This window comes from Cellulosimicrobium cellulans, assembly GCF_006539945.1.
GTDB lineage: Bacteria > Actinomycetota > Actinomycetes > Actinomycetales > Cellulomonadaceae > Cellulosimicrobium > Cellulosimicrobium cellulans.
In genome coordinates this window covers 1-57,671 of the sequence record NZ_BJNZ01000016.1, presented here as the reverse complement: position 1 = coordinate 57,671, position 57,671 = coordinate 1, and the positions used below count along the sequence as shown (strand labels likewise).

The 57,671-nt window shown below is 74.4% G+C and carries 47 protein-coding genes and 1 tRNA gene (1 of these 48 running past the window's edge); 20 read left to right on the top strand and 28 right to left on the bottom strand.

The window, feature by feature from the left end; translation table 11 throughout:
- The 5 genes from CCE02nite_RS12810 to CCE02nite_RS12790 form a co-directional block, all read left to right on the top strand.
- Positions 1 to 1,814, top strand: the 3' portion of a protein-coding gene (locus CCE02nite_RS12810) for a helicase-associated domain-containing protein (RefSeq protein ID WP_141390013.1). Its footprint begins 703 nt before the window's first position; only the last 1,814 of its 2,517 coding nucleotides appear in the window; the start codon falls outside the window, past its left edge; its stop codon occupies positions 1,812 to 1,814.
- An 84-nt stretch (positions 1,815 to 1,898) separates the two neighbouring features.
- On the top strand, positions 1,899 to 3,578 hold the full coding sequence (locus CCE02nite_RS12805) for a DNA repair helicase XPB (protein WP_141390012.1): 1,680 nt from the start codon (positions 1,899 to 1,901) through the stop codon (positions 3,576 to 3,578).
- Between the two features lie 294 nt (positions 3,579 to 3,872).
- Positions 3,873 to 6,074, top strand: a complete 2,202-nt coding sequence (locus tag CCE02nite_RS12800) for a pectate lyase-like domain-containing protein (RefSeq protein ID WP_255318846.1) — start codon at positions 3,873 to 3,875, stop codon at positions 6,072 to 6,074.
- Between the two features lie 104 nt (positions 6,075 to 6,178).
- Positions 6,179 to 8,239, top strand: coding sequence for a TPM domain-containing protein (locus tag CCE02nite_RS21190; protein WP_304363333.1), 2,061 nt, complete (start codon positions 6,179 to 6,181; stop codon positions 8,237 to 8,239).
- Between the two features lie 69 nt (positions 8,240 to 8,308).
- A complete protein-coding gene (locus tag CCE02nite_RS12790) occupies positions 8,309 to 9,112 on the top strand; it encodes a PspA/IM30 family protein (protein WP_141390011.1) in 804 nt (267 codons plus the stop codon).
- A gap of 147 nt (positions 9,113 to 9,259) precedes the next feature.
- Here the strand turns inward: CCE02nite_RS12790 and CCE02nite_RS12785 are convergent, their stop codons facing one another.
- Complete coding sequence (locus CCE02nite_RS12785) at positions 9,260 to 10,012, bottom strand: type 1 glutamine amidotransferase (RefSeq protein WP_141390053.1); 753 nt, start codon at positions 10,010 to 10,012, stop codon at positions 9,260 to 9,262.
- Positions 10,013 to 10,110: 98 nt separating this feature from the next.
- Between CCE02nite_RS12785 and CCE02nite_RS12780 the strand changes: the two genes are divergently transcribed.
- Entirely contained in the window at positions 10,111 to 10,710 is a 600-nt protein-coding gene (locus CCE02nite_RS12780; protein WP_141390010.1) for an NYN domain-containing protein, read from the top strand.
- A gap of 79 nt (positions 10,711 to 10,789) precedes the next feature.
- Here CCE02nite_RS12780 and CCE02nite_RS12775 read toward each other — a convergent pair whose 3' ends face one another.
- Positions 10,790 to 12,019, bottom strand: coding sequence for a winged helix DNA-binding domain-containing protein (locus CCE02nite_RS12775; RefSeq protein ID WP_141390009.1), 1,230 nt, complete (start codon positions 12,017 to 12,019; stop codon positions 10,790 to 10,792).
- 117 nt (positions 12,020 to 12,136) lie between these two features.
- Here CCE02nite_RS12775 and CCE02nite_RS12770 point away from each other — a divergent pair, with 117 nt between their 5' ends.
- The 4 genes from CCE02nite_RS12770 to CCE02nite_RS12755 all read left to right on the top strand — a co-directional run bounded on the left by CCE02nite_RS12770 (position 12,137) and on the right by CCE02nite_RS12755 (position 15,957).
- Entirely contained in the window at positions 12,137 to 12,874 is a 738-nt protein-coding gene (locus tag CCE02nite_RS12770) for a response regulator transcription factor (protein WP_047232411.1), read from the top strand.
- On the top strand, positions 12,871 to 14,556 hold the full coding sequence (locus tag CCE02nite_RS12765) for a sensor histidine kinase (protein WP_218027107.1): 1,686 nt from the start codon (positions 12,871 to 12,873) through the stop codon (positions 14,554 to 14,556). The genes CCE02nite_RS12770 and CCE02nite_RS12765 overlap by 4 nt, the downstream gene beginning before the upstream one ends.
- 251 nt (positions 14,557 to 14,807) lie before the next feature.
- On the top strand, positions 14,808 to 15,539 hold the full coding sequence (locus CCE02nite_RS12760; protein ID WP_141390008.1) for an HD domain-containing protein: 732 nt from the start codon (positions 14,808 to 14,810) through the stop codon (positions 15,537 to 15,539).
- A 124-nt stretch (positions 15,540 to 15,663) separates the two neighbouring features.
- A complete protein-coding gene (locus CCE02nite_RS12755; RefSeq protein WP_141390007.1) occupies positions 15,664 to 15,957 on the top strand; it encodes a WXG100 family type VII secretion target in 294 nt (97 codons plus the stop codon).
- Positions 15,958 to 15,985: 28 nt separating this feature from the next.
- Here CCE02nite_RS12755 and uca read toward each other — a convergent pair whose 3' ends face one another.
- The 7 genes from uca to urtA all read right to left on the bottom strand — a co-directional run bounded on the left by uca (position 15,986) and on the right by urtA (position 25,983).
- Complete coding sequence (gene uca, locus CCE02nite_RS12750) at positions 15,986 to 19,693, bottom strand: urea carboxylase (RefSeq protein ID WP_141390006.1); 3,708 nt, start codon at positions 19,691 to 19,693, stop codon at positions 15,986 to 15,988.
- Positions 19,694 to 19,875: 182 nt separating this feature from the next.
- Positions 19,876 to 20,574 carry a GntR family transcriptional regulator gene (locus CCE02nite_RS12745; RefSeq protein ID WP_141390005.1) on the bottom strand — a complete coding sequence of 233 codons (699 nt, stop codon included), beginning with the start codon at positions 20,572 to 20,574 and terminating at the stop codon, positions 19,876 to 19,878.
- 162 nt (positions 20,575 to 20,736) lie between these two features.
- A complete protein-coding gene (gene urtE, locus CCE02nite_RS12740; RefSeq protein ID WP_141390004.1) occupies positions 20,737 to 21,429 on the bottom strand; it encodes an urea ABC transporter ATP-binding subunit UrtE in 693 nt (230 codons plus the stop codon).
- The gene (gene urtD / locus CCE02nite_RS12735) at positions 21,429 to 22,415 is read right to left on the bottom strand and encodes an urea ABC transporter ATP-binding protein UrtD (RefSeq protein ID WP_141390003.1); all 987 of its coding nucleotides are present in this window, start codon (positions 22,413 to 22,415) and stop codon (positions 21,429 to 21,431) included. The genes urtE and urtD overlap by 1 nt, the downstream gene beginning before the upstream one ends.
- Positions 22,412 to 23,635, bottom strand: coding sequence for an urea ABC transporter permease subunit UrtC (gene urtC, locus CCE02nite_RS12730; RefSeq protein ID WP_141390002.1), 1,224 nt, complete (start codon positions 23,633 to 23,635; stop codon positions 22,412 to 22,414). Before urtC ends, urtD begins: the two co-directional genes overlap by 4 nt.
- Positions 23,632 to 24,516 (bottom strand): urea ABC transporter permease subunit UrtB, encoded by an 885-nt coding sequence (urtB, locus tag CCE02nite_RS12725; RefSeq protein WP_141390001.1) that lies wholly within the window; start codon positions 24,514 to 24,516, stop codon positions 23,632 to 23,634. The genes urtC and urtB overlap by 4 nt, the downstream gene beginning before the upstream one ends.
- Positions 24,517 to 24,717: 201 nt before the next feature.
- A complete protein-coding gene (gene urtA, locus CCE02nite_RS12720) occupies positions 24,718 to 25,983 on the bottom strand; it encodes an urea ABC transporter substrate-binding protein (protein ID WP_053370221.1) in 1,266 nt (421 codons plus the stop codon).
- Positions 25,984 to 26,337: 354 nt separating this feature from the next.
- On the opposite strand from urtA, the gene CCE02nite_RS12715 reads away from it, so the two are divergent.
- Entirely contained in the window at positions 26,338 to 26,832 is a 495-nt protein-coding gene (locus tag CCE02nite_RS12715) for a GNAT family N-acetyltransferase (RefSeq protein WP_255318845.1), read from the top strand.
- Positions 26,833 to 26,980: 148 nt separating this feature from the next.
- Here CCE02nite_RS12715 and CCE02nite_RS12710 read toward each other — a convergent pair whose 3' ends face one another.
- The 8 genes from CCE02nite_RS12710 to groL all read right to left on the bottom strand — a co-directional run bounded on the left by CCE02nite_RS12710 (position 26,981) and on the right by groL (position 35,068).
- Positions 26,981 to 27,997 carry an energy-coupling factor ABC transporter permease gene (locus CCE02nite_RS12710; protein ID WP_141390000.1) on the bottom strand — a complete coding sequence of 339 codons (1,017 nt, stop codon included), beginning with the start codon at positions 27,995 to 27,997 and terminating at the stop codon, positions 26,981 to 26,983.
- A gap of 1 nt (position 27,998) precedes the next feature.
- Positions 27,999 to 28,991: an urease accessory protein UreD gene (locus tag CCE02nite_RS12705; protein WP_255318844.1), complete on the bottom strand. Its 993-nt coding sequence runs from the start codon at positions 28,989 to 28,991 to the stop codon at positions 27,999 to 28,001.
- 22 nt (positions 28,992 to 29,013) lie between these two features.
- Positions 29,014 to 29,832: an urease accessory protein UreG gene (gene ureG, locus CCE02nite_RS12700; RefSeq protein WP_141389999.1), complete on the bottom strand. Its 819-nt coding sequence runs from the start codon at positions 29,830 to 29,832 to the stop codon at positions 29,014 to 29,016.
- On the bottom strand, positions 29,825 to 30,658 hold the full coding sequence (locus tag CCE02nite_RS12695; protein ID WP_255318843.1) for an urease accessory UreF family protein: 834 nt from the start codon (positions 30,656 to 30,658) through the stop codon (positions 29,825 to 29,827). Before CCE02nite_RS12695 ends, ureG begins: the two co-directional genes overlap by 8 nt.
- 81 nt (positions 30,659 to 30,739) lie before the next feature.
- Positions 30,740 to 32,458, bottom strand: coding sequence for an urease subunit alpha (locus CCE02nite_RS12690; RefSeq protein ID WP_141389998.1), 1,719 nt, complete (start codon positions 32,456 to 32,458; stop codon positions 30,740 to 30,742).
- Positions 32,459 to 32,461: 3 nt separating this feature from the next.
- Positions 32,462 to 32,911, bottom strand: a complete 450-nt coding sequence (ureB, locus tag CCE02nite_RS12685) for an urease subunit beta (protein ID WP_141389997.1) — start codon at positions 32,909 to 32,911, stop codon at positions 32,462 to 32,464.
- A 50-nt stretch (positions 32,912 to 32,961) separates the two neighbouring features.
- Positions 32,962 to 33,264: an urease subunit gamma gene (locus CCE02nite_RS12680; RefSeq protein WP_141389996.1), complete on the bottom strand. Its 303-nt coding sequence runs from the start codon at positions 33,262 to 33,264 to the stop codon at positions 32,962 to 32,964.
- Between the two features lie 178 nt (positions 33,265 to 33,442).
- On the bottom strand, positions 33,443 to 35,068 hold the full coding sequence (gene groL, locus CCE02nite_RS12675) for a chaperonin GroEL (RefSeq protein WP_141389995.1): 1,626 nt from the start codon (positions 35,066 to 35,068) through the stop codon (positions 33,443 to 33,445).
- Between the two features lie 300 nt (positions 35,069 to 35,368).
- Between groL and CCE02nite_RS12670 the strand changes: the two genes are divergently transcribed.
- Positions 35,369 to 36,826, top strand: coding sequence for a glycoside hydrolase family 15 protein (locus CCE02nite_RS12670; RefSeq protein ID WP_141389994.1), 1,458 nt, complete (start codon positions 35,369 to 35,371; stop codon positions 36,824 to 36,826).
- A gap of 66 nt (positions 36,827 to 36,892) precedes the next feature.
- Here the strand turns inward: CCE02nite_RS12670 and CCE02nite_RS12665 are convergent, their stop codons facing one another.
- The 4 genes from CCE02nite_RS12665 to CCE02nite_RS12650 form a co-directional block, all read right to left on the bottom strand.
- The gene (locus CCE02nite_RS12665; RefSeq protein ID WP_141389993.1) at positions 36,893 to 38,392 is read right to left on the bottom strand and encodes a phytoene desaturase family protein; all 1,500 of its coding nucleotides are present in this window, start codon (positions 38,390 to 38,392) and stop codon (positions 36,893 to 36,895) included.
- Between the two features lie 19 nt (positions 38,393 to 38,411).
- A complete protein-coding gene (locus tag CCE02nite_RS12660) occupies positions 38,412 to 38,615 on the bottom strand; it encodes a cold-shock protein (RefSeq protein ID WP_047232397.1) in 204 nt (67 codons plus the stop codon).
- A 181-nt stretch (positions 38,616 to 38,796) separates the two neighbouring features.
- Positions 38,797 to 39,447: a LytR C-terminal domain-containing protein gene (locus CCE02nite_RS12655; RefSeq protein WP_141389992.1), complete on the bottom strand. Its 651-nt coding sequence runs from the start codon at positions 39,445 to 39,447 to the stop codon at positions 38,797 to 38,799.
- A gap of 79 nt (positions 39,448 to 39,526) precedes the next feature.
- Complete coding sequence (locus tag CCE02nite_RS12650) at positions 39,527 to 39,844, bottom strand: DUF3263 domain-containing protein (RefSeq protein WP_255318842.1); 318 nt, start codon at positions 39,842 to 39,844, stop codon at positions 39,527 to 39,529.
- A gap of 253 nt (positions 39,845 to 40,097) precedes the next feature.
- Between CCE02nite_RS12650 and CCE02nite_RS12645 the strand changes: the two genes are divergently transcribed.
- Both CCE02nite_RS12645 and CCE02nite_RS12640 read left to right on the top strand, forming a co-directional pair.
- Entirely contained in the window at positions 40,098 to 40,757 is a 660-nt protein-coding gene (locus tag CCE02nite_RS12645) for a uracil-DNA glycosylase (protein ID WP_255318853.1), read from the top strand.
- A gap of 347 nt (positions 40,758 to 41,104) precedes the next feature.
- Positions 41,105 to 41,959, top strand: coding sequence for an SGNH/GDSL hydrolase family protein (locus tag CCE02nite_RS12640; protein WP_255318852.1), 855 nt, complete (start codon positions 41,105 to 41,107; stop codon positions 41,957 to 41,959).
- Positions 41,960 to 42,089: 130 nt separating this feature from the next.
- Here CCE02nite_RS12640 and CCE02nite_RS12635 read toward each other — a convergent pair.
- The 4 genes from CCE02nite_RS12635 to CCE02nite_RS12620 all read right to left on the bottom strand — a co-directional run bounded on the left by CCE02nite_RS12635 (position 42,090) and on the right by CCE02nite_RS12620 (position 45,583).
- Positions 42,090 to 42,165 (bottom strand) — tRNA-Thr (locus tag CCE02nite_RS12635).
- 91 nt (positions 42,166 to 42,256) lie between these two features.
- The gene (locus tag CCE02nite_RS12630) at positions 42,257 to 43,111 is read right to left on the bottom strand and encodes a DsbA family protein (RefSeq protein WP_141389991.1); all 855 of its coding nucleotides are present in this window, start codon (positions 43,109 to 43,111) and stop codon (positions 42,257 to 42,259) included.
- Positions 43,112 to 43,199: 88 nt separating this feature from the next.
- Complete coding sequence (locus CCE02nite_RS12625) at positions 43,200 to 43,775, bottom strand: hypothetical protein (RefSeq protein WP_141389990.1); 576 nt, start codon at positions 43,773 to 43,775, stop codon at positions 43,200 to 43,202.
- 86 nt (positions 43,776 to 43,861) lie between these two features.
- Positions 43,862 to 45,583 carry a serine/threonine-protein kinase gene (locus CCE02nite_RS12620; RefSeq protein ID WP_141389989.1) on the bottom strand — a complete coding sequence of 574 codons (1,722 nt, stop codon included), beginning with the start codon at positions 45,581 to 45,583 and terminating at the stop codon, positions 43,862 to 43,864.
- A gap of 181 nt (positions 45,584 to 45,764) precedes the next feature.
- Here CCE02nite_RS12620 and CCE02nite_RS12615 point away from each other — a divergent pair, with 181 nt between their 5' ends.
- The 5 genes from CCE02nite_RS12615 (at position 45,765) to CCE02nite_RS12595 (ending at position 52,768) form a co-directional block, all read left to right on the top strand.
- The gene (locus CCE02nite_RS12615; RefSeq protein WP_371861926.1) at positions 45,765 to 47,228 is read left to right on the top strand and encodes an alpha,alpha-trehalose-phosphate synthase (UDP-forming); all 1,464 of its coding nucleotides are present in this window, start codon (positions 45,765 to 45,767) and stop codon (positions 47,226 to 47,228) included.
- Positions 47,225 to 48,091, top strand: coding sequence for a trehalose-phosphatase (gene otsB, locus CCE02nite_RS12610; RefSeq protein WP_170227307.1), 867 nt, complete (start codon positions 47,225 to 47,227; stop codon positions 48,089 to 48,091). Before CCE02nite_RS12615 ends, otsB begins: the two co-directional genes overlap by 4 nt.
- A 250-nt stretch (positions 48,092 to 48,341) precedes the next feature.
- Complete coding sequence (locus CCE02nite_RS12605; RefSeq protein WP_141389986.1) at positions 48,342 to 49,466, top strand: ABC transporter ATP-binding protein; 1,125 nt, start codon at positions 48,342 to 48,344, stop codon at positions 49,464 to 49,466.
- A 220-nt stretch (positions 49,467 to 49,686) separates the two neighbouring features.
- On the top strand, positions 49,687 to 51,357 hold the full coding sequence (locus CCE02nite_RS12600) for a discoidin domain-containing protein (protein ID WP_141389985.1): 1,671 nt from the start codon (positions 49,687 to 49,689) through the stop codon (positions 51,355 to 51,357).
- A 151-nt stretch (positions 51,358 to 51,508) separates the two neighbouring features.
- Positions 51,509 to 52,768 carry a DUF4032 domain-containing protein gene (locus CCE02nite_RS12595; RefSeq protein ID WP_141389984.1) on the top strand — a complete coding sequence of 420 codons (1,260 nt, stop codon included), beginning with the start codon at positions 51,509 to 51,511 and terminating at the stop codon, positions 52,766 to 52,768.
- A gap of 60 nt (positions 52,769 to 52,828) precedes the next feature.
- On the opposite strand, the gene rlmB is transcribed toward CCE02nite_RS12595, so the two are convergent.
- The 3 genes from rlmB to CCE02nite_RS12580 form a co-directional block, all read right to left on the bottom strand.
- On the bottom strand, positions 52,829 to 53,842 hold the full coding sequence (rlmB, locus tag CCE02nite_RS12590) for a 23S rRNA (guanosine(2251)-2'-O)-methyltransferase RlmB (protein ID WP_141389983.1): 1,014 nt from the start codon (positions 53,840 to 53,842) through the stop codon (positions 52,829 to 52,831).
- A gap of 231 nt (positions 53,843 to 54,073) precedes the next feature.
- Positions 54,074 to 55,504: a cysteine--tRNA ligase gene (gene cysS / locus CCE02nite_RS12585; protein WP_141389982.1), complete on the bottom strand. Its 1,431-nt coding sequence runs from the start codon at positions 55,502 to 55,504 to the stop codon at positions 54,074 to 54,076.
- 91 nt (positions 55,505 to 55,595) lie between these two features.
- On the bottom strand, positions 55,596 to 56,864 hold the full coding sequence (locus tag CCE02nite_RS12580; protein WP_141389981.1) for an alanine racemase: 1,269 nt from the start codon (positions 56,862 to 56,864) through the stop codon (positions 55,596 to 55,598).
- Positions 56,865 to 56,908: 44 nt separating this feature from the next.
- On the opposite strand from CCE02nite_RS12580, the gene CCE02nite_RS12575 reads away from it, so the two are divergent.
- Positions 56,909 to 57,671, top strand: a 763-nt coding sequence (locus CCE02nite_RS12575; RefSeq protein WP_141389980.1) for an FAD-binding protein, incomplete at its 3' end; no start/stop codon positions are given.

The following is a 57,671-nucleotide window of genomic DNA, read 5'->3' as shown; positions in this document are numbered from 1 at the left end:
CCGCGCCGCCCGTCCCGGAGGTCCGCGAGCTCCCGACGACGACGGTCGACGCGGAGTCCGCGAGCGCCGGGCTGGAGGCCGTGCGGCTCGTGGCTCGGCTCGTGACGCACTGGACCGAGCACCCGCCGGGCGTGCTGCGTGCCGGCGGGCTCGGGGTGCGCGACCTGCGGCGGGCCGCCCTCGCGCTCGAGGTGGACGACCCGACGGCCGCCGCCGTCGTCGAGCTGGCCGCGGCGGCCGGGCTCGTGGCCGACGACGGCGACGACCCGCCCACGTTCGCCCCGACCCTCGCCGCGGAGGACTGGCTCGACGACGACCTGGGCGATCGCTGGGCGACGCTCGCCCGGGGCTGGTGGCGCTCGCGCCGCACCCCCTGGCTCGTGGGCAGCCGCGACGAGAAGGGCGCCCTCCGTGCCGCGCTCGACCCGGAGCTGTGGCGCCCGTGGGTGCCCCGGCTGCGCCGCTCCGTCCTGGACGTCCTCGACCTCGCCCCCGGGCGCCCGCTCGCCGCGGCCGACGTCGTCGCGGTGCTCCGCTGGCGCACGCCCCGGGCGGTGCCGCCGGAGCAGGCCGTCGCGGGGCTGCTGCGCGAGGCCGCGCTGCTCGGGGCGACCGGCGCAGGTGCGCTCGCTCCCCCGGGCCGTGTCCTCCTCGGGTCCGACGACGCGGCGTCGTCGTCCGGGGCCGGCCCGGCCGACCTCGGCGCCGCCTTCGAGGCGGTGCTCCCGGCGGAGGTCGACGACCTGCTGCTCCAGGGCGATCTCACGGGCATCGTGCCGGGCCGACCGTCGCGCACGCTCGAGCGGCTCGTGGAGGTGGCGGCCGACGTCGAGTCCCGCGGCGCCGCGACGACGGTCCGGTTCACCCCGGACTCCGTCCTGCGCGCGCTCGACCGCGGCGCGACGGCCGACGAGCTCCTCGCCGAGCTCGCGGCGCACTCGCGCACGCCCGTGCCGCAGCCGCTCGAGTACCTGGTGCGGGACACGGCCCGCCGCCACGGCCGGGTCCGCGTAGGGACGGCGTCGTCGTACGTGCGTGCCGAGGACCCGGTCCTGCTCGCCGGGATCGCGGAGGACCCGGCCCTGCGCGGGCTGGGGCTGGTGCTCCTCGCGCCGACCGTGCTCGCGTCGGCCGCGCCCGCCGGGGAGCTCCAGGAGGCGTTGCGCGCCCGCGGCGTGCCGGCCGTCGTCGAGGGCCCGGACGGGCGTGTGCTCGTCGCGGACCGGGCCGGCCGGCGGGGCGCGCCCGACGGCGTCGCGCCGTCCCGACGCGGCCGGGCCGGGACCACGGGGCGGCGCGCGGGCGGGCGCGCGCGGACCGGCGTCGTCCTCGGTTCCGGGGCGCGCGTCGACGAGCCGGGCGGCGTCTCTGAACGCACCCAGCGGTTCGCGGACCTCGTCGCACGCCTGCGCGCGGCGGACGCCCGCTCGGCCGAGCGCGGGGGTGCCGGAGCGGGCGGGCGGACCGGACGGACGGCCCACGCGGAGGGCGACGGGACGCGCACGGGCGGGCGGACGCCGTCGGGCACGAACGGACGCCCCGACGGGTACGCCCCCGCGGAGGGAACATCCGACCCGGTGGCCGCGTTGGGTCTGCTGCGCGAGGCCATCGCGGACGGGGCGTCGGTCTGGCTCGAGGTGGTCGGGCCGACGGGCTCGCAGGACCGCCGCCGCGTGCGGCCCCTCACGCTCGATGCCGGACGGCTGCGCGCGCAGGACCCGGCGCGCGACGCGGAGCTCACGGTCGCGGTGCACCGCATCGCGTCCGTCGCCCCCGACACCCCGCCGACGGAGAACCCTGGTGGCGCGAGGTAGAACCGTGGTCACGACCACGCCTCGGCCTCGCGGCACCGCGGTTCTCCCTCGCGAGACCACGGTTCCACCTCGGCAAGGAGACACATGACCGACGGACCACTCATCGTCCAGAGCGACAAGTCGCTGCTGCTCGAGGTCGACCACCCGCGCGCCGACGACGCGCGCCGCGCGATCGCGCCGTTCGCCGAGCTCGAGCGCGCCCCCGAGCACGTCCACACCTACCGGCTCACGCCGCTCGGGCTGTGGAACGCGCGCGCGGCCGGCCACGACGCGGAGCAGGTCGTCAACACGCTCATCGAGTACTCCCGCTACCCGGTACCGCACGCGCTGCTCATCGACGTCGCGGAGACCATGTCGCGCTACGGGCGGCTCACGCTCGCGCAGCACCCGACGCACGGCCTCGTGCTCGAGGCGACGGACCGCGCCGTCCTCGCCGAGGTGCTCAAGTCCAAGCGCACCGCCGGGCTGGTGGGCGACCGGATCGACGACACGACCGTCGTCGTGCACCCGTCCGAGCGCGGCCACCTCAAGCAGGTGCTGGTGAAGCTCGGCTGGCCCGCCGAGGACCTCGCCGGGTACGTCGACGGCGAGAAGCACGCCATCGCGCTCAGCCCGACGACGCCGCCGCGCACCGAGGGCGAGGAGCCGAAGCCCTGGGAGATGCGCCCGTACCAGGCGCAGGCGGTGGACGGGTTCTGGCACGGCGGGAGCGGCGTCGTCGTGCTGCCGTGCGGCGCGGGCAAGACGATCGTCGGGGCGGGCGCCATGGCGAGGTCCGGGACGACGACGCTCATCCTCGTGACGAACACGGTCAGCGCGCGCCAGTGGCGCGACGAGCTCGTGCGGCGCACGACGCTCACCGAGGACGAGATCGGCGAGTACTCCGGCGCGCGCAAGGAGATCAAGCCCGTCACGATCGCGACCTACCAGGTGCTGACGACCAAGCGGAAGGGCGTGTACACGCACCTCGAGCTGCTCGACGCCCGTGACTGGGGGCTCGTCGTGTACGACGAGGTGCACCTGCTGCCCGCGCCGATCTTCCGCATGACGGCGGACCTGCAGGCGCGCCGCCGCCTCGGGCTCACCGCGACGCTCGTGCGCGAGGACGGCCGGGAGGACGAGGTGTTCTCGCTCATCGGGCCCAAGCGGTACGACGCCCCGTGGAAGGACATCGAGGCGCAGGGCTACATCGCGCCCGCGGACTGCGTCGAGGTGCGCCTCACGCTGCCCGAGTCCGACCGCATGACGTACGCCGTCGCCGAGCCCGAGGACAAGTACCGGCTCGCTGCGACCGCCACGGGCAAGAACCGGGTCGTGGAGCGGATCGTCGCGCAGCACCCGGACGACCAGGTGCTCGTGATCGGGCAGTACCTCGACCAGCTCGAAGAGCTGTCGCAGCACCTCGACGCGCCGCTCATCACGGGCGCGACGACGGTCCGCGAGCGGCAGCGCCTGTTCGACGCGTTCCGCACGGGCGAGATCTCGCGGCTCGTCGTGTCGAAGGTCGCGAACTTCTCCATCGACCTGCCCGAGGCGTCCGTCGCGATCCAGGTGTCGGGGTCCTTCGGGTCGCGCCAGGAGGAGGCCCAGCGCCTCGGCCGCGTCATGCGCCCGAAGTCCGACGGTCGCACCGCGCACTTCTACGCCGTCGTCGCGCGCGACACCGTCGACCAGGACTTCGCGGCCCACCGCCAGCGGTTCCTGGCGGAGCAGGGGTACGCCTACCGCATCGTCGACGCGGAGGACCTGGGCGTCGTGCAGTGACGGGTGGGGACCGTCCCCGGCTGTCACGGAACGACGTCCAGTCCGACCGAGAACACGAGGACCTGGGCGTCGTGCAGTGCCAGGCCGACCGTTGAGTCCATGAAAAATGTCGTCTCGAAGCGATTCGGGACGACATTTTTCATGCACTCACGGGGTTCGTCCCACGATGTGAGAGCGCTCCCAGCGAGTTACTGACAAGACAGTCAGTGGTGCCCTAGGCTCCCGGCATCAGCGCGACGACGCGCTGGCGTCGGCGCGCTGCGCCGGCTCCCCGTTCGAAGGAGAACACCCACCGTGACCCTCTCGACGACCATCTCCGGCCCGGGCGGGCCGGCCCGTCGTGCCCGTGCCGCCGGCGCGGGCGTGGCGGCGCTCGCCGTGGCCGCCACGGGCGTGGCCCTCGCCGCACCCGCGACGGCCGAGCCGGCCACCGACCCCGACCTCGGACCGAACGTCGTCTTCATCGACGACTCGTGGTCGGTGGACCGGATCAACACCTACCTCGCGTCGATCAACGACGAGGCGGAGTTCAGCCAGGACCGCCACGCCGTGTTCTTCGAGCCCGGCGTCTACGGGGACGCGTCCGGCCAGGACGACCCGGCGACGGCGACCGGCATCGTCAACGCGGAGGTCGGCTACTACACCGCGATCGCCGGCCTGGGCGCCCAGCCGGACGACGTGCTCATCAACGGCGCGCTGAGCGTGCAGCCGGTCGTGAGCTGCCCGAGCAACCCGTGGAGCTGCCAGGACCCGGGTTCGCTCACACGCTTCTGGCGCTCGCTGAGCAACGTGGCGATCAACCCCATCCAGCGCCCGGTCGACGAGGACGTGAACCGCCCGTTCCCGGCCGGGATCACGGACCCGCACCAGCTCCGGTTCGCGGTGTCGCAGGCCGCGCCGCTGCGCCGGGTCGACATCCAGGGCGACCTCACAGTGTTCGGCCGCTTCGGCGAGTACGCGAGCGGCGGCTACCTCGCCAACTCGCGCGTCTCCGGCCGCCTCGTGACCGGCTCGCAGCAGCAGTGGTACACGCGCAACTCCGAGGTCGGCACCTGGGACGGCGGCGTGTGGAACATGGTCTTCTCCGGCGTCGAGGGCGCCCCCGCCACGGACTTCGGGCCCCAGCCCGACGGCACCGCCGGCAACAAGACGACGCTCGACACGACCCCGCTGAGCCGGGAGGCGCCGTTCCTCTTCCGTGACGGCGAGGACCTCGCCGTGTTCGTGCCGGACGCGCGGACCGAGACGCGCGGCGTCGACTGGTCGACCGACCCGGACGCAGGTCAGAAGCTGTCTCTCGACGGCTTCTTCGTCGCCCAGGAGGGCGACTCTGCGGCGGAGATCAACGCGGCCCTGTCGACCGGCAAGAACCTCCTGCTCACCCCCGGCGTCTACCACCTCGACGAGGCGATCCAGGTCGAGAACCCCGGCACGGTCGTGCTGGGCCTCGGCTACGCGTCCCTCGCGCCGACGTCGGGCACCGCGGCGCTGGAGATCGGCGACGTCGCGGGCGTGAAGGTCGCCGGCATCACGGTCGACGCCGGACCGGTCGAGTCGGACGTCCTCGTGCGCGTCGGTCCGGCGGACGCGCACGTGGCGGACGCCGCCGACCCGACGACGCTGACCGACGTGTTCGTCCGCGTCGGCGGCCCGTGGGTCGGCAAGGCGACGACGAGCATCGAGGTCAACAGCGACCACGTGCTCATGGACCACGTCTGGGCCTGGCGCGGGGACCACGGCGCCGGCATCGGGTGGGGCCAGAACACGGGCGACCACGGCGTCGTCGTGAACGGCGACGACGTGACTGCCACGGGCCTCTTCGTCGAGCACTACCAGAAGAACCAGACGGTCTGGAACGGTGAGCGCGGCCGCACGGTCTTCTACCAGAGCGAGATCCCCTACGACGTGCCGAGCCAGGCCGCGTTCATGGACGGCGACCGCAAGGGGTTCGCGTCGTACCGGGTGGGCGACCACGTCCGGCGGCACGACGCCGTCGGGCTGGGCGTGTACTCGTTCTTCAACCAGGGCGTCGACGTGCGGGTCGCGAGCGGCATCCAGGCGCCGGTCCGCGCGGGCGTGACGTTCCGGTCGATGACGAGCGTCTTCCTCAACGGCTCGGGCGGCATCGACCACGTCGTCAACGACACGGGCGCGCCCGCCGTCGGCTCGTTCGCCTCCCCGCAGGTCGTCGCGTACCCGACCGACCTCCCCGCGGAGGCGGACGTCACGGTCGAGGCCACGACGCGCTGCCTCGCGGGCAAGGCGTACGTCGCGGTCCGGGCGACCAACGGCGGCGAGGTCCCGCTCGCGGTGACGCTCTCGACGCCGTTCGGGTCGCGCACCGTCGCGAGCGTCGCCCCGGGCGCGAACGCGTACCAGTCGTTCGCGACGCGCGCGTCGTCCGTCGCCGCGGGCGAGGCGACCGTGCACGTCACGGGCGGCGACCAGGGTCCGCACGACGTCACGGCGGCGTACGACGCCGTCGCGTGCGGCTGACGCGCCACCGCTGAGCGCCCGCGGCCCGTCTCCCCCGGGGAGGCGGGCCGCGGGCGCGTCCGGTACCGATTGCGGGACCCCGGCGGCTGGGAAAGGATCGGCGCGTGAGCACGGCCCACCGTCCCTCGCTCCCCCGCGCCGCCGCGGACCGTGGCGCCCGCGCGCTGCACGCCCTCGTCGCGACCCGCCTCGCCCTGACTGCCGTCGCGCTGCTGACCGGACTCGCGCTGCTCGTCCCCACCGGGACCGCGTCCGCCGTCCCCCCGGTGGACGTCGCGGGCGAGATCACCGACCCCGACGGTGTCCTCGGCAACCAGACCGACGAGGTCCAGGACGCGCTCGACCGCCTCGCGCAGGACACCGACCTCCAGCTCTTCGTCGTGTACGTGCCGGGCTTCGACGGCATGGACGGCGTCGACTGGGCGAACGCCACGGCCAACACGTCCGGGCTCGGGGTGGACGACCTGCTCCTCGCCGTCGCGACCGAGGACCGGCGGTACGGGTTCTCCTACGACAACAACGTGTCCCTCACCGACGCGGAGCTCGACCGGATCTCCGCGGCCGTGGAGGACGAGCTGCGGGACGACGACTGGGCCGGCGCCGCGATCGCCGCGGCCGAGGTCGCTCGGGGCGCGAGCCAGGGCTCCGGGGGCGTGTCCTGGTTCTGGGTGCTGCTCGGGCTCGGCGCGCTCGTCCTCGTGGTCGTGCTGGTCGTGCGCGCGGTCGCCCGACGCCGCCGCACCTCCCCGGGCGGGGGTCCTGCGGAGGGTGGCCTCGCGGCCCTGCCCACCGACGAGCTCGACCGGCGCGCGAGCGCAGCCCTCGTCGCGATCGACGACGCCGTGAAGACGTCGGAGCAGGAGCTCGGCTTCGCCCAGGCGCAGTTCGGTCTCGAGGCGACGCAGCAGTTCTCCGCGGCGATCGCCGAGGGCAAGCGGAAGGTCTCCGAGGCGTTCGCGCTCCGTCAGCAGCTCGACGACGACCGCCCCGAGACCGAGCCCCAGGCCCGGGACGCGATGGCCCGCATCGTCGCGCTGTGCGACGACGTCGCCGAGTCCCTCGACGCCCAGTCCCGCACCTTCGACGAGCTGCGCGACCTCCAGGCGCGCGCTCCTCAGGTGCTCGACGAGACGGACCAGCGCGCGAGCGAGGTCCTCGCCCGCGTCGAGCCCGCGCGCACGACCCTCGAGGGTCTCGCCCACACGTACCCGCCGACGTCGCTCGCGTCCGTCGCGCAGAACCCCGACCAGGCGCAGGCGCTCGTCGCCAACGCCCGGGAGTCCGTCGCCCGGGGCCGCGACGCGCTCGCCGGCAAGGACCGCGCGACGGCGGTCGCGCTCGCGCGAGCCGCGCAGAACGCCGTCGGGCAGGCGGTCACGCTGCTCGACGCCGTCGACCGGGCGGGCGCGGACCTCGCCGAGTCGGGCCCGCGCCTCGACAGGGGGCTGGCCTCCATCACCTCGGACATCGCCGACGCCGGCCGGCTCGCCCCCGCGGACCCCGCCGTCGCACCGGCCCTCGCGGAGGCGCAGGCGGCCGCGACGGCGGCGAGCGCCGCGCGCGACGGCGGTGACCCGCTCGCGGCGCTGCGCCGTCTCACCGCGGCCGAGGGCGCTCTCGACGCCGCGCTCGCCCCCTTCCGCGAGCGCGCCGAGCAGGCCGCGCGCGCCAACGCGCTCCTGCGCGACACGCTCGCGCGCGTCGACTCCCAGGTCCGCGCGACGAACGACTTCATCGAGACCCGGCGTGGCGCCGTCGGGCCCGAGGCACGCACCCGGCTCTCGGAGGCGATCCGTCTGCTCGGCGAGGCGCGCGCCCTCCAGCCGACCGACCCCGTCGCCGCGCTCGACCGCGCTCAGCAGGCCGACGCGCAAGCGCAGTCCGCCGCGCAGCGCGCCCAGCAGGACGCGTCGAGCTGGCAGTCGTCGCAGGGCGGCGGGATGTCCGGCGGGGGCGGCGGCAGCAACCTCGGGGGCATGGTGCTCGGCGGCATCCTGCTCGACTCGATCCTGCGGGGCGGCGGGGGCGGCGGCCGGTCCGGCGGGTTCGGCGGCGGGAGCTTCGGCGGCGGGTCCGGGGGCGGCGGCTTCGGGGGCGGCCGGTCGGGCGGTCGCCCTGGCGGCCGGTCGTCGGGCGGGCGCTCGGGCCGCGGCGGGCGCTTCTGAGGAGACGGACGAACGAGACCAGCACGCAGCACCGACCAGCACGAGACGGCTCACCAGAGAGGGACGACCATGGCGGAGAAGCAGAGCATCTTCGGACGGATCGCGCAGCTCGCCCGCGCGAACATCAACGCGCTCCTGGACAACGCGGAGGACCCGCAGAAGATGCTGGACCAGCTCGTGCGCGACTACACGAACAACATCGCCGACGCCGAGCAGGCCGTCGCGCAGACCATCGGCAACCTGCGCCTCGCGGAGCAGGACTACAACGAGGACGTCGCCGCCGTGCAGGAGTGGGGCCAGAAGGCTGTCGCCGCCTCCACGCAGGCCGACCGCTACCGGCAGCAGGGCGACACCGCCAACGCCGACAAGTTCGACAACCTCGCCAAGATCGCGCTCGGCAAGCAGATCTCCGCCGAGGGTGAGGTCCGCCAGGCCGAGCCGCTCATCGCGTCGCAGCGCGAGTCGGTCGAGAAGCTCAAGTCGGGCCTCGCGATGATGAAGGACAAGCTCGGCGAGCTGAGGTCCAAGCGCGACTCGCTCGTGGCCCGGCAGAAGAGCGCCCAGGCCCAGCAGACCGTCCAGGGCGCGATCAGCTCCATCAACGTGCTCGACCCGACGAGCGAGATCTCGCGCTACGAGGAGATCGTGCGGCGCGAGGAGGCACAGGCGATCGGCCAGGCCGAGGTCGCGGCGTCGAGCATCGACTCCCAGTTCGCCGAGCTCGAGTCGTCCGGCGAGGCCGTCGAGATCGAGGCGCGCCTCGCTGCCCTCAAGCAGGGCTCGTCCCCCGCTCCGCAGGTGTCGCCCACCCAGGTCACGCCCGCGATCGAGTCCGGCACCACGACCCAGGACGCCCCGACCTCCGACTGGTGACGCGACGCGCACGGGAATCGGGCACGAGACAGAACCCCGGCAAGACCGCGGTACCGCGAGGTAGAGCCGTGGTCGCGCGAGGTAGAGCCGTGGTCACCGTGCCCGACGGCGTGCGGCTGGGTGGGGTGGGCGGGCGGCGACGTCTGGTCAGGCCGGGACGTGCAGTCCGACGGTCGTGCGGACCTCGGCGACGAAGGCCTCGGCGAGGCGACGGCCGCCGTCGAGGATCTCCGGCGCGTGCTCGTCGAACCCGGCCAGGGCTGCCGCGGAGTCGACGTCGTGGAACGCGCCGCACCACGCCTCGAAGCCCGCGCGCGTCGCCTCGGGGTGGAACTGCACGCCGAGCGCCGAGCCGAGGCGGAACGCCTGGTAGGGGTACATGTTCGACGACCCGAGCCAGACGGCGCCCGCAGGCAGGTCGACGATCGCGTCGGCGTGCATGCTGGTCACGTGCCGCACGGGCTCGTCGCCCGCGGCGAGGGCCGACAGGACGGGGTCGGTCTCGGCGTCGGCACGCCAGAAGACGCGGGTCGCGCCGGCCTCGCGCCCGGGGGGCGCGGCCACCTGGACCTGGCCACCGCCGGCGACGGCGAGGAGCTGGGCCCCGAGGCAGATACCGAGCGTCGGGACGCCGGTCGTCGCGGCGGCGAGCAGGGTCTCGCGCAGCGCGGGCAGCCAGGGGGCGCGCTCGTCGTCGTGCGCGGACAGGTGCCCGCCGAGGACGACGAGGCCGTCCCCGACCTCGTCCGCCGGGGGGACCGCGTCGCCGTCGTACGGGCGCACGACCCGCAGGTCGGCGGCGAGCTGGTCGGCGTAGGCGTCGAGCGTGACGTCCGGGGAGTTCTGGACGACCGTGATCCGGACGGTTCCGGTTGCGGCCGTGGCGTCGGTGTCGTACATGGTCACGAGGTCCGACGGTACCCACTCCGGGGTACCCCGACGCAAACACCCACGTCGTGGACATGGCAGGCGACCGTCGCGCGGATAGGCTGACCAGCATGTCCGACCTCCAGACCTCCGACGGCCGAGCACCGACGACGCCGCGCCGCACCTACCTCGTCGTCGACGGCGAGAACATCGACGCGACGCTCGGCATGAACGTCCTCGGGCACCGTCCCGCGCCGGAGGAGCGGCCACGGTGGGACCGCATCGTGGAGTTCGCGCGCCAGGCGTGGGGCCAGGACGTCACGCCGCTGTTCTTCCTCAACGCGTCGTCGGGCCAGATGCCGATGTCGTTCGTGCAGGCGCTGCTCGCGATGGGCTACCGGCCCATCCCGCTCGCGGGCTCGAGCAGCGAGAAGGTCGTGGACATCGGTATCCAGCGCATGCTGGACGCGATCGTCGACCAGCCGGGCGACGTGCTGCTCGCGAGCCACGACGGCGACTTCCTGCCACAGGTCGAGACGCTGCTCGACGACCCCGACCGCCGCGTTGGCGTCCTCGCCTTCCGCGAGTTCGTGAACGTGCGGCTCACCGAGCTCACGGGGCGCGGGCTGCAGGTGTTCGACCTCGAGGACCACGCCGGCGCGTTCACGACCGTGCTGCCGCGCGTGCGCATCATCCCGCTCGACGAGTTCGACCCGCTGCGCTACCTCTGACCGACCCGCCGAGTGCGGGGTGCTCGTCGTCGCGGCTCCCCGCGGACGACACGTACCCCGCACTCGGCGGTGCCCCACGTCAGGCGTGGAGCTCGCGGTACAGCGGCGTGGGGAACGACGCCGTCACGCCGTCGCCGCCGAGGAGCGCCGCGATCCGATCGGCCTCCGCGGCGACGGCGCGCTCGGCGTCCGACCCCACGTCCTCGAGCAGGCGGAACGCCGGCTCGCCGCCCGGGCGCACGGCCCAGGCCCCGACGATCCGGCCCTCCCACCAGACGGTCGCGCCCGCGTTGCCGATCGTGTCGAAGATCGCGGCCTTGTGCGGGCCGAGGTACCAGTCGCGCGCGGCCCAGCCCATCGTCGTCGGGTCGAGCGACGGCAGGAGCGCGACGCTCCCCTCCATCAGGACGTCGTCGGGCGCGGGCAGGTCGGTCCCGCGCAGCATCACGCCGGCCTGCGGGGCCGGGTCCTCCGGCGTGCCGGTCTCGACCTCGACCTCGACGACGTCGAGCGGAGCGAGCGCGGCGCGCGTGTCCCGCTGGTTCCAGCCGGTCCACCACGTCAGGTCCTTGACCGTCGCCGGCCCGAACACCTCGAGCCAGGACCTGGCCAGCGTCGTTCGCGCGACCGCCTCGTCCATCACGGGGATGCCCCCGGGGAACCAGTCCTCGACGGGCGACCAGACGTGCCGGTTGGACGACCACGACCCGCGCGGCTCGCCGCGCACCACCGCGCCCTCCGCGGAGAGCAGCGACATGAGCTGGGACGTCATGGTGCGGCGCACGTCCCACGTCTTGGCGGTGGTGGGCAGGAACGCGGTGCGCAGGAGCGGCGCGGCCTTCGACAGGCTCGCGCCGTCCATCGGCCCGTGCTCCGCGAGCGCGCCGTGGACCTGGGCCTCGACGGCGGCGAGGAAGGTCGCCGCGTCGTCGACGGGCGGGTCCGTGGGCAGCGTCGCGAGCTCCTTGAGCAGGCGGGCGCGCAGCCGCCGGGCCACCGCGAGCGCCGCACCCGCGTGCACGGCGGGCACCGTCTCGCGCCGCACGACGAACATCGTGCGCCGCATGGCGAGCACCTTGACCAGGGTGCGACGCCGGAACACGGCGTCCCGGACGTCGTCGAGCACGAGGCCCGGGACCCGCGCGAGGACGGAGAGGTAGACGCTCGGGGCGTCGGTGGCGTGCAGGGCGAGCAGCCGGTCGACGACGTCCTCGGGGGTGCGGGCCGCCGGGCGTCCGGGCAGGTCCGTCGCGAGCGCGAGCTGTTGCGCGACGAGCCGCCGTCGCCTCTGGTCCACCGTGATCCGCACGCCCGCCATCCTGCCCGACGCCGCCCACGCGCACCGCGCGGGAGCCCCCTCACGAGCGGGCCGCGGGTGGAGCCCCTTCCCAGGCGACTCCCAGACCGCGGGAGGACACTGGAGGGCATGAGCACCACCCCTGAGGCACGCCTCGTCGTCGTCGACGACGAGCCGAACATCCGCGAGCTGCTGGCCACGTCCCTGCGCTTCGCCGGGTTCGAGGTCCACGCCGCCGCGGACGGGCAGAGCGCCCTGCGGCTCGTGCGCGACGTCGAGCCCGACCTCGTCGTGCTCGACGTCATGCTGCCGGACATGGACGGGTTCACCGTCACGCGCCGCCTGCGCGAGAAGGGGCAGCACACGCCCGTCGTCTTCCTCACCGCGAAGGACGACACGCGCGACAAGATCACCGGGCTCACCGTCGGCGGCGACGACTACGTGACGAAGCCGTTCAGCCTGGAGGAGGTCGTGGCGCGCATCCGCGCGGTGCTGCGCCGCACGCACGCCGAGCCCGTCGAGGACGCGGTGCTGCGGTTCGCCGACCTGGAGATGGACGAGGACTCGCACGAGGTCCGCCGCGCGGGCGTCGACGTCGACCTGTCCCCCACGGAGTTCAAGCTCCTGCGCTACCTCATGCTCAACGCGGGCCGCGTGCTGTCCAAGGCGCAGATCCTCGACCACGTGTGGCAGTACGACTGGGGCGGCGACGCGAACATCGTCGAGTCCTACATCTCCTACCTGCGCCGCAAGATCGACAACCTCACGGTCCCCGGTCCCGACGGCGAGCCCGTCGCCCTCCCGCCGCTCATCCACACCAAGCGGGGCGTGGGCTACCTGCTGCGCCAGCCGCCCACGACCTCATGACGTCCGGCCCCGACCGCACGACGACGGGGTCCCGACCGGTCCCACCGCCCCCTCCCCCGCCACCCGGGCCGGGCACGCCCCCCGCCGGCCCCGCGCCGTCGGGCACGGGCGACGCCCCCGGGGCGGGAGCCCCCGCCGCACCGGGCGACGGCGGCCCGACGGCGGAGCGCCCCTTCGGCCGTCCCGTCCCCACCGAGGGGTGGGGCTGGTTCGCACGCGTGCCGCTGCGCGCCCGGCTCGTCGCGATCACGGTGCTCCTGCTGGCAGCCGGCCTCGGGCTGGCGTCGGTGGTGACGACGACGGTCGTGTCGAGCTATCTCGTGCGGCAGGTCGACGTGCAGCTCGAGCGGTCCGCGGCGGCGGTCGCGAACATCACGCTGAACGACCGGGTGGGCAGCGGCTCGCAGCTGCCCAGCGACTACTACGTGCTCGTCCGGCCGAGGGGCGGTGACGAGATCCCCCTCCGGTGGCCGCAGACGGTGAACCTCTACGGTGTCCCGGACATCCCCGCGATGTCCGACCCCGAGGTCGAGGCGAGCCAGAACGAGCCGTTCACCGTGGACTCCGTGGGCGGGACCGATCCTGCCGAGTGGCGCGTCACGACGTTCTTCTTCTACGACAAGTTCAGCGGCGAGCTCGGCGGCACCGCGTTCGTCGCCCTCCCCCTCACCGGCATCCACGAGACCGTCAAGGTGCTGGGTCGCGCGCTCGCGCTCTCGGCGCTGGGGATCGCGCTCGTCGGCGGCGCGGTGGCCTACCTCGCCGTGCACCGCGCGCTGCGCCCGCTGCGCGAGATCGAGGAGACGGCGGCGGACATCGCGGCAGGCGACCTGTCGCGGCGCGTGCGCCCCGCACCGTCGACGACCGAGGTGGGTTCGCTGGCCGCGTCGCTCAACGCGATGCTCTCGCAGATCGAGGAGGCGTTCGCGGTCCAGGAGGCGTCGGAGGAGCGGATGCGACGGTTCGTGTCCGACGCGAGCCACGAGCTGCGCACCCCGCTCGCGACGATCCGCGGCTACGGCGAGCTGTACCGGATGGGGGCGCTCGACACGCCGGACAAGGTCGACGACACGATGGGGCGCATCGAGGACTCGGCGACCCGCATGGGGACGCTCGTCAACGACCTGCTCGCGCTCGCCCGCCTCGACGAGGGCCGGCCGCTGCGGCACGAGCCCGTGGACCTCGTCTCGCTCGCGCGCGACTCCGCGCAGGACCTGCACGCGCTGGACCCGACCCGGGACGTCCGGCTCGTGGGCCTGGGCGTCGGCGCCACGGCACCCGGGGAGCTGCGCGTCGTCGGTGACGAGGACAGGCTGCGGCAGGTGCTCGCGAACCTCGTCGGCAACGTCGCGCGCCACACGCCCGCCGGGACGCCGGTCGAGATCGCGCTGGGCGCCGTGCGTCCCGCCACGCCGCCCGACGACGGGCAGGGCGGCTCCTCCGGCACGGTAGCCGTGCTCGAGGTGCGCGACCACGGACCGGGCGTCCCCAGCGAGCAGCGCGGCCGGCTGTTCGAGCGGTTCTACCGCGCGGACTCCTCGCGCAACCGTGCGTCTGGCGGATCGGGCCTGGGCCTGGCGATCGTCGCCGCCATCGCGGGCGCGCACCGGGGTCGGGTGTCGGTGCACGAGACGACGGGTGGTGGGCTCACCGTCCGCGTGGACCTCCCGATCTCCTCCTGACCGGCGCGCACCCTTCCCCACCTGCGGGTCTGCTCCGGCGCGCCCGACCCGTGGCGCGGAGGCGGTCTCGTGGTTCCCGAGGCACCTGTGAGTGCGGCTACGATGGCGGGTCGTCCCGCGAGACCTAGGCTGGTGGAGAGGCCGCGCGGCGACGCGGGGCCTCCGTGCCAGGCACCACGCCTGGTGACGACCACTCCTCGTGCCCGTCTCAGTGTCCGTCGAAAAGTGTCCGTCGAAGAAGGCGAAAGTTCATGGGCGTCAACAGCGCCGACGCACCGCAGTGGTTCCTCTCCTCGTTCGTCCGCAGCGCCCGTGGCGCCGGGGCGACCGCCCCGGACGACGAGGTCCGCGCCGTCGGGCAGGAGCTGCTCGACCGCTGGGACCAGCCGGACCGCCACTTCCACAACCTGCGCCACCTCGCCGACGTGCTCGGCCGGGTCGACGAGCTCTCCCAGGAGACGCACGACCCCGACCTGGTGCGCCTCGCCGCCTGGTACCACGGCGCGATCTTCGACGCGAAGAACAACGCGACGTACGCGAACAAGGGCGGCGAGGACGAGTCGGCGAGCGCCGCGCTCGCGAGCGCCGAGCTCACGAGCCTGGGGGTCCCCGAGCAGGCGGTCCGCCGCGTCGCCCACCTCGTGAACGCTCTCGTGCGGCACGCGCCGGACGCGTCGGACTTCGACTGCGCGGTGCTGTGCGACGCCGACCTCGCGATGCTCGCCGCGGAGCCGCAGCGCTACAAGGAGTACCTCAAGGACGTGCGCGACGAGTACGCGCACATCCCCAAGCCCGACTACGTGCGGGCCCGCATCGCGATCCTCACCAAGCTGCTCGACCGCCGGTCGCTCTTCTCGAGCCCGCTCGGCGCCGCGTGGGAGGAGCCCGCGCGGCAGAACCTCGACGCGGAGCTCCAGCGGCTGCGCAAGGAGCAGCTCAAGCTGGCAGAGGCGTCGGCGCCGTCCACAGGCTCCGCTTCCTGATCCGTCGTCCACAGGGACGTCGCCGCGCCCGCGGTTCCCGTCGTCCCGTGGCTAGCGTCGTCGTCGCACCGGCGCCCGCCGCGTGCGGGACGGCCCGCGGGCCGACGAGACGACGGAGGACGACATGAGCCGGTACGAGGTCGACAGCGCACGGGTCGCCCAGGCGAGCGCGGCGGTGAACGGGTCGGTCACGGCGATCCGGGCGGAGGTCGGGGCGATGATGCGCCACCTCACCGACCTTCAGGCCTCGTGGCGCGGCGACGCGGCGACGTCCTTCGCGGGCGTGATGACGCAGTGGCAGACCACGCAGAACCAGGTCGAGCTCGCGCTCGACGACATCACGGCGGCGCTCGGCGCAGCCGCCCAGACCTACGCCGACGCCGAGTCCCAGGCGGCGCGGCTGTTCACCACGCGGTAGGCACCCCGGGGCGACGGCGCTCGGCGCGTCATGCGTCGAGGTGCACGACGGCGAGCCGGTCCCCGGCGCGCACGTGGTCGCCCGGGCGCACGCGGACGTCGACGACGATGCCGTCGGAGGGAGCCAGGACCGGCAGCTCGAGCTTCATCGCCTCCAGCACGACCACGGGCGTGCCCTCGGCGACGCGCCGCCCCGGCGGTGCCTCCACGCGCCACACCACCCCGCCGAGCGGGGCGCGCAGCACGATGCGCGCCGGGTTGTCGAGGTCGGCGGAGGCGAGCTCGTTGTCGCGTGCGCCGGCGGACGCCGGGCCGGGCCCGCCGCGCGCGGTCGCGCGCGCGGCGGACCCGACATGCTCGCCCGCCTCCGCCCAGGCTGCGGCCTCGCGTCCGAACGCCGCGCGTCGCGCCGCCCCGACCGCGGCGATGTCCTCGGCCTCACGCGCGAGGAGCGCGGCGTGCTCCCGGCCGGAGAAGACGCCGTCCTCGACCGGCACCTCCAGGACTCCCGCACGGGCCGCCGCGCGACGCTCGGCGAGCTCACCCGGGTCGACCGGCTCCCACACGATCCGGTCGAAGTGCCGGAACAGCCACGGGACGCCCGGGCGGAACGGCGGGCGCTGCGCGTGGGCCGACCAGACGGGGACGGTCCGACCCACGAGCTGGTAGCCCCCGGGGCTCGCCATGCCGTACACGCACAGGAACGCGCCCCCGAGCCCGACGGCGTCGGACGGGGTCCAGGTGCGTGCCGGGGTGTACTTCGTGGTGAGCAGGCGGTGCCGCGGGTCGACCGGCACGGCGAGCGGCGCGCCCAGGTACACGTCCCCGAGCCCGAGCACGAGGTACTCGGCGCCCAGGACGGTGCGTCGCACGTCCTCGACGCTCGCGAGCCCGTTGACCCGCCGGACGAAGTCGACGTTGGACGGCAGCCACGGCGCGTCGGGCCGCACCCCGGCCGCGTACCGCTCGACGGCGTCCCGGATCGCGGGGTCGTCCCAGCTCAGCGGCAGCCGCAGCACACGGCTCGGCACCTCGATCTCGCCGCTCGGCGGCAGGTCCTCCTCCAGCTCGCGCAGCAGCCCGACGAGCCGTGTCACGGGCAGCGTCTCCGGATCGACGTGGAGGTGGAGCGTGCGGACGCCCGGCGTCACGTCGAGCACGCCCCGCGGGGCCGCGGCCTCGAGACCGGTCGCCAGGGCGTGGACGCGCAGACGGTCGTGCAGGTCGAGCCCCGCGCCGCCGTCGTACTCGACGAGGAGCGCGTCGTCGGCGCCGCGCAGGTAGCGGACCGCGGGTCGCCGGTCGGCGCGCGGCGTCGGCCCGCCAGGGGATCCGACGTCGTCGCCGGTGAGGGCCCCGACGTCCCGGCCGCGGACGGCGCGCACCGCCGTCGGGACGCGCGCCGCCGCACGTGCGACGTCGTCGCGGCGCAGCCGGTCGGCGCCGTCGTCGTGGACGGTCACGAACCGCACGACGTCGCCCGGCCGCATCTGCCCGAGCTTCCACCGGGAGCCGGCGACGACGGTGAGCGCGCACACGAAGCCGCCGAGGCTCGGTCCGTCCGGGCCGAGCAGGATCGGCGTGTCCCCGCTGATGTTCAGCGCACCCACCGAGTATGGGTTGTCGAGCACGGTGGACGGGTGGAGCCCCGCGTCCCCGCCGTCGGGCCGCACCCACGTCAGCGGGGGCCCGGCGAGCCGCACCCCGGTGCGGTCCGCGTGCGGCAGCACCCGCCACCACGACGTCCGCAGCCGACCGAGCGCGGGGGCGGTGAGCGCCGCGGACTGCGGTCCCGTCGTCACCGCGAGCTCCCACGAGTGCCCCATCCGGGGGCGGGCGTCGGGCGGCACCGCGCCCGCCGCACCGAGCCCGGGAGACACGGGCTCGCCCGGCCTGCCTGTCGTCCCGGGACCGGTGGCGCGAGGGTGCAGCGCGTCGCCCGCGACGAGCGCGCGCCCGGCCGGGCCGCCGACGGCGCCGAGGACGAAGGTCGCCGCCGACCCGAGATACTCCGGGGCGTCCAGGCCACCCGCGACGAGCACGTACGTCCGCAGGCCGACGGCGTGCGGCGCCCCCACGGCGAGCACGCCGCCCGCGGGGACGGCGACGGGCTCCCACTGCCGCACCGGCTCGCCGTCGACCGTCACGGGCGCGGGCGCCCCGGTGACGCACACCGTCGCCGCGTGGGAGAACCGCAGGGTGGGGCCGGTGAGGGTGCACTCGAGCCCCGCCGCGCCCTCAGGGTTGCCGAGCGCGCGGTTGCCGGTGCGGAACGACAGGTCGTCCATCGGGCCCGAGGGCGGGATGCCCACACCCCAGTACCCGGTGCGGCCCGGCCAGTCCTGCACCGTCGTCAGCACGCCGGGGTCGAGCACGTCGACCCAGGGCTCCGGGTCGTGCACGGTCGCGAGCGTGGTGGTGGTCGCCGACCCCTCGGCGACGGCGGGGTCGGCGAGCGCCGCGCGCAGCAGCGAGACGTTCGTGGGGACGCCGTCCACCCGCACGTCCCCGAGCGCGGCGCGCAGCCCCGCGACCGCGCGCGTGTGCGACGCCGCGTGCACGACGACCTTCGCGAGCAGCGGGTCCGCGTCGGGACCGAGCTCGTCGCCCGCGCTCGCGCCGGTCTCGACGCGGACGTCCGTCCCAGCGCCCGCGCGCGGGAGGTCGAGCCGCGCGAGCGTGCCCGCCGCGGGCCGCCCGTGGCGCACGTCCTCGGCATAGACCCGCGCCTGCGCCGCCACGCCCCGGACGGCGAGGCCCGACGGCGGCACGTCGTCGAGCACGCCCGTGTCGCCGAGGGCGAGGCGCAGCATCCAGGCCACCAGGTCGACGCCGGTGACCTCCTCGGTCACGGTGTGCTCGACCTGGATCCGCGGGTTCACCTCGAGGAACGTGACCTCGCCGGAGCCGACGTCGAGCAGCGCCTCCAGCGTCGCTGCCGAGCGGAGCCCGACCCGCGCGGCGAGACGACGAGCGCCGTCGTGCAGGGTCGCGCGCACGCCGGGGTCGAGGCCGGGCGCGGGCGCGACCTCGACGACCTTCTGGTGGCGGCGCTGGAGCGAGCAGTCGCGGTCGCCGAGCGAGACGACCCGCCCGGCCCCGTCACCGAAGAGCTGCACCTCGAGGTGGCGCGCCCGGTCGACGTGGCGCTCGACGAACAACCGCCCGGACGATCCCGGCCGCGAGGACTCCCGCCGCCACGCCGCGGCGAGACCGTCCGCGTCGCGGCACACGTGCACGCCGGTCCCGCCCCCGCCACCGGCGTCCTTGAGCACGAGCGGGAAGCCGATCTCGTCCGCCCACCCGAGCGCGTCCTCGAGGCCGCCGAGCACCGGCGACCCCGGCAGCACCCGCAGGCCGCACTCCTGAGCGAGCGCGCGAGCGCGGGCTTTGTCGCCAAGGACGCGGAGCTGCTCCGGGGCCGGGCCCGCGAACGCGACGCCGGCCGCCTCGACCGCCGCGGCGAAGCCGGCGTCCTCCGCACGGAAGCCGTAGCCCGGGTGCAGGACGTCCGCGCCCGAGGTGAGCGTCGCGTCGAGGAGCCGGCGACCGTCGTCGTACGACTCGGCGACGGGTGCCGGGCCGATCCGCACCGCCTCGTCCGCGAGCCGGACGTGCCGTGCCCCACGATCCGCGTCGGAGTGCACGGCGACGGTGCGCAGCCCGAGCTGCCGCGCGCTGCGCAGGACGCGGCAGGCGATCTCGCCGCGGTTCGCGACGAGCAGCGTGGCGGCCATCGCCCTCCCCGGGCCGGTACGGGCGCGAGGCCACACCTCGCCGTCGGACAGAACGGCCCCAGCCTAGGGCCCGCCGCGCCGAGCCCCCCACCTCGGCTCCCCGGGAACCACGGCTCTACCTCGCGCGACCAGGGTTCTCCCTCGGCCGACCGCGGTTCTACCTGGCGAGACGGCGCCGAGCGTCAGACGGCGAGGGCCATGCGGGAGAGCGCGCGTGCCGCGCGTTCCATGACGACGGCGAGCGACTCGCCGACGTGCAGGTGGAGCGCGGTGCGCGCCTCGGGGAGGCGGTCGGCGAGCGCGAGCTCGAGGATCTCGATGTGCTCGTCGATGGTGATGCGGATGCGCTCGGACTCGACGAAGTCGTACATGCGCACGGCGCGCACCTTCTCGTTGACCTCGACGAGCGCCTCTGTCAGGCGCTCGTTGCCCGCGGCGCGGGACAGCACGGTGTGGAAGCGCTCGTCGAGGAGCACGAAGCTCGGGTCGGGCTCGGGCGGCGCGACGCGGAGCTCGACCCACCGGCCGAGCTCGTCGCGCAGCGCGTCGGTGTCGTAGTGCAGCTCGGTGTTCTCGATGATGCGCTCGACCCCGCGCAGCTCGAGAGTCACGCGCAGCTCGTACAGGTCGCGCAGCTCGGCGAGGCTGGGCACGACGACGGCGTACCCGAAGTCGGTGCGCTGGATGAGCCCGTCGGACAGGAGCCGGGAGAGGGCCTCGCGCACGGGGGTGCGCGACACCTCGAACCGCCGGCTCAGCTTGGGCTCGGTGAGCCGCTCGCGCGGGTCGACCCGGCCGTTGAGGATCTCGGCGCGCAACCGCGTGTAGACGGCGTCGCGCAACGAGGTCGCGGCGGGTTCCGGCGCGGTCACGATGTCCATGCGGGGTCTCCTGGTCGTCCGGCCCGTGCGTGGTGGTCCTGCCCTGCCATCATCTTCCCGCACGGTGACCCGACGACACAGACGCCGAGCACGACATGAGGGGCGTCATCCGCCGGAGAACGGCCCTCATGTCGTGCTCGAGGGCCCGGAGACCCACATCGGCTACACCGCCATCGCCGCACGGACGCTCTCCTCGGCCGACTCGCCGCCCGACCCCCGGCTCGTCACGCGCCCGGACTGGAGGACGACGTAGTCGCGCGCGGCCCCGAGCGCGAACCCGACGTGCTGCTCGACGAGCAGCACCGACAGCCCGCCGGCGTCGGTGAGCGCGAGGATCGCGTCCTCGATCTCCGTGACGACGGACGGCTGGATGCCCTCGGTCGGCTCGTCGAGCACGAGCACGCGCGGGCCGGTGATGAGGGCGCGCGCGATGGCGAGCTGCTGGCGCTGGCCCCCGGACAGGAGTCCGGCGCGCCGCCCGAGCAGCCCGCGCAGCGCGGGGAACAGGTCGAGCGCCTCGTCGAGGCGTCGCGGCCCCTCGCGCGACGTGTCGGCGACGAGCTGGAGGTTCTCGCGCGCCGTGAGGTCGCCGAACGACTGCTGCCCCTGCGGCACGTACGCGAGCCCGCGCCGCACGCGCTGGTGCGTCGGCAGCCGGGTGACGTCCTCGCCGTCGAGCACGACGCTCCCCGACCGGGCCTTGAGCAGCCCGAGCGCGGTCCGCAGGAGCGTCGTCTTGCCGGCGCCGTTGTGCCCCAGCACGGCGGCGACGCCGCCCGCGGGCACCGTGAGGTCGACGCCGTGGAGCACCATGGTCCGGCCGTAGCCCGCGTGCAGTCCCGTGAGCTCGAGCATCACGCCTCCTCGTCGTCGTTCGTCGTGGTCGCCGGGCTCGTCGTGCCGGACGCCGCGGGCTCGCTCCCCGCATCACGTCCCGGGGTGCGGCGGCGAGCGCCGCGGGTCGCGCCCGCGCTGCCGAGGTAGACCTCCTGCACGCGCGGGTCGGCCTGGACCTCGGCGTACGTGCCCTCGGCGAGCACCTGGCCCAGGTGCAGCACGGTGACCGAGCTCGCGAAGGCCCGGAGGAACTCCATGTCGTGCTCGACGACGACGACCGTCCGCTGGGCGCCGATGCGCTGGAGCAGCTCGCCCGTCTGCTCGCGCTCGGCCTGGCTCATGCCCGCGACGGGCTCGTCGAGCAGCAGCAGCCGGGCGTCCTGGACGAGCAGCATCCCGATCTCGAGCCACTGCTTCTGCCCGTGCGCGAGGATCCCGGCCTGGACGTCGCGCAGGTGCGCGAGCCCGACGGTCTCCAGCGCCTGCTCGACGGCCTCGGGCGTCGAGGTGCGACGCCGCAGCAGCGTCAGCGGCCCGCGCCGGGCGCCCGCGGCGATGTCGAGGTTCTGCAGCACGCTGAGCTCCTCGAACACGCTCGCCGTCTGGAACGTGCGCCCGACGCCCGCCCGTGCGATGCGGTGCGTCTTCTTGCCGAGCAGGTCGACCCCGCCGAACTGCACGGATCCCGACGCCTTGGCGAGGCCCGTGATCGCGTCCACGATCGTCGTCTTGCCCGCGCCGTTGGGCCCGATGAGGAACCGCAGGTCGCCCGCCGTGACGGTGAGGTCGACGCCCTGGACGGCGACGAACCCGTCGAACTCGACGCGCAGGCCGCGCACCTCGAGGTAGTCGTGCCGGAAGCGCGAGTCGTCGACGCCGAGGACGGACTGCGCGGCCTCGAGGTCGAGCCCGTCGCCCGCGACGCCGGTCTCGAGGACGGCGGCGCCCGCCGCCTCGGCCGCCGGCGCCGTGCCCGACGCCGGTCCGGTGGGTTGCGTGGTCATGCGGTCCTCCCGGAGGTCGCGGGGTCGTGGTCGACGGCGGTCGGCGCCTCGGCCGTCGGGTCACCAGAGTCCGGCTCGCCCGGGCGGCCCCCGGCCGCGGTGCCGCCGTCTGCCGGGGCGGGCGCGCCGCCGTCGGGCACGGAGCCGCGGCGTGAGCGGCGCCACCGCGTGAACAGCTCGGCGAGCCCGCCGGGAAGGAACGCGACGACGAGGATGAACAGAGCGCCCTGGGCGTAGATCCAGCCGGACGGGAACGCCTCGGACAGGCTCGTCTGCGCCCAGCTCACGGCGATCGACCCGAGCACCGGGCCGAGGAGCGTCGCGCGGCCACCGATGGCGACGCCGATGAGGAACCCGATGGACGGCACGACACCCACGTCGGCGGGCGAGATGATCCCGACGATCGGCACGAACAGCGCACCGCCCACGGCCGCCATGAACGCCGCGACCGCGTACGCGACGACCTTGACCTTCGCGGGGTCGTAGCCGAGGAACCGGACCCGGTTCTCCTGGTCGCGCACGGCGACGAGCAGCTCGCCGAACCGCGACACCATGAGCTGGCGCGCGATCGCGACCATGACGAGCAGGGCGCCCGCGGCGATGAAGAACAGCATGCGCTTGTTCACCGGGTCGGCGAGGTCGTAACCGAAGAACGACCGGAACCCGTTGAGGCCGTTGGTGCCGCCCGTCGTCGCCTGCTGACCGATGAGCAGGATCGCGAACGCGGCCGCGAGCGCCTGCGACAGGATCGCGAAGTACGCGCCCCGGACGCGCCGCGTGAAGACGGCGAACCCGAGCAGCGCGGCGAGGCCGGCCGGCACGACGGCGATGGCGAGGATGGTCACGACGGGCGACCGGAACGGCTCCCACCAGCCCGGCACCTCGCCCGAGCCGTAGAGCATCATGAAGTCCGGCACCCCGCCCGGCCCGGCATCGGCAAGCTTGAGGTGCATCGCCATGATGTAGGCGCCGAGGCCGAAGAACACGCCCTGCCCGAGCGTGAGCATCCCGCCCCGCCCCCAGGCGAGGCCGATGCCGACCGCGACCATGGCGAGGCACAGGAACTTGCCGAGCAGGCCGAGGCGGAACGTGGACAGCGTCGCGGGCGCGACGGCGAACAGCAGGACCGCCGCGACGGCGAACCCGACGATCACGCGGGCGCGCGAGGAGCGGTACAGGGCGGTGAGCCGGGACGTGCCCCCGGTCGTGACGGCGCTCATGCGAGGCTCCTCGTCCGGACCGACACGAGGCCCTGGGGTCGCACCTGGAGGAAGACGACGATGACGACGAACACGAGCACCTTGGCGATGCTCGCCGTCGTGGAGTACTCGAAGGTCGCCTGGAGCAGCCCGAGCGCGAACGCTGCGATGACCGTGCCCTTGATCTGCCCGATGCCGCCCGCGACGACGACGAGGAACGCGTCGACGATGTAGCTCGTGCCGAGCGTCGGGCCGATCGACCCGAGGAGCGTGAGCGCGACGCCCGCGATCCCGGCGAGACCGGAGCCGATGAAGAACGTCAGGCGGTCCGTCGTCCGCGTGGAGACGCCGCTGGCCTCGGCGAGGTCGCGGTTCTGCACGACGGCGCGGATCCGCCGCCCGAGCGGCGTCACCTTGAGCACGACGGCGAGCGCGACGACCGCGACGACCGCGAGCGCGAGGATGAACACGCGCGTCTTGGGCACGGCCAGGCCGAACAGGTCGACGGCGCCGCTCAGCCAGGCCGGGGCGCGCACGTCGACGTTGGGGGCGCCGAACACGTCGCGCGCGACCTGCTGGAGCACGAGCGCGACGCCCCACGTGACGAGGAGCGTGTCGAGCGGCCGCTTGTACATGCGGTGGATGAGCGTCGCCTCGAGCAGCAGGCCGAGCAGGCCGCCGACGAGGAACCCGAGCGGCAGCGACACGAGCAGCGAGACGCCGGCGTTCCCGACGACCCCCTGCACGACGAACGCCGTGTAGGCGCCCGCCATCATGAACTCGCCGTGCGCCATGTTGATGACGCCCATCTGGCCGAACGTGAGCGCCAGCCCGAGGGCGGCGAGGAGCAGGACGGAGCCGAGGCTCAGCCCCGCGAAGAGCTGCGAGAACAGCACGTCCATGGGCGGTACGCCTTCCGGTGAGTGCGTGCGAGGTGGACAGGGTGAGGCGTGCGGCGAGGTGACGGGAGAGGCGGGGACCGGGGTGTGCGCCCCGGGTCGTGGCGGGTCTGGCGGGAGCCCGCGAGGAACGAGCGGGCGGATGGTAGACCCGGCGCGCACACCCCGGTCCCCGCCGGGCTCACGCCCGGCGGAGCTCCCCCACTACGAGAGGCCCTCGGCCCAGTCGTAGCCCTCGAGGTACGGGTCGGGCTCGATCGGCTCGCCCGAGCTCCACTCGGTGTAGATGAGGCCGTCGGGGCCGATCTTGCCGATGAGCGCGGTCTTGGCGATGTGGTGGTTGTCGCCGTTCACGGTGACGGAGCCCTCCGGCGCGTCGAAGGTGACGCCGTCGGCGGCCTCCTGGACGTCGGCGACGTCGAACGACTCGGCCTTCTCGACCATGCCCTTCCACAGGTAGAGCGAGGTGTACGCCGCCTCCATCGGGTCGGACGTCACGCGGTCGGCGCCGTACTTCGCCTGGAACGCCTCGACGAACGTGGTGTTCTCCGGGCTGTCGAGGGTCTGGTAGTAGTTCCAGGCCGTGAGCTGGCCCTCGACGTTCTCGACGCCGACGCCGCCCACCTCCTCCTCGGCGATCGACACCGACACGACCGGCATGGTGTCCGGGCCGAGGCCCGCGTTCTTGTACTCCTTGAAGAACGCGACGTTGGAGTCGCCGTTGAGCGTGTTGAACACGGCGTCCGCCCCGGCGGACTTCACCTTGTTGACGATCGTGGAGAAGTCGGTGTGGCCGAGGGGCGCGTACTCCTCGCCGAGGACCTCGATGCCGTTCGCCTCCGCGTAGGCGTTGATGATCTTGTTCGCCGTGCGCGGGAAGACGTAGTCGGAGCCGACGAGGAAGATCGACTCGACCCCCTGCTCCTTGAGGTAGTCGAGCGCGGGGACGATCTGCTGGTTGGTCGTCGCTCCGGTGTAGAAGATGTTCGGCGACGACTCGAGGCCCTCGTACTGGACCGGGTAGAAGAGCAGCGAGTCCTGGGCCTCGAAGACGGGGAGCATGGCCTTGCGCGAGGCGGACGTCCAGCCGCCGAACACCGCGGCCACGCAGTCGCTCGTGATGAGCTTCTCCGCCTTCTCCGCGAAGACGGTGGGCTCGGACTGGCCGTCCTCCTGGACGATCTCGAGCTGCTTGCCGAGCACGCCGCCGTCGGCGTTGATCTCCTCGGCCGCGAGGGCGAGCGAGTCGGCGACGGTCTGCTCGGAGATCGCCATGGTGCCGGAGAGCGAGTTGAGGAAGCCGATCTTGACGGTGTCGCCGGAGGTGTCGACGCAGCTCTCGGCGGCGCTGGTCGCGGCGCCCGCGCCGTCGCCGGTCTCCGTCTTCGCGCCGCACGCGGTGAGCGTGAGCGCGAGGACGACGAGAGCGGCGGCCGGGGCGAGACGGGTCGTGGCGCGTGAAGGTGTCACGAGAGTCCTTTCAGCGAGGTTCGCACAGCGGAGTTCTCCGCAGGTTTCTCAGCAGGAGGCCGGCGGCCGCCGGGCAGGCGGTCGCTCGCCGCGAGCACCGGGTACAGGCATGTATACGAGGATGTGCCCGGGGTGGTGCCCACTGGTGTCGACGCTAGTGACGCCGTGTTTCGGCCGATCTGCCCGCCTTGTTAACGGCGCGTGTCACACGGTCACGATCCGGTCACGCGCTGGAGAGCGTCCGCCGAGGTAGAGCCCTGGTCGGCCGAGGTAGAGCCCTGGTCGTGGAGCGTTCTCGAACCTCGTCTCTACCTCGCGGGACCGGAGCCCTACCTCGCGACGGTGGTCGTCCCCGTGCTGCTCCGACCCGCCGAGCCCGACGACGCCACGCGTCTCGCGCTCGTGCACCACACCGTGTGGCGCGCGACCTACGCCGACCTCGTGCCCGACTCGTTCTGGCAGACCGCCACCCTCGAGGAACGCACCTCGTCGTGGAAGAGCTGGCTCGGGCCGCAGGCTTCGCCCGGCCGCATCCGGATCATCGTCGCGGAGAGAGACGACGCGGTGGTCGGGTTCGGCATCGGCGGCCCGTCGCGGGAGGTCGGCAGCCACACGCCCGCGCGGGACATCGAGCTGTACTCGTTGTACGTGCTGCCCGAGCACCACGGGACGGGGACGGGACAGGCCCTGCTCGACGTCGTCGTCCCGCCCGGGCCGGCGCAGGTCTGGGTGGCCGAGGAGAACCCGCGCGCGCGGCACTTCTCCGCGCGCAACGGATTCGAGCCCGACGGCCCTCGGCACGCCGACGCCCGCTTCGGCGGGATCATCGAGATCCGGTTGGTCCGGTAGGGCAGGGCCGAGGCCCTGCGACGCACCGGGGGCGCCTGGGCGGCGCAGTAGAACCCTGCTCGTGGGCAGCTCTCCGACCAGGGCTCTACCTCGGCTGACCAGGGCTCTACCTCGCGCGACCAGGGCTCTACCTCGGCAGGGGTGGCCGTCAGGCGGACGGGGAGGTCGCCGCGCGGCGGTGGGTGGTCGCGCGCAGGCCGGCGGTGAGGAGGCCGGCCGTGAGCGCGACGGCCAGGGCCACGCCCACGAGGCCAGCGACGCCGACGAAGATCCCGCCGGCCTCGCCGTAGTCGGCGAGCGGCATCCCCGCGAACGCGTGGTCGCGCGCCGCGTCGGCGAAGCCGACCGACTCGGCCGTCGCCTCGAGGCCGTCCGGCGTGGCCGCCGCGAACGACGACACGACGACCGCGGCGAGCAGCGCGCCCGACCCGAGCGCGAGCACCGCGCGCCGCACCGCACCGGGCGAGACCGCCGCACCGGGCGAGGCCACGGCGTCGGGCACCAGGGGGCCGTTCGCCGCGGAGCGAGCCGGACCCTCGACCGCCGCGACACCCGGCGCGACCGCGAGCACGAGACCGACGACGCCCGCGGTGATCAGCGCCTCGCCGAGCCCGATCACCGTGTGCACGGAGAGCATCTGACCGACGAGCTCGCCCACCGGGACCGGCACCGTCCCGCCGACGGCGAAGAACCCGGCGAACACCGCCGCCGAGGCGGGCACGCTCACGAACGCCCCCACGCCCGCGGCGCCGGCCGCGCCCCGGCCGCGCGTCAGGCGCAGGACGCCGCGCGTCGCCGCCCAGCCGACGAGCGTCCCGACCACCGCCATGAGCAGCACGTTCGTGCCCAGCGCGGTGAGCCCGCCGTCGGCGAAGACGAGCGCCTGGACGAGCAGCACGAGCGTCACGGACAGCATGCCGAGCCACGGACCGACGAGCGCCGCGGCGAGCGCCCCGCCCATGAGATGCCCGCTCGTCCCGGACGCGACCGGGTAGTTGAGCATCTGGACGGCGAAGACGAACCCGGTCGTCGCGGCCGTGAGCGCGACGCGGCGCGGGGTGAGGTCCTCGCGCGCCCGGTACGCGGCGTAGCCGACGGCGGCGAGGGACACGACGGCGGTCGTCGCCGACGTGGGGTCGTTGAGGAAGTGGTCGGGGACGTGCATGTCAGGCTCCTGTCGTCAGCAGTGTCGTGCGGTGATCTCGGTGAACGGTGCCCGACGGTGCGGCGCGGCAGGGCGGCGCGTCGTCGCCGGGCGAGACCGTCCTTCGGGCGGCCCGCGCGCGTGCCGCCCAGGCCGTCACGACGGCGTCGATCCCGGCGTCGTGGGTGCTCGCGCCGAGGTGGCGGGCGATCGCGCCGGGTCCGTCGAGGTCGAGCCGCAGCGGCCCGGCCGGCGTGGGCGGGCCGGACCGCTGGGTGGGTGCCGGGCGCGTCCCGGAGAGTGCGTCGATCACCGGAGGCCGGGCGCCGAGGCACAGCACCGAGTCGACGACGCGCGCGTCGCCGAGGATCCCGGGCAGGGTGCGGTCGTCGTCGAGGTCGAGGTCCTCGACGAAGAGCTCGCGCACGTGCTCCGGTCGTGCCGGGTCGCTCCGCCATGGAGGTCCCGACCCGTCCGGCGTCGCGGACTCACCGGTCCTGCCGACACCGCGGGGCGCCGGGGAGGCAGCAGGTTCCGACAGGTCGACGCGCGTGCGTGACCGCAGCCGGCCCCCCACCTCGCCCGAGCGGCCCAGGACGAGCGTCTCGCGCAGGAGCGCGACGCCCTGCTCACGCCGCGCTCCGCCGGCGGCGAGCGACACGCGCGTGGTGCGCTCGACGTCGGCCCCGTCCGCCACGACGAACGGCAGCGCGTCCCACACGAGGAGCCCGCCGGCGTCGACCCGCACGTCCACGTCCCACGAGGCCGACCGGCCGCGCCCGGCGTACGCGACGGTGCCCGACACCTCGACGAGCTCGAGCTCGACGCCCTCGCCCACGTGCACCTCGACCCGCACGCGGTCGCCCCCGAGGAGCAGCGCGCGCGTCGCGACGAGCGCGACCCGGGCCACGCCCGGCCCGGTGGACAGGACGCGCGGGCTGAGCGCGCCGGGGCGCAGGTCGCAGCGCACCCGGCCCGCGTCCCGGTACGCCCCGACCCGCGTCACCTCGTCCACGAGCGTCTCGTCGCCCCGGGCCTCAGTCGCGCCCGACGGCGGCCACCGGCTCCGCGGCCGCGTCGCCGTGCACGTCGGAGTGGGGGTGGTCGTGCCCGTGGGCGTGCACCGCGTCACCCTCCTCGTGCGTGTGGAGGAAGCCGTCGCCCTCCTCGTCCGCGTGGAAGTGCGGCGCCATCGGACCCGGGTCCTGCGGCACGTGCGCGCCCGCGCGGTGCGCCGCGAGCAGCGTCTGCACCCACGTGGTGAGCGCGTCGATCGACTCGCGGTCGAGGCGCGAGAGGGCGAGCACCGGGGCGCCGTCGCGCGCGGCCGTCGCGTCGAGGACCATCCGCGGCACGTCCACCCCGACGTACGGCGCGAGGTCGGTCTTGTTGACGACGAGCAGGTCCGCCCGGGCGATCCCCGGCCCGCCCTTGCGCGCGACGTCCCCGCCGCCCGCGACGTCGAGCACGAAGATCTGCGCGTCGACGAGCGCGGGCGAGAACGTGGCGGTGAGGTTGTCGCCGCCCGACTCCACGAGCGCGACGTCGAGCGGCGCGAAGTCCTCCTCGAGGTCCTCGACCGCGAGGAGGTTCGCGGTCACGTCGTCGCGGATCGCGGTGTGCGGGCACGCGCCGGTCTCGACCGCGCGGATGCGCTCGGGGTCGAGCACGCCCGCGGAGCGCAGGAACCGCGCGTCCTCGTCGGTGTAGATGTCGTTCGTGATGACGCCGAGCTGCAGCACGCCGGACAGCTCGCGGCACAGCAGCGCGATGAGCGAGCTCTTGCCCGTGCCGACGGGGCCGGCGACGCCGAGTCGCAAGGAACGAGTGCTGGCGGGGGTCGTCTGATCAGGCACTGAACAGCCTCTCGGTGGTGCGGGCGTGGATCTCGGCCCACTGCTCGACGAGCGGTGCGCCGTGCGCGGGGATCGCGCGAGGGTCGGTCAGGTGGGCGACGTCGTGGGCGAGCGCGTCGATCGCGGGCTGGGCCGCGACGACCCAGGACGTCGCGACGACGGGGTCGACGGGCTCGAGCTTGAGCGTCGCCGCGGCGACGGTCTGCACGTCCTCGTACCCGACGAGCCGCGCGACCTGGAGCGCGGACAGCCCGGCGCACGCGGCGGTCACGCCGAGCACCACCGGTCGCGGGGGCTGCGGCGCCCTGCGGCTCGTCGCTCCCCGCCCTCCCCCACCGGGTCCGGTGCCCGACGGCGCCCGTGCGGCCGACGTGGCGCCCTCGCCCGGGTCGGGCACCCCGTCGGCCTGGCGCGCGTCGGCGACGAGCACCGCGGCCTCGTCCAGCGCGGCGACCGCGGGATGCCCGGCCCACAGCCGGCGCAGGAGCCGCAGATAGCCGCGGCCCAGCCGCTGCGACGTCTCGCGCAGGGCGGGCGACGGCGTCCGGGCGACCCAGGCGAGCCACGTGCCGGCGAGATCGCACGCCGCGGCCTCGAGCGCGACGTGCCGCGCGACGACCGCCGTCGCCGCCTCGACGCGCGTCACCGTGGCGAGACGCGCGCGCACGTAGTCGGGCACGCGGGCGGGAGGCATCCCCGCCCGCAGCGCCGGCTCGAGCCCCGCAGACTGCGTGTGCCCGCCGGTCGGGAGCCGCGCGTCGGCGAGCAGCGCGAGCATGAGCTCGGCCCGTCCGCCCGCGTCGGCCTCGCGCCGAGAAGTGGACATCGGCCCCCGATCGCGACCGATCCGGGGCGGAAGCCCACTTCTCGGCGGTCGGGCCGCCGAGTTTCGTGTCCCGGTCATGGCTCAGAACAGCGAGTAGAGCTGGGCGAGGGGCAGCCGGTCGGCGGGGGCGGGGACGACGAGCTCTCCGTCGACCTCGATCGCGAAGGACTCGGGGTCGATGTCGATCTGCGGCAGGTAGTCGTTGTTCCTCATCTGCGCCTTGCCGACGTCGCGCGTGGGGGCCACGGGCAGGAGCTGCCGGGCGAGGCCCAGCCGTTCCTCCAGCCCGTCGTCGAGCGCGGCGGGCGAGACGAACGACATCGACACGTCGGCCCCGATCGCGTCGGCGAGCGCCGGGCGCATGAGCACGGGCTGCGGCGACGGGATCGACGCGTTGGGGTCGCCCAGCGCACCCCAGACGAGCGCGCCGCCCTTCATGACGACGCTCGGCCGCACCCCGAAGAGCTTGGGCTCCCACAGCACGAGGTCCGCGACCTTGCCCGGCTCGACCGATCCCACGTACGCGTCGATGCCGTGCGCGACGGCCGGGTTGATCGTGTACTTCGCGACGTACCGGCGCGCGCGCAGGTTGTCCGCGGGGAGCTCGGGCCCGCGCGCCCCACCCGGGTGCGCGCCACGCCGCGCCTTCATGACGTGCGCGACCTGCCACGTGCGCGTGACGACCTCGCCGATGCGGCCCATCGCCTGCGCGTCGGACGACGTGATGGACATGGCGCCGAGGTCGTGGAGCACGTCCTCGGCGGCGATGGTCGTGCCGCGGATGCGCGACTCGGCGAACGCGAGGTCTTCCGCGACCTGCGGGTTCAAGTGGTGGCACACCATGAGCATGTCGAGGTGCTCGGCGACGGTGTTGACGGTGTGCGGGAGGGTCGGGTTCGTCGAGCCGGGGATGACGTTCGGGTGGCTCGCGACGGTGAGGATGTCCGGCGCGTGGCCGCCGCCCGCGCCCTCGGCGTGGAACGCGTGGATCGAGCGGCCACCGATCGCGCGCAGCGTCGACTCCACGAACCCGGCCTCGTTGAGCGAGTCCGAGTGCAGCGCGACCTGGAGCCCCCAGTCGTCTGCGGCGCGCAGCGCGGCGTCGATGGCGGCCGGCGTCGACCCCCAGTCCTCGTGCACCTTGTAGCCGCCCGCACCCGCCATGGCCTGCTCTCGCAGGCCCTCGGCGCTCACCGTGTTGCCCTTGGCGAGCAGCAGGACGTTCACGGGGAGGCGGTCGAGCGAGCGGTGGATCGCCTCGAGGTGCCACGCACCCGGCGTGACGGTCGTGGCCTTGGTGCCCTCGCTCGGCCCGGTGCCGCCGCCCGCGACCGTCGTGATGCCGGTGGCGAGCGCCTCGACCACCTGGGACGGCGAGATGAGGTGCACGTGCGAGTCGATGCCGCCCGCGGTGAGGATCTTGCCCTCCCCGCTCACGACGTCCGTGCTCGGCCCGATGTGCAGGCGCGGGTGGACGCCGTCCGCGACGTCGGGGTTGCCCGCGCGCCCGAGCGCGACGATCCGCCCGTCGCGGATCCCGACGTCCGCCTTGACGATCCCCCACCAGTCCAGCACGACCGCGTTCGTGACCACCGTGTCGAGCGCGCCCTCGGCGCGGGTCGTGGACCCCTGCGCCATCGACTCGCGGATCGACTTGCCGCCGCCGAAGACGACCTCCTCGCCCCCGAACGTGCGGTCCTCCTCGACCTCGATCCACAGGTCGGTGTCGCCGAGGCGCACCTGGTCGCCCGTCGTCGGGCCGTAGAGCGCGACGTAGCGCTCGCGCGAGATCGCGACCATGCGTCAGTCCTCCTCGGGGGTGGTCGTGCCCGACGACGACAGGTCGCCCGGAGCCGTCGTCCTGCCCGGGCCCCCGGGCACCTCGGGCGACGTGGGCACGCGGTCCAGCGCGCCGCCGTCGGGCTTGCCGCGCTGGAGCCCGGGGACGCGGCGTCGGCCCCGGAGGGCGACGGCCTCGACCTCCGCCGACGCGCCCGGTTCGAAGCGCCGGGACGTGCCGGACGGGACGTCGAGCCGGAACCCGTGCGCGGCGTCCCGGTCGAACGCGAGCGCGGCGTTGGCGTCGGGCAGGTGCAGGTGGGAGCCGATCTGCACCGGGCGGTCCCCGGTGTTCGTCACGACCAGCGTCACGCGCTCGTCGTCGGTGCGGTCGGCGTTGAGGACCACGGGCACGTCCTCGGTGCCGCGCTTGAGCCGGATCGCGCCGGGTCCGCTCGTGCTGATGCCTGCCATGGGTCGCCTCGTTCTCGCTGATTCTCGTGCGTGCGCCGGATCGGGCCGGTTCAGGCGATCGGCTGGTGGATGGTGACGAGCTTGCGTCCGTCGGGGAACGTCGCCTCGACCTGGACGTCGGGCAGCATCTCCGCGACGCCGTCCATCACCTCGTCGCGCCGGAGCACCTCGCGCCCGGAGACCATGAGCTCCTCGACGCCCGCCCCCTCGCGAGCGCGCTCGATCACCCACGTGGTGAGCAGGGCGACGGTCTCCGGATAGTTGAGCAGCACGCCGCGCTCGTGCCGGTCGCGCGCGACCATGCCCGCGACGGCGAGCAGCAGCTTCTCGGTGTCCGCGGGGGTCAGGTGCATGGCGGCGATCCTGCCGCGTGTTCGTTTCCGGCGTGTATACACCGCGTTATACGTCCGTGTACCGGGTCCGTTCCCGGGCACGACGAAGGCCGCCGGCCGGGCGAACCCGGCCGACGGCCTTCGATGTCCTGCGATGCTCCGGTGCTCGCCGTGCGAGCCGGAGCGGGTCAGGCGTGGATCAGAAGTCCATGCCGCCCATGCCGCCGTCGCCACCCGGCATGGCCGGGGTCTTCTCCGGCTTGTCGGCCACGACGGCCTCGGTCGTGAGGAAGAGCGCCGCGATGGAGGCGGCGTTCTGGAGCGCGGAGCGCGTGACCTTGACCGGGTCGTTCACGCCGGCGGCGAGGAGGTCCTCGTACACACCGGTCGCGGCGTTGAGGCCCTGGCCGGACGGGAGGTTGCGCACCTTCTCCGCGACGACGCCACCCTCGAGGCCCGCGTTGACGGCGATCTGCTTGAGCGGGGCGTCGATCGCGGCGCGCACGATCTGCGCACCGGTCGCCTCGTCACCCTCGAGCTCGAGCTTCTCGAACGCCACGGCACCGGCCTGGATGAGCGCGACGCCACCACCGGCGACGATGCCCTCCTCGACGGCCGCCTTCGCGTTGCGCACGGCGTCCTCGATGCGGTGCTTGCGCTCCTTGAGCTCGACCTCCGTCGCGGCACCCGCCTTGATGACGGCGACGCCACCGGCGAGCTTCGCGAGGCGCTCCTGGAGCTTCTCGCGGTCGTAGTCGGAGTCCGACTTCTCGATCTCGCCACGGATCTGGTTGACGCGACCCTGGATCAGGTCGGCGTCGCCCGCGCCCTCGACGATCGTGGTCTCGTCCTTGGTGACGACGACCTTGCGCGCCTGGCCGAGCAGGTCCAGCGTCGCGTTCTCGAGCTTGAGGCCCACCGTCTCGGTGATGACCTGGCCGCCGGTGAGGATCGCGATGTCCTGGAGCATGGCCTTGCGGCGGTCGCCGAAGCCCGGGGCCTTGACGGCGACGGACTTGAACGTGCCACGGATCTTGTTGAGCACCAGGGTCGCGAGCGCCTCGCCCTCGACGTCCTCGGCGATGATGAGGAGCGAGCGGCCGGCCTTCATGACCTGGTCGAGGACCGGGAGCAGGTCCTTCACGTTCGAGATCTTGGACTCGACGATGAGGACGTACGGGTCCTCGAGCACGGCCTCCTGGCGCTCGGGGTCCGTCTCGAAGTAGCGCGCGAGGAAGCCCTTGTCGAAGCGCATGCCCTCGGTGAGCTCGAGCTCGAGGCCGAACGTGTTCGACTCCTCGACCGTGATGACGCCCTCCTTGCCCACCTTGTCGAGGGCCTCGGCGATGAGCTCGCCGATCGCAGGGTCGCCGGCGGAGATGGCGGCCGTGGCGGCGATCTCCTCCTTGGTCTCGATCTCCTTGGCGGCGTTGAGCAGCTGCTCGGTCACCGCGTCGACGGCCTTCTCGATGCCGCGCTTGACGGCGATCGGGTTGGCGCCGGCCGCGACGACGCGCAGGCCCTCGCGCACGAGCGCCTGGGCGAGCACGGTCGCGGTGGTGGTGCCGTCACCCGCGACGTCGTCGGTCTTCTTGGCGACCTCCTTGACGAGCTCCGCACCGATCTTCTCGTACGGGTCCTCGAGCTCGATCTCCTTGGCGATGGAGACGCCGTCGTTCGTGATGGTCGGCGCGCCCCACTTCTTGTCGAGCACGACGTTGCGGCCCTTGGGGCCGAGGGTGACCTTGACGGTGTCGGCGAGGGCGTTGAGCCCGCGCTCCATGCTCCGACGAGCCTCCTCGTCGAAGGCGATGATCTTGGCCATGGGGAATGATCCTCCGCTGGTGGCGTGTGGCGGTCGGCCGGCGCCCGCGACGGACGGCCCGCGACGGGCGGCGTTCATGTCACGCCGCCGGGGCGGGCCTCACCTGTCGACCTGGTTCTGTGCGCCGCACCCGCGGTGAGCGGCTGCCTGCGCTGGTCACTTCTGTCACTCTCATGACGAGAGTGCTAACGCCATTATTGGCACTCGCAGGGGGCGAGTGCAAGACAGCCCGTCACTGCCCGTCCCCGTATCGCGACGGGCGAAACCCGCCGCGCTCGCGATCCCCCTAGGATGCGCGGTGTGATCCGCGCAACACCGTCGTGGCGCCTCGCAGCAGCCCTGGCCGGCTTCGTGCTGGTCCCTGCCCTCGGCCTCACCGCCGCGACCGCCGTCGCCGCCCCCACGGGCGAGCACATCGACCTGTACCAGGACGGCGTGGCCGTCACGATCGCACCCGGCGGCGGCACCGCGCTCCTGCGCCTCGCCCCCGGTGCCGGGGCGGCCTACCTCCCCGGCAGCCGCGTGCTGGACCCGACGGCCCTCGACCCGGTCGCGCTCGCGGGGGGCGTCGACCCCGCGGACGGCGAGGCGAACCGGCTCGCGCAGGTTGCCGGCGCCCGGCTCGACGCGTCGGCGCTCCTGGACACCGCACGGGCGCACGACGCTGCCGCCGCGTCGCGCGCGTGGCTCGCGTCCGGCGCGGTCCCCGGCGCGGACGGCCCGTTCGCGGCGCTCGGCGAGGCCGCGCTCCTCGACCTGCGCGCCCTCACGCTCGACGACGGCGCCGCGCTCGCCGCCGCCTCCCCCAGGTGGCGCTACGTGTGGCCGCGCGACGCGTCGTTCACCGCGGCGGCCTTCGCGCGCACCGGGCACGTCGACGACGCACGGGACGTCCTCGGGTTCCTCGCCCGCGTCCAGGAGGACGACGGGTCGTTCCACGCGCGCTACCTGCCCGACGGCTCGGGCGTGCCCGACGACCGCGGCCTCCAGTCGGACGGCGTCGGCTGGGTCCTGTGGGCGGCCGACGTCCTGCTGGAGGAGACGCCCGCCGCCGAGCGGCGCGAGGTCGCCGCGGAGCTGGGACCCCTCGTCGACGCCGCGACGGACCACGCTCTCTCGCTCGTCGACGGCGAGGACCCGCTGCCCCCGCCGTCGAGCGACTACTGGGAGGTCGAGCCGACGACGCTGACCCTCGGCACCGCCGGTCCCCTGCTCGCCGGGCTCGAGGCCGCGGCCGACGTCTACGCCGCGACGGGCGAGACCGGCCGGGCAACCGACGCGACGCTGGCTGCCGCGCGCCTGCGCATGGCCGTCGAGCGGTCGTTCGGGTCGCAGGGCTACCCGCGCCACGTCACCGGCGGCGCGCACGACGCGTCGACCGCGTTCGTCCTGCCCCCGTTCCAGCCCGAGCCGCTCGCGGGAGCGGACGTCGCGTGGCGCGCGTCGGTCACCGAGATGCTGCGCCCCGCCGGAGGGCTCGCTCCCGGGGCGGGCTGGCGCGAGGACGGCATCTCCTGGACACCGCAGACGACGTTGTACGCGCTCACCGCCGCGTCGTCGTCCGAGCCCGAGGACGTCGCGGACGCCGAGGAGTGGCTCCGGTGGGTCGACGACCACCGCACCGCGTCCGGCGCGATCCCGGAGAAGGTCCTCGCGGACGGGTCGCCGGCCGCCGTCGCCCCGCTCTCCTGGAGCTCGGCCCTGGTCGTGCTCGCTCTCGTAGAGCTCGACACGACCACAGCAGCGCCGGCGAGGTAGAGGCGTGGTCGCGTGAGGTAGAGGCGTGGTCACGTGAGGTAGAGGCGTGGTCGCGGACCGCGAGCCCTACCTGGCGCCCACTCCCGACGTCGGCGCCAGATCGGGCTCCGCGCGGACGTCGAACTCCCGGCGCAGCACGCGCCGCGCGGCGTACCAGCCGCCGAGCCCGTGCACGCCCGGCCCGGGCGGCGTGGACGCCGAGCACAGGTACACGCCCTCGAGCCCGACGGCGTACGGGTCGAGCCGGGGCGTCGGGCGCGCGACCATCTGCCACATGCTCACCGCGCCGCCCGCGATGTCGCCGCCCACGTAGCTCTCGTCGTGCGCCGCCATCTCCGCGGCGGGCACGCAGCGGGACGCGACGACGAGGTCTCGGACCCCCGGGGCGAACCGTTCGAGCTGACCGAGGACGTCCTCGGTCACGTCGCGCGTCGAGCCGGCGGGCACGTGCGCGTACGTCCACAGCGGCCGCAGGCCGTCCGCCTCGCGCGCCGGGTCGACGACGGTCGGGTCGCTCGCGAGCATCATCGGCCGCACCGCGTGCCGGCCGGCCGCGACGTCCGCCTCCGCGCGCGCCATCTCCGCACGCGTCCCGCCGACGTGCACCGTCCCGGCACGCCCCACCTCCGGGTCCGCCCACGGGACCGGCCCGGAGAGCACGAGGTCGACCTTCGCGGCCGCGTCGCCGTGCCGGAACCTGCGCAGGGCCCACTCCGTGCGCGGCGACAAGAGGTCGGTGAACACGTCCGCGACGACACGCGGGGCCGTGTCGAACACGTAGGCCCGAGCCCGCGGCAGGTCGGCGCGCGTCCCGACGCGGTGGCCCGTGACGACCTCCCCGCCGTGAGCCCGCAGGTCGTCCAGGAGGGCCGCGACGATCGCACCCGAACCGCCCCGTGGCAGAGGCCACCCACCCGGGGCGTGACCGAGCGACGCGAGCAGCAGCGCCGTCCCGGCGGCGGCCAGCGACGGCAGGCGGGCGATCGCGTGCGCCGCGACACCCGTGAGGAGCGCCCCCGCCTCGTCGGTGCGGAACCGCCGCGTCCAGGCCGCGCTCCCCTGCTCGAGGACCGCCGCACCGAACCGGGCCGCCGCCCCTGCGCCGCTCGGCGTCAGCACGCGGCCCGGAACAGACCGCTTGTCACCCAGGGCGACCGCGACGACGTCGCGCCAGTCCTCGACGAGCGGGCCGAGCAGCGCGCGCCAGGCGTCGCCGTCGACGCCGAGACGCTCCACCGTGCGGTCGAGGTCGTGGTAGGCGATGCCCGCGCGGCCGCCCTCGAGCGGCTGCGCGTACGACACCTCGGGCACGAGCAGCTCCACGCCACGCGCGCCCAGGTCGAACGCCTCGAAGAACGGCGACGCCCACGCCATCGGGTGCACGGCCGAGCACACGTCGTGCACGACCCCGTCCGCGAGGCCGAGGTCGAGCGTGCGTGCGCCGCCGCCGATCGTCGGCTGCGCCTCGAGGACGCGCACGGCGAGACCGGCACGTGCGAGGGTCACGGCGGCGGCCAGCCCGTTGGGGCCCGAACCGACGACGACGGCGTCGAGGTTCTCCGTCACGCGACCCTCGCGAGCCGCGTCAGAGCGGCCGCACCTGCTCGGCCTGCGGGCCCTTGGTGCCCTGGCCGAGCTCGAACTCGACCTCCTGGCCCTCGTCGAGCGTGCGGTAGCCGTCGGTCTGGATCGCGCTGAAGTGCACGAAGAGGTCCTGTCCGCCGGCAGCGGGCGTGATGAACCCGTAGCCCTTCTCGGAGTTGAACCACTTCACGGTGCCCTGAGCCATCTACGTCTCCTCGTGCATCGTCGCCCGCGAGGCGACCCCCGCCCCGTGGTAGCCCGAGCCTAGCCCGCGAGCGGCGCGCACGGAAGGTCGGACGCGCGGCTTCCGACGTCAGACGGACAGGTGAAAGGGCAGGTCAGCGGAGGGCCGCCGGACCGTTACAAGGTTGTGCGTCCGAACGCCGTCAGCCGGCGGGCGTGAGCTCCGACTTGACGATCACCACGACGTCCCCGGATCGGAGCGTCTGCTGGCTCACCTGCTCCGCCGGGATCCCGAGGATCGCCGCCACGGCCGCGGCGCTGTCGCTCCGGTCCTCGCCGTACCAGACCGTGGTGACCGCAACGTCGTTCGGGTCGCCCTCGTAGTCGGCGGCTTCGACGTTCGTGAAGCCCTGGTCTGCGAGAGCGTCGCGGCCCTTGCCCGCCTCGCCGCCGATACCGCTGGCATTGAGAACGCGGACGCTGGCGGCCGGGTCGGCGGCCGCCATGAGCGTGGCGATGTCAGGCGCCGCGGGCGTCTCCTCGACGGGCGGTTCCTCCGTAGCCGGGGGCTCCTCCTCCGCGGGAGGCTCCTCGGTCTCCTCGGCGGGCGGCGTCTCGGTCTCCTCGGCCGCGGGCTCGGTGGACTGTGCCTGCGGCGGGTTCTCGGACGCGCCGTTGTCCGACAGCAGCGCGACGCCCCCGTACGCGAGGCCGGCGAAGACGACGGCGACCAGCAGGAACGGCCACGTCTTGCTCCACCCGCTGCGCGGCGTGCGGTGCACCCCCACGGGCGCACCCTGCGGCGCGGGCGCGTCGAACTCGTCGGGCGCGTAGGGGTAGCGGCTCTTCGTCACGGCGACAGGGTAGCCCGGTCAGGCCCGTTGGCTAAACGCCCAGTTCGCCCGGGCTTCACGGGCGACGGCGGTCCTCACGTCACAGACCTTCGAGCCGGCGGGCCGTGCGAGCCCGCTGCCTGGTGGAACGCATCCGGCGCAACCGCTTGACGAGCATCGGGTCGTGCGCGAGCGCCGCCGGGGAGTCGATGAGCGCGTTGAGCACCTGGTAGTAGCGCGTCGCGGTCATGTCGAACAGCTCGCGCACCGCCTGCTCCTTGGCGCCCGAGTACTTCCACCACTGCCGTTCGAACGCCAGGATCTCCTGGTCGCGCTCGCTCAGGCCCGACGCAGAACCCTCCTGGTCGGTCGGGGCGCCGACCGCGTCGGGTCCGTCGAGCACGTACGCCTCGCTCATCGTTCCCTCCCTGCACTCTCTCGTCACGGGACCTGCGCACACCGGTGCGCCCGGCCGCCTCTCAGCGTACGCATGAACCACACGGGTGTCATTCGTCCTCGCCGTCGTCTGCCGAGAGCCTGCCGACGCGCTCCGCGCGCCGGTTAGGCTCGGGGCCGTGGAGAGCGCACCCGTCCAGCCCGTCGACGTCGACCCGGGCAGCACCCCGGCCGTCCCCGACCCGGCGCCGAGCCCCCGCCCCCCGCTCGCGAGCATCATGGCGCCTGACTGGGCCGAGGCTCTCGCGCCCGTCGCGCCGCAGCTCCACGCGCTCGGGGACTTCCTGCGCACCGAGGTGGCGGCCGGGCGCGAGTACCTGCCCGCGCCGTCGGCGATCCTCAACGCGTTCTCGCGGCCGCTCGCGGACGTGCGCGTGCTCGTCGTCGGTCAGGACCCGTACCCGACGCCGGGGCACCCGATGGGGCTGTCGTTCTCCGTGCAGCCGCACGTGCGCCCGGTGCCGCGCTCGCTCCAGAACATCTTCGCGGAGCTCGCGGAGGACGTCGGCGCCCCCACGCCCGCGAACGGCGACCTCACCGCGTGGAGCGACCAGGGCGTCATGCTCCTCAACAGGGTGCTCACCGTCCGCCCCGGCGAGCCCGGCTCGCACCGCGGCCAGGGCTGGGAGGCCGTGACGGAGGCCGCCATCCGTGCGCTCGTCGCGCGCGACGCCCCGCTCGTCGCGATCCTGTGGGGCCGCGACGCCGCGACGCTGCGCCCGATGCTCGGCGACACCCCCGTCGTCGCGAGCGCCCACCCGAGCCCGCTCTCCGCGCGTCGCGGGTTCTTCGGCTCCCGCCCGTTCTCCCGCGTCAACGAGCTCCTCGTCGCCCAGGGCGCCGCCCCCGTCGACTGGACCCTCCCGACCGCGTAACCCGCCCCCGCCGAGGGAGAGCCGTGGTCCGGCGAGGTAGAGCCCTGGTCGGTCGAGGTAGAGGCGTGGTTCTCGTGCCCGACGGCGCGTGGTCGCCCTGGGAGGTCGGGGCAGGTGGACCCGCTGCGACCTGCCCGTCGGCCCTCCGGGTCACCTGGGCAGCGGCCGACCCCTCACGCAGGGTGACCTGAACGCGATCGATGGCCGGCCGCCGTCAGGCATGACCACGGCTCTACCTCGACCGACCAGGCCTCTACCTCGCGGAACCACGGCTCTACCTCGGTGGGGCACGGGACCGACGGGAGCAGAATGGGCGGGTGACGACGCAGAACCCGACGACCACTCCCCTGGCCGGTGACGCCTCCGACGACTCCCGACCCGACGACTCCCGACCCGACGACGCCCCGCCCCGCTGGACGAGCTACCTCGCGATCGGCGACTCGTTCACCGAGGGCCTGTGGGATCCCTACCCCGGCGAGGAGGACCGCCAGCGCGGCTGGGCCGACCTCCTCGCGCAGCACCTCGCAGCCCGTCGCGTCGCGGCGGGCGTGGAGCCGCTGCGCTACGCGAACCTCGCGATCCGCGGGCGCAAGCTGCGCTCGATCCTCACCGAGCAGGTCCCGGCGGCGCTGGAGATGAAGCCGGACCTCGTGAGCGTCATCGGCGGCGGCAACGACATCCTGCGGCCGAACGCGGACGTCGACCGGCTCGCCCGCAACCTCGAGCACGCGGTGGCACGCCTGCGCGGGGCGGGGATCGACGTCCTCCTGGCCACCGGGTTCGACGCCTCCAGCTCGCCGCTCGTGGGCCTCACGCGCCCGCGCGTCGGCGTGTACAACGCGCACATCTGGTCGATCGCGCGCCGGCAGGGCGCGTACGTGCTCGACCTGTGGGGGATGCGCGCGCTCCACGACTGGCGCGTGTGGTCGGAGGACCGCATCCACCTGACGCCCGAGGGGCACCGGCGGGTCGCGCAGGCGGCGCTCGTCGGGCTGGGCCAGGCGCCCGACGACGCGGCGTGGGACGACCCGCTCGCTCCCCTGCCGCCGCTCCCGGCGCTCGACCGGGCGCGGCAGAACGCGCAGTGGGTCCGCACGCACGTCGTGCCGTGGGCTCAGCGCCGGATCCGCGGGACGTCGTCGGGCGACGGACGCCTCCCCAAGGCGCCCGAGCTTCTCCCTGTCCCGCTCGCCGACAGCTGAAGGCGGACGGGATCGGCGATGTCGGCCCAGATCGGCAGTCGAGGCTGCCGATCCGAGCAGAAGCTGCCGATCTCACGACGCGCACCGGCACGACGACGCCCCCGGCTCCGCGGAGCCGGGGGCGTCGTGGTGGAGCCGCCTGTCGGGTTCGAACCGACGACCTTTCGCTTACAAGGCGAGTGCTCTACCAGCTGAGCTAAGGCGGCGTGCCCGGGCTGCCGGGCGAGCGAACAGACTACCTGCTCGCCCGACGGCCCGGGACCGCGGCCGACGCCGGTCGCGGCGCCGGCGAGGGGGTCAGCCCTGCGCGGCCGCGACGGCGTCCGAGAGCGCGTTCGGCTGGCTCCAGTTGCCGTCCCAGCGCTCGCCGTCGATCGTGATCGTCGGCGTGCCGAAGCCGCCCGACTGCGGGTTCACGAGGGCCTCGTCCTGCGTGACGAGGCTCGTCGCGGTCGCGGCCCAGTCGCCGTACGTCTCGACGGCGGTCCCGTCGGCGATGCCCGCGGCGACGTCGGCCGGGACGCCGGCCTGCTCGGCCAGGTCCGCGATCTGCTCGTCGGTCAGGGTCGAGACGTTCTCCTCGGGCTGGTTCTGGAACATGATCGCGTTGAACGCGTTCATCTGCTCCGGCGCGCGGTCCGCGATCCACGCCGCGGCCGCGGCGGATCGGGTCGAGAACTGCTGCGCGTTCGCCATGCGGTCGAGGATCGAGACGGGGTGCAGGACGACGGTGACGTCGCCCGACTCGCGGAGCTGGTCGAGCGTCGGGCCGTTCGTCTCCTCGAACTGGCCGCAGATGGGGCACATGTAGTCGAGGTAGACGCCGACCTCGACCGCGCCCTCGTTCTCCGTCCCGGCCGCGCCGTCGGCGCCCATCGGGATGCCACCGTCGTCGCGCGACGTGGACGGGCTCGTCACGTCGGCGAGGTTCCCGGCCGCGACGGCGTCGATCGTCTTGTTCTGGTCCTTCATGGCCGGGATCCACACGGCGAGGAACACGCCGACGAGCACGAGGACGCCCGCGACGAGCGCTCCGATCGTGATGAGGCGGTTCCGCTTGTCGCGCTTGGCCTGCGCCTCGCGCAGCGCGAGGGCCTCCGCGCGCGCGGCCTCGCGGCGCTGGGCCTTGGTCTGGGCTTCGTTGCTGGGCATGGTCGTCCTCCGAGGGAGTTCCGAGAGCGGGGATGTGTCGAGGTGCGCGCCGGCAGGGGTCGCGCGGGCCGTGCGTCCGACGGCGTCGTCAGACCAGGGCGAGCCGCGGCGGACCGCGCCGCGTGCGCACCACCGCGTCGGCGAGGTGGTGCAGGGCGACGGGGACGGCGTCGGGCACCGGGCGGACGACCCGCCGGGCCCCCGCCACGAGCGCGCCCACCGGGCGACCCGCGCCCCGCACGACCCTCCGCAGCGCCCGCGCCGCGCCGGTCACGACCGCCCGGGAGCGGTCGTGGGCGCGCCGCGCCCACGCCGACACGCCCCACGCCACCGCCGCGGCCACGACGTGCCCGACGACGACGGGCAGCGCGAGCACGCCGACCACGGTGACCATGGCAGCGGGGTCGCCGCCGAGCGCGGTGCCGGACGGGCAGTCCGGGGTCTCGTGGACGAGCGCGAGGTGCATCCCGGCGACCCCCCATGCGCCCGGCACCGTGACGCACTGGTGCACGACGGCGTACCCGCGGTCGGCGAGCTGTGTCACGAGGGCGGCGAGGAGCGTGAGGAGCAGGAGGGCGGGGCCGAGGAGCCGGCCGGTCACGGGCACGACGGACGTGCGCGTCACGCCGCGCGACCACGCGCGCGGCACCGTCGTCCGGAGCACGGCGCCCATCCTACGCATGCGTGCTGGTAGCGGGCTGGGAACGCCCGGGACGATCCACGAGCGGGCGTCGGCACCGGGACTCCGGCTCAGCGCAGCGCAGGTGGCCCGGGGAAGGGCCACCACGTCACCTCGGGGTCGCCGGCGAGGAGCACGACGCACAGGACCGTGAGGGCGAGCCCGATGCCCGCGAGCACGAGGGTCCCGGTGCGGCCCGGGGCGATCCGCGCGAGCGCGGTCCGTGTCCCGTAGCGCGTGAGGTGGGTCAGCGGCCCGGCCCACGCGAGGACGACGGCCGCGAGCGACGCGAGTCCGAGGATCACGGTCGTGACGACCGGGGAGTTCCCGCCGTCCGCGCCCTCGACGACGACCCAGCGGTCGGACTCCAGGAGCCACCACCCGGCCACGACGACGAGCACGGCGGCGCACGCCGCCACGAGCAGCGACGGGAGCGCCCCGACGACGGCGCGCACGACGTACCAGGGCGACGCCGCGACCGCCCTCACGGTGTCGCGGGGCGACACGCCGCGCCGCTCGCGCCGCGCGTGCAGCGACTCCGTCGTCACCCCGACGACGCGCGCGAGGACGACGAGCACGGACAGCACGACGAACGCGACGCCCGGGTGGAGCATGCCGAGCAGGACGAGCGGGGCCGCGAGGAGGAGCAGCGCGGTGCGGCGCGCGGCCGGCACGGGCCGGACGTAGAGCGGCTCGCCGTCCTCCCCCACGGGTGGCGCGCCGAGGTCGTCCATGAGGTCGTGCCCGGCGGGGACGGCCATGGTGCGGCCGTCGTTGACCTGGGACTGCGACGTGGGCAGGGGCGGCGGCACGACCTGCGCCTGGCCTGCCCACGCCTGCGCGCCGGTGCCGCCCGGGACGACGGCGACCGGCGGAACGACGTGCGTGGGCCCCGTCGGTGGGCCGACGACCTGCGTCGCGGGAGCCATGTCCCCCGTGTCGGCGGCCTGGCGCAGCGCGGCGACGACCTCGGTCGGGCCGAGCCGCTGCGCGGGGTCCGCGTGCAGGGCCCCGGCGAGCGCGCGTGCCGTGACGGGCCCGAGGCCGGCGAGGTCGGGCCGCCCGCTGCGGGCACGGGCCAGGACGACGTCGGTCGGCCGCACCCCGAACGGGGCACGACCCGTCGCGGCGTAGGCGAGGAGCGCGGCCCAGCCCCACCAGTCGCTCCCGACGCTCGGGGCGGCGCCCTCGAGCAGCTCGGGCGCGAGGTAGCCGGGCGTGCCCATGACGAGGCCGGTCGACGTGACGCGCGCGTCCTCGAGGCCCTGCGCGATCCCGAAGTCGATGAGCACGGGGCCGCGCGAGGAGACCATGACGTTGCTCGGCTTGAGGTCACGGTGCACGACGCCGGCCGCGTGCACGGACTCGAGCGCGGCCGCGAGCTGGTCGGCGAGCTCGTAGAGGTCCCACGCGTCGAGCGGGCCGCCCTCGGCGACCTCGTCCTCGAGGGTCGGGCCGTCGACGAGCTCGGTGACGATGAACGCGTCGGGGCCGTCGAGCTCGACGTCGAGGATCTGCGCGACGGCAGGGTGCCGCAGGCGCTGGAGGGCGAGCGCCTCGCGACGCAGCCGCTCGCGACCCTGGGCCGCGGCGTCGAGGTCGACGTGCGCGTGCAGGAGCTTGATCGCGACGAGGTTCCCGCCGCCGTCGTGCGCGCTGTGGACGGTGCCCATGGCCCCCGACCCGAGGCGTGCGCCGATGAGGTAGCCCCCCACCTCGCTGCCCGGCGCGGGGCCGCGCGACGGCCCGCCCGGGGCGGTCCGCGCGTCGACGCGCTGCGTGGGCTCCTCCATGGTGACAAGGTAGCGGCAGCAGGCCCGTTCGGCGGCCCGACGGGCCCGGTGGGCGACTCGGCCCGGGGACGGACGGCCCGTCCCCGCGCGGGACGAGCCGACTACCCTGGGTCTCCCCGGCGCGATCTATCGAAGCTCAAGGAGCAGTCCATTGACAGGTAAAGAGGGATTCGATCTCGTCGTGGTGGCCAACCGGCTGCCCGTGGACTTCACGGTCGGACCCGGCGGGGACGTCGAGTGGAACCGCTCGCCCGGTGGTCTCGTCACGGCGCTCGAGCCCGTCATGCAGGCGTCCGACGGCGCGTGGGTCGGCTGGTCCGGCGCACCTGACCTGGCCAGCGAGCCGTTCGACGCCGACGACATGCGGCTCGTGCCCGTCACCCTCTCCGCCGACGAGATCGAGCGGTACTACGAAGGCTTCTCCAACGACACGCTCTGGCCGCTCTACCACGACGTCATCTCGCCGCCCACGTACCACCGCACGTGGTGGGAGGCGTACCGGCGCGTCAACCAGCGCTTCGCGGACGCCGCGGTCGCGCAGGTCTCGCCGGGCGGCGTCGTGTGGGTGCACGACTACCAGCTCCAGCTCGTGCCGCAGATGATCCGCGCCCAGCGCCCGGACGTGCGGATCGGGTTCTTCAACCACATCCCGTTCCCGCCCCTCGAGCTGTTCCAGCAGCTCCCCTGGCGCCGGCAGGTGCTCGACGGGCTCCTGGGCGCGGACCTCGTGGGCTTCCAGCGCGCGGGCGACGCCGCGAACTTCATCCGCGCCGTGCGCCGCCTGCGCGCGCACACGACGCGCGGCCCCATCATCACGGTCCCCGGCGAGGACGGTCGCGACCGCCACGTGCGCGCCGCGGCGTTCCCCATCTCGATCGACTCGCGCCGCTTCGACGAGCTCGCGCGATCGCCCGAGGTGCAGCAGCGCTCGCGCGAGATCCGCGCCGACCTGGGCGACCCGGACATCATGATGCTCGGCGTGGACCGCCTGGACTACACCAAGGGCATCCGGCACCGCATCAAGGCCTACGGTGAGCTCCTCCAGGACGGGCGCCTCGACGTCGAGCACGCGACGCTCGTCCAGGTCGCGAGCCCGAGCCGCGAGAACGTCGACGCCTACCAGGAGCTGCGCGAGCACGTGGAGGGCGCCGTCGGGCGCATCAACGGGGAGTACGCCGAGATCGGGCACGCCGCGATCCACTACCTGCACCACTCCTACCCCCCGGAGGAGATGGCCGCGCTGTACCTCGCGGCGGACGTCATGCTCGTCACCGCGCTGCGCGACGGCATGAACCTCGTCGCCAAGGAGTACGTCGCCGCGCGCTCCGACGACCGGGGCGTCCTCGTGCTCTCGGAGTTCACGGGCGCTGCCGACGAGCTCTCCTCCGGTGCGCTCCTGGTCAACCCGCACGACATCGACGGGATGAAGGACATCATCGTGGCCGCCGCGCACATGGACCACCGCGAGCAGCGCAAGCGCATGCGCCGCCTGCGCCGCAAGGTCCTGAGCGACGACGTCGCGAAGTGGTCGGAGTCGTTCCTCGGCGTCCTCACGGCCATGCCGTCGCGCGTGCCGCACCGCCGGCCGGACGACGTCGGCCAGGACGGGGCGCAGGCCGACCTCGCCGTGGAGGCCCGCGCGTGACCCCGCCCGACGGCGGCCCCGCGCTGCCACCGTCCCTGCCCCGGCCCGTCGCCGACGCCGTCCGCGCGTTCGCCGCGGACGGCAGCGGCTCCCCGCACGCCCGGCTCGTCGCGCTCGACTTCGACGGGACGCTCGCGCCGCTCGTCGACGACCCGCACGCGGCGCGCATGGCGCCCGCGGCGCGGGCCGCCGTCGACCGCCTCGGGAGGGTGCTCGCGGGGACGACGACGCGCCTCGCCCTGGTCTCGGGGCGCCACCTCGCGGACCTCGCCGAGCGCAGCGTGCCGCCGGTCGGGACCGTCCTCGTGGGCAGCCACGGCGCCGAGACCGGCGTCGTCACCCCGTCGGGCGTCGAGGCCGTCCCGCTCGAGCTGTCCGCGGACCAGGCCGACGCCCTCGCGGCGCTGCGCGCCGGCCTCGCGGACGCGGTGGCGGGCCGCGAGGGCGCGTGGGTCCAGGACAAGCCGAGCGCCGCCGTCCTGCACACGCGGCTCGCGTCCCCGGCCGACACGCGGGCGGCGGAGGACCTCGCGGACGCCGTGGCCGAGCGGCTCGGGCTGCACGCGATGCACGGCAAGGACGTGGTGGAGGTCGCCGTCGTGGAGACGTCCAAGGGCGAGGCGGTCGACCGGCTGCGGGACGTCGTCGGGCAGGACGCCGGGCTCCCCGGCGGGCGCACGCGCGTGCTGTACGCCGGGGACGACACCACGGACGAGACCGCGTTCGCCGTCCTCGGCGCGGGCGACCTGGGGGTCAAGGTCGGGGACGGCGAGACCCGGGCCGGCTCGCGGGTGCCCGACGCCGACGGGCTGGCCGCGGCGCTCGAGCTGCTCGCCGACCTGCTGGGACGCGCGGAGGGCTGAGCGGCGGGTCACGCGCCGCCACGAAACCGCTACCCGATCGTGACCGGCGCTGTGACGAAGCACTCAGAAGCCGGAGTAGTATCAGGTCCACGATGACGTCGGGTCCCCTGCTCGCACCAGAGGGGGTCCGACTTCTTCTGTGTCGTCGAAGACACGCTCGTCCGCCATCGCGAACAGCTACGTCGACGTGGCACGTCACTGCACAACGGATCGTCCGGCACGTACCTGCCGGTGGAGGGATGTACCAGTCATGGCTACGGTCACCTACGACCACGCAACCCGGCTCTACCCCGGGACCGAGCGTCCCGCTGTGGACCAGCTCAACCTGCACATCGAGGACGGCGAGTTCCTCGTCCTCGTCGGCCCCTCGGGCTGTGGCAAGTCGACCTCGCTCCGCATGCTCGCGGGCCTCGAGGACGTCAACGGCGGACACATCTACATCGGCGACCGCGACGTCACGGACGTCCAGCCGAAGGACCGCGACATCGCGATGGTGTTCCAGAACTACGCGCTGTACCCGCACATGTCCGTCGCGGACAACATGGGCTTCGCGCTGAAGATCGCCGGCACGCCGAAGGCGGAGATCCGCCAGCGCGTCGAGGAGGCCGCGAAGATCCTCGACCTCACCGAGTACCTCGACCGCAAGCCGAAGGCGCTCTCCGGTGGCCAGCGTCAGCGCGTCGCCATGGGCCGCGCGATCGTCCGCCAGCCGCAGGTGTTCCTCATGGACGAGCCGCTGTCGAACCTCGACGCCAAGCTCCGCGTCCAGACCCGCACGCAGATCGCGTCGCTCCAGCGCCGCCTCGGCGTCACGACGGTCTACGTCACGCACGACCAGACCGAGGCCCTCACCATGGGTGACCGCATCGCGGTCCTCAAGGACGGCCTGCTCCAGCAGGTCGGCACGCCGCGCGACATGTACGACACCCCGCAGAACGTCTTCGTCGCCGGCTTCATCGGCTCGCCGGCCATGAACATCGGCACGTTCGCGGTCAAGAACGGCGTCGCCGAGGTGGGCCCGGCCCGCATCACGCTCGAGCGCGAGACGGCCGCGAAGATCACCGAGGCGGACAACGGCAAGGTGACGATCGGCTTCCGCCCCGAGGCCCTCGACGTCGTGTCGCAGGCCAACGAGGCCGCCTTCCCGGTCGAGGTGAACATCGTCGAGGAGCTCGGTTCCGACGCGTTCGTCTACGGCACGCTCAAGGGCGACCTCGCGGCCCAGGCCGACGTCCACTCGGGCGCCGGTGACAACCAGGTCATCGTCCGCGTCGACCCGCGCAACGTCCCGGCCAAGGGCGAGCGCATCTACGTGACGATCCGCCCGGGTCACTCGCACGTCTTCGGCGCGGCGTCGGGCCAGCGCATCAGCTGACACCCGTCACGCAGCACCGCCGCAGGGCGGGTCCTCCCGATCGGGGGGACCCGCCCTGCGTCGTCCGGGGGCACGGTACTCCGCGAGGCCCGTGCCGGTCGCGGGCAGCGAGGCTCGCCCTTGACAGGGTCATGGTCGACAACAACACTACTTTTGCACACGTGACACCAGAAGTCGCATGTTCGTCAGCCAAATAGACAACGCTGTCAATTGGAGCCTCATGCAGATCTCGCACCATGCCTCTCGCGCTCGGCGCCTCGGCGCGGCACTGACGGGCGGCGCGCTCGTCGCGGTCACGCTCGCCGCCGCCCCGGCCGTCGCGACCCCGTCCGCCACGACCAGCCCTCCCGCCACCCTCGCCGCGGCCGAGACGTGCGGCCCGGACGACGGGCTGCCCGACTCCAAGATCTCCATCCAGCTCTACACGCACGTCGGTGAGCTCGGGGGCTCGGGGACCCCGTCCGTCGAGACGATCGACCGCGTGCTCGGGGAGGTGGCCGACGCGGGGTTCACCAACGTGGAGCCGTACAACCAGCCCTACTCGATGCCCGTCGAGGAGTACCAGGCGATCCTCGACAAGCACGGCCTCGCGGTGTCCTCCAGCCACGGCAGCACGGACTGGGGCTCGTGGCCCCAGACCGTCGCGTACGCCGTCGCGCTGGGTCAGGACTACATCGGGACCGGCGGGATGGCCGGAGGCTACGGCACCTACGCCGAGGCGGTCGCGACCGCGGCCTACGTCGACCAGCTCGGCCAGTACGCGCACGAGAACGGCGCGAACAAGATCGTGCTGCACAACCACCAGAGCGAGTTCACCACGCGGTACCCCGACCCGGTGACGGGCGAGATGGTCAGCGCCTGGGAGGTCATCGAGGCCAACACCGACCCGCGCTACGTCACGTTCCAGCTCGACGTCGGCTGGGCCGCCGACGCCGGCCTCGACGTCCCGGCGTGGATCGAGGAGCACGGGGACCGCATCGAGCTCCTGCACATCAAGGACGCCGTGAACGTGAACGCGCCGGGCGACATGCGGCAGGTCGCCCTCGGCCGGGGCGAGCTGGACCTCCCGGCGATCATCGCCGCGGCCGAGCCGTACGTGCAGTACTACACCTACGAGTGGGACTGGGCGCCGTCGTTCGAGACCTCGGCGGAGTCCTACCGGTACCTCCGCTGCTTCGAGTCCGAGGACGGGGGCGGGAACGAGGGCGACGAGTCGCTCGCCCTGGGCCGCCCGGTGACGGCCTCCAGCATCGACGAGGCCGGCCACGAGCCCGAGAAGGCGGTCGACGGCAACGCCGGGACCCGCTGGAGCAGCGCGTGGGACGACCCGGAGTGGATCGCGGTGGACCTCGGCGCGAGCTACGACCTCAGCCAGGTCGTGATCGACTGGGAGACCGCGTACGGGTCGGGGTACGAGATCCAGACCTCGCCGGACGGCGAGACCTGGACCACGGTGCGCACCGTCGCCGACGGTGACGGCGGCTACGACGAGCTGGACGTCGCGGCCACGGGCCGCCACGTGCGCCTCTACCTCACGGAGCGCGCGACGCAGTGGGGCTTCTCGCTCTACGAGCTCGAGGTCTACGGCACGCCGAGCGGGCAGCTCGACCTCGACGTCGAGGTACAGGCGCGGTGCCTCGCCGGCCAGGCGTACCTCGCGGTCCGCGCGGCGAACGGCGAGGACTCGCCGGTCGACGTGACCCTCACGACGGCCTACGGCACCCGCGAGTTCGCCGACGTCGCCCCGGGCGCGAACGCGTACCAGTCGTTCGCGGTGCGCTCGGCCTCGGTCGCGAGCGGCTCGGTGACCGTCACGGGCGCCGCGACGGTCGACGGCGAGGAGGTCACCTCGACCGTCGACGTCGAGCACGACGCGCTCGACTGCGCCTGACGGCTCCCGGGTGCGTGGCTCGTCAGGCCCGCACCCGGGACCACCCCAGCCCGACCCGGCGCCCGCCGGCCCCGACCCGAGGCCGGCGGGCGCCGACGTCGTGCCGCGAGACGACGCACGCACGTCGGCCGCTCGACGGAGACCGTGGACAATGGACCCCGTGACGGTGCACAACCTGCAGATCACCGCGTCGGCCCCCGACCCGGCTCTCCTCGACCTGCCCTGGGACATCCCGCTCGAGGAGTGGCCGGCCGAGACCCTCGCGGCGCTGCCGCGCGGTATCTCCCGGCACATCGTGCGGTTCGTCCGCCTCTCCGGGCGCGTCATCGCGATCAAGGAGATCGGCGAGACGGTCGCGTACCGCGAGTACGAGCTGCTCCGCCAGCTCCGCCGGCTCGAGGTGCCGAGCGTCGTCCCGGTCGGGGTCATCACCGGGCGCCAGGACGCGGACGGCGAGCGGCTGGAGGCGGTGCTCATCACGGAGCACCTCCAGTTCTCGCTCCCCTACCGCGCGCTGTTCAGCCAGGCACTGCGCCCGGACACGGCGACCCGCCTCATCGACGCGCTCGCCGTGCTGCTCGTGCGCCTGCACCTGGTCGGCTTCTACTGGGGCGACGTGTCGCTGTCGAACACCCTGTTCCGGCGCGACGCCGAGACCTTCGCGGCGTTCCTCGTCGACGCGGAGACGGGCGACCTGCACCGCGAGCTCTCGCCCGGCCAGCGCTCGTACGACGTCGACCTCGCGCGCACGAACATCATCGGCGAGCTCATGGACCTGGCCGCCGGCGAGCTGCTCGACGAGGACGTCGACGAGGTCGCGATCGGTGACGCCCTCGTCGCGCGCTACGAGGAGCTGTGGGAGGCGCTGACCACGTCGGAGTCGTTCGACGCGAACGAGCGGTGGCGCGTCGCGGCGCGCATCGAGCACCTCAACAACCTCGGGTTCGACGTGGACGAGCTCGCGATCACGACCGACATCGACGGCACGACCGTGCAGATCCAGCCGAAGGTCGTCGACGCAGGGCACCACTCGCGGCGCCTGCTGCGCCTCACCGGCCTCGACGTGCAGGAGAACCAGGCCCGCCGGCTGCTCAACGACCTGGACTCGTTCCGCGCGGCGGCCGAGCGCCAGAACGACGACGAGGAGTTCGTGGCGCACGACTGGCTCAGCGGCGTGTTCGAGCCCACGATCCAGGCCGTGCCCCGCAACCTGCGCCGCAAGCTCGAGCCGGCGCAGCTGTTCCACGAGATCCTCGACCACCGCTGGTTCATCTCCGAGCGCGCGGGCCGCGACGTCCCGATGGCGGAGGCGACGCAGTCGTACGTCGAGAACGTCCTGCGCCACCGGCCGGACGAGAAGGCGATCCTCGGCCTCGCACCCGGCGAGAAGGACCCCGAGTACTACGGCTGACCACGCGTCGACGCCCCACCGGTCACCGGACCGGCGGGGCGTCGACGTGTCGAGGAGCGGTCAGGCCTCGCGGCGCAGGCGCGCGACCTCGTAGAGGGAGATGCCCGTCGCGACGGCGGCGTTGAGCGACTCGGTGTCCGAGCCGATGGGGATGGACGCGACGACGTCGCACGCCTCGCGCACGAGGCGGGAGAGCCCCTTGCCCTCGGACCCGGCCACGACGACGAGCGGCTCGGTCGCGAGCTGGAGGTCGCCGATCGCGGTCTCGCCACCGGCGTCGAGCCCGACGACGAAGCAACCGGCCTTCTTGAGCTCGCCGAGCGCGCGGACCAGGTTGGTCGCGCGCGCGACGGGCACCCGGGCGGCGGCACCGGCCGAGACCTTCCACGCGGACGCGGTGACGCCCGCGGCGCGGCGCTCGGGGACGAGCACGCCGTGCGCCCCGAACGCGCCCGCCGAGCGCAGCACGGCACCGAGGTTGCGGGGGTCGGTCACGCCGTCGAGCGCGACGATCAGCGGCGGGCGCCCCGTCGCCTCGGCCGCGTCGAGCAGGTCGTCGACGTCGGCGTACTCGTACGGCGGCACCTTGATCGCGACGCCCTGGTGCACGGCGCCGTCGGTGAGGCGGTCGAGCTCCGGCTTGCCGACCTCGAGGAGGTCGTAGCCCCGGCCCGCGACGATGTCGACGATCTCCCGGGTCCGGTCGTCGGCGTCGAGGCGCGACGCGAGGTAGACCACCTCGACGGGGATGCGCGCCCGCAGCGCCTCGAGCACGGAGTTGCGGCCCGCGACGACCTCCTGCACCGAGCCACGACCCTTCGGGCCGCCGCCGCGCGAGGTGCCGCCCTTGGCGGGGCCGCCCCGCGGGGCGCCCCCGCGACCGGTCGGCGTCGTGGCGCGCTTCTCCTCGGCCGCCTTGCGCTTGTGCGCCGCGTGGTAGACGCGGTCCTCGGCCTTCGGCGTCGGCCCGCGACCCTCGAGGCCCTTGCGCCGCTGCCCGCCGGAGCCGACGGTCGCGCCCTTCTTGCTGCCGGGCTTGCGGGTCGCGCCGCGTCGTTGTGAGTTGCCAGCCATTGGGTGTACCCGTCGTGTCGTGGTCAGGTCGGTCGGTGTCGGTCAGGTGGATCGACGCCGGTCCGGTCGGTCAGGTCGGTCGGTTCGTGCGAGCGGGCGCAGGTGCGCCACCGACTCCAGTGTCCCTCAGACACCCCGCCGAGGTAGAGCCGTGGTCCACCGAGGTAGAGGCAAGGTCACGACCACGCCTCTACCTCGCGGTACCAAGCCTCTACCTCGCGGGGACGGTCGTCAGGCGAGGGTCCAGCGCGCGCCGTCGGCCGAGTCCTCGACCGCGACTCCCGCCGCGGCGAGCCGGTCGCGGATCGCGTCGGCGGTCGCGAAGTCGCGTGCAGCGCGCGCCTCGGCGCGGGCCGCGAGCTCCGCGCCCACGACGGCGTCGAGCACCGCGGCGTAGCGGGAGTCCCCGCGGTCGGCCCACTGCGCGTCCCCCGGGTCGAGCCCGAGGACGTCGAGCATGGCCCGCACCGCGACGAGGTGGTGCCGCGCGACGGCGTCGGCGGCCGTCGTGCGGTCGGCGAGCGCCGCGTTGCCCGCACGCAGGTGCTCGTGCACGACGGCGAGCGCCGCGGGCACGTTGAGGTCGTCGTCCATCGCCGCGGTGAACGCGGTCGGCAGCTCGGCCTCGGTCACGTCGCCGACGTCGCCCACGCGCTCGGTCGCGCGCTCGACGAACCCGGCGAGCCGCTCCCACGTGGCCTCGGCCTCGACGACCGTCGCGGGCGTCCACTCGAGCATCGAGCGGTACTGCACGGACCCGAGGGCGTAGCGCAGCACGGCCGGGCTCGTGGTCGCGAGGACCTCGCGCACGAGCAGACCGTTGCCGAGGGACTTGCTCATCTTGGCGCCGCCCTGCGTGACCCACGCGCTGTGCAGCCAGTGCTGCGCGAACCCGTAGCCCGCGGCGCGCGACTGCGCCTGCTCGTTCTCGTGGTGCGGGAAGCGCAGGTCGAGCCCGCCGCCGTGGATGTCGAACGTGTCGCCGAGGTAGCGGCGCGCCATCGCGGAGCACTCGAGGTGCCAGCCGGGACGGCCGCGGCCGAACGGCGTGGGCCAGGACGCGGTCTCCGGCTCGCCCTCCTTGGGCGCCTTCCAGAGCGCGAAGTCGCGCGGGTCGCGCTTGGCGGCGGCCTCCTCGGCGTCCGCGGGGACGTCGTCGGGCACGGGGTTGAGGTCCTCGAGGCGCTGGTTGGTCAGCGAGCCGTACTCGGACCAGGACCGCACGTCGAACCACACGTCGCCCGGGCCGGTCGTGTACGCGTGCCCGCGCTCCACGAGGCGCTCCATGAGCTCGACCATGTCCGGCACGTGCCCGGTCGCGCGCGGCTCGTACGTGGGCGGCAGGACGCCGAGGGCGTCGTAGGCGGCGGTGAACGCGCGCTCGTACGTCGCGGCCCAGGCCCACCACGGCTCGCCGGCGTCGGCGGACTTCACGAGGATCTTGTCGTCGATGTCGGTGACGTTGCGGATGAGCGTCACGCGCGACCCGCCGCGCCGCAGCCAGCGCACGAGCACGTCGAACGCGACGGCGGAGCGCATGTGGCCGATGTGGGGGGCCGCCTGGACGGTCGCGCCACACAGGTAGATGCCGACCTCGCCCGGAGTCAGGGGCACGAAGTCGCGCACGTCCCGCGTGGCGGTGTCGAACAGGCGAAGAGTCACGTCCGCAAGGGTACCGGGGAGCCGCCTCGACGACCGTCAGCGCGGCCCGCCCGCCCCGGGACCGGTCCCGGGGACGCCCGGCCGGGCCGCGTCAGCCGAAGCTCTTGCCCTCGCCGCGGTACGTCGGGACGACGTCGACCACCTCGTCCCCGCGCACCAGGTGCACGCGGTCGAACCGCTCCATCGCCTCGCCCGCCTTGCCGTGGCGGAACCAGACCCGGTCGCCGACGCCGAGGTCGGGGGCGCCCGCGGCGCCCCGGGTCCGGTGCAGCGGCGTCTGGACCTCGCCCGCCCCCTCGCGGCCGGTGAGCGCCCACCCGGGCGTCGCCACGCGCGGCAGGCGGCTGCGTGACGCCGGACCGGACGCGACGTACCCGCCGCCGAACGCCGTCGCCCACCCGGCGGCGGGCACGCGCACCACGTCGAGGCCGAAGAAGGCGGACGGCCGCGGCCGGAAGGACCGGTACTCGTCGAAGAGCCCGGGGACGTACAGACCCGACCCCGCGGTGACCTCCGTGACGACGCCGTCCGCCGACGAGGTCTCGAGCGACCCCGTGCCGCCCGAGTTCACGAGCTCCAGGTCGTGCCCGACGACGTCGCGCACCGCCGCGACGACCTCGCCGCGGCGCTCGCCCAGCTCGAGCACCGAGAGCCGCTTGACCGCGCGCACGGCGAGGCTCGAGTCGGGCATCCCGGCGACCTGGGCCTCGTAGAACATGAGGCCGCGCAGCGCGAGGCCGGGCGTCGACGCCACGCGTGCCGCAAGCGAAGCGACGTCCGGAGGGTCGTGCAGGGGCGAGCGCCGCGTCCCGAGGTGGACCGTGACGAGCCCCAGGCCGACGCGCAACGACGCGTCCACGTCGAGGCACACGCGCACGGGCGGCTCGTCACCGGTGCCGGCCTCCGCGAGCGCCTGCCGGACGAGCTCGAGGTGCGCGGGGTCGTCGACCATGAGCGTGATCTCGCGCCGCCCGGCCTCGTGCCGCGCGAGCGCGGCGAGGGCCGCGCGGTCCACGGACGGGTAACCCACGAGCACGTCGCGGACGCCCGCGTCGACGAGCCACAAGGCCTCGCGCACCGAGAACGCCATGACGCCCTGGAAGCCGCGCTCCCCGGCCCGCGTCACGAGCGAGCGGACGCGCACCGACTTCGACGCGACGCGCACGGGCACCCCGCCCGCGCGTGCCCGGAGCTCGTCGGCGTTGGCGTCGAACCGGTCGAGGTCGACGACGGCGAGCGGCCCGTCGAGGTCCGCGGTCGCGCGCGTGAGGCGGGCGAGCAGCGACGGCGTCGCGCCGCGCTCGTCCGCGGCCCGGTCGGCCGTCCCCACCGTCGTCCTGGGTGCCGCGTCGCTCGTCATGGGGAGAACGTACGCCACGCGGGGGGCGTGAGACAGTACGACCTGTGAGCAGCGACGACGCCCTCTCCTGGACCAACTGGGCCCGCACGGCCTCCGCGACCCCGCGCCGTCGGGCCTCCCCGCGCGACGAGGCGGAGCTGGGCGAGCTCGTCGCCCGCGCCGCCGCCGACGGGATGCCGGTGCGCGCCGTCGGCGCGGGCCACTCGTTCACCCCCGCGGCCGTCACCGACGGGCTCCTGCTCGACCTGGACCGCATCGGCCTCGTCGAGCGCATCACGCGCGGCGCGAGCGCACCCGGCGAGGCCGACGCCGACGCGATCCTCGTGACCGTCGGGGCGGGCATCCGGCTGCACCGGCTCAACGAGGCCCTCGCTGCCGCGGGTCTCGCCATGCGCAACCTCGGCGACATCGACCGGCAGTCGATCGCCGGCGCGATCTCGACGGGCACGCACGGGACCGGCGCGGGCCTCGGCGGGCTCGCCACGCAGGTGCGCGGCGTCCGCGTCGTCGGGGCGGACGGCGAGGTGCGCGAGGCGTCGGCCGCGCAGGACCGCGACCTGTTCGAGCTGAGCCGCCTGGGGCTCGGTGTCACGGGCATCCTGTCGGCGGTCACGCTCGAGGTGGTGCCGGCGTTCCTGCTCCGCGCACAGGAGGAGCCCTGGCCGCTGGACCGCGTGCTGGAGGGACTCGGCGCGCCGGACGACGCCGACGGGCTCGTCGGGGGCAACGACCACTTCGAGTTCTACTGGTTCCCCCACACGCGCCGGGCCCTGACCAAGCGCAACAACCGGCTCGCGCCCGACGAGG

Excerpts from the sequence above, each read along its gene's own strand:
- CCE02nite_RS12805 (WP_141390012.1), top strand. The coding sequence starts at position 1,899 with ATGACCGACGGACCACTCATCGTCCAGAGCGACAAGTCGCTGCTGCTC.
- CCE02nite_RS12790 (WP_141390011.1), top strand. The coding sequence starts at position 8,309 with ATGGCGGAGAAGCAGAGCATCTTCGGACGGATCGCGCAGCTCGCCCGC.
- CCE02nite_RS12785 (WP_141390053.1), bottom strand. The coding sequence starts at position 10,012 with ATGTACGACACCGACGCCACGGCCGCAACCGGAACCGTCCGGATCACG.
- CCE02nite_RS12780 (WP_141390010.1), top strand. The coding sequence starts at position 10,111 with ATGTCCGACCTCCAGACCTCCGACGGCCGAGCACCGACGACGCCGCGC.
- CCE02nite_RS12770 (WP_047232411.1), top strand. The coding sequence starts at position 12,137 with ATGAGCACCACCCCTGAGGCACGCCTCGTCGTCGTCGACGACGAGCCG.
- CCE02nite_RS12765 (WP_218027107.1), top strand. The coding sequence starts at position 12,871 with ATGACGTCCGGCCCCGACCGCACGACGACGGGGTCCCGACCGGTCCCA.
- CCE02nite_RS12760 (WP_141390008.1), top strand. The coding sequence starts at position 14,808 with ATGGGCGTCAACAGCGCCGACGCACCGCAGTGGTTCCTCTCCTCGTTC.
- CCE02nite_RS12755 (WP_141390007.1), top strand. The coding sequence starts at position 15,664 with ATGAGCCGGTACGAGGTCGACAGCGCACGGGTCGCCCAGGCGAGCGCG.
- uca (WP_141390006.1), bottom strand. The coding sequence starts at position 19,693 with ATGGCCGCCACGCTGCTCGTCGCGAACCGCGGCGAGATCGCCTGCCGC.
- CCE02nite_RS12745 (WP_141390005.1), bottom strand. The coding sequence starts at position 20,574 with ATGGACATCGTGACCGCGCCGGAACCCGCCGCGACCTCGTTGCGCGAC.
- urtE (WP_141390004.1), bottom strand. The coding sequence starts at position 21,429 with ATGCTCGAGCTCACGGGACTGCACGCGGGCTACGGCCGGACCATGGTG.
- urtD (WP_141390003.1), bottom strand. The coding sequence starts at position 22,415 with ATGACCACGCAACCCACCGGACCGGCGTCGGGCACGGCGCCGGCGGCC.
- urtC (WP_141390002.1), bottom strand. The coding sequence starts at position 23,635 with ATGAGCGCCGTCACGACCGGGGGCACGTCCCGGCTCACCGCCCTGTAC.
- urtB (WP_141390001.1), bottom strand. The coding sequence starts at position 24,516 with ATGGACGTGCTGTTCTCGCAGCTCTTCGCGGGGCTGAGCCTCGGCTCC.
- CCE02nite_RS12710 (WP_141390000.1), bottom strand. The coding sequence starts at position 27,997 with ATGCACGTCCCCGACCACTTCCTCAACGACCCCACGTCGGCGACGACC.
- CCE02nite_RS12695 (WP_255318843.1), bottom strand. The coding sequence starts at position 30,658 with ATGTCCACTTCTCGGCGCGAGGCCGACGCGGGCGGACGGGCCGAGCTC.
- CCE02nite_RS12690 (WP_141389998.1), bottom strand. The coding sequence starts at position 32,458 with ATGGTCGCGATCTCGCGCGAGCGCTACGTCGCGCTCTACGGCCCGACG.
- ureB (WP_141389997.1), bottom strand. The coding sequence starts at position 32,911 with ATGGCAGGCATCAGCACGAGCGGACCCGGCGCGATCCGGCTCAAGCGC.
- CCE02nite_RS12680 (WP_141389996.1), bottom strand. The coding sequence starts at position 33,264 with ATGCACCTGACCCCCGCGGACACCGAGAAGCTGCTGCTCGCCGTCGCG.
- groL (WP_141389995.1), bottom strand. The coding sequence starts at position 35,068 with ATGGCCAAGATCATCGCCTTCGACGAGGAGGCTCGTCGGAGCATGGAG.
- CCE02nite_RS12660 (WP_047232397.1), bottom strand. The coding sequence starts at position 38,615 with ATGGCTCAGGGCACCGTGAAGTGGTTCAACTCCGAGAAGGGCTACGGG.
- CCE02nite_RS12650 (WP_255318842.1), bottom strand. The coding sequence starts at position 39,844 with ATGAGCGAGGCGTACGTGCTCGACGGACCCGACGCGGTCGGCGCCCCG.
- CCE02nite_RS12630 (WP_141389991.1), bottom strand. The coding sequence starts at position 43,111 with ATGCCCAGCAACGAAGCCCAGACCAAGGCCCAGCGCCGCGAGGCCGCG.
- CCE02nite_RS12620 (WP_141389989.1), bottom strand. The coding sequence starts at position 45,583 with ATGGAGGAGCCCACGCAGCGCGTCGACGCGCGGACCGCCCCGGGCGGG.
- CCE02nite_RS12605 (WP_141389986.1), top strand. The coding sequence starts at position 48,342 with ATGGCTACGGTCACCTACGACCACGCAACCCGGCTCTACCCCGGGACC.
- CCE02nite_RS12600 (WP_141389985.1), top strand. The coding sequence starts at position 49,687 with ATGCAGATCTCGCACCATGCCTCTCGCGCTCGGCGCCTCGGCGCGGCA.
- CCE02nite_RS12595 (WP_141389984.1), top strand. The coding sequence starts at position 51,509 with ATGGACCCCGTGACGGTGCACAACCTGCAGATCACCGCGTCGGCCCCC.
- rlmB (WP_141389983.1), bottom strand. The coding sequence starts at position 53,842 with ATGGCTGGCAACTCACAACGACGCGGCGCGACCCGCAAGCCCGGCAGC.
- CCE02nite_RS12580 (WP_141389981.1), bottom strand. The coding sequence starts at position 56,864 with ATGACGAGCGACGCGGCACCCAGGACGACGGTGGGGACGGCCGACCGG.